27 protein-coding genes, 4 tRNA genes, 5 rRNA genes and 1 riboswitch (1 of these 37 only partly in view) are annotated in these 41,183 nt (G+C 38.5%); of the genes, 32 read left to right on the forward strand and 4 right to left on the reverse strand.

Annotated features, from left to right (window positions below):
• Positions 1–18: 18 nt before the first annotated feature.
• From smpB to KYG33_RS17315, 5 genes are all read left to right on the forward strand, one after another.
• The gene (gene smpB / locus KYG33_RS17295) at positions 19–477 is read left to right on the forward strand and encodes an SsrA-binding protein SmpB (RefSeq protein WP_045501613.1); all 459 of its coding nucleotides are present in this window, start codon (positions 19–21) and stop codon (positions 475–477) included.
• Between the two features lie 77 nt (positions 478–554).
• Positions 555–2,066, forward strand: coding sequence for an OmpA family protein (locus KYG33_RS17300; RefSeq protein ID WP_077413631.1), 1,512 nt, complete (start codon positions 555–557; stop codon positions 2,064–2,066).
• A 95-nt stretch (positions 2,067–2,161) separates the two neighbouring features.
• Entirely contained in the window at positions 2,162–2,902 is a 741-nt protein-coding gene (locus tag KYG33_RS17305; protein ID WP_077413632.1) for a YebC/PmpR family DNA-binding transcriptional regulator, read from the forward strand.
• A 57-nt stretch (positions 2,903–2,959) separates the two neighbouring features.
• Positions 2,960–3,784: a UDP-2,3-diacylglucosamine diphosphatase gene (locus KYG33_RS17310; RefSeq protein ID WP_047380663.1), complete on the forward strand. Its 825-nt coding sequence runs from the start codon at positions 2,960–2,962 to the stop codon at positions 3,782–3,784.
• Positions 3,785–4,756 (forward strand): glycosyltransferase family protein, encoded by a 972-nt coding sequence (locus tag KYG33_RS17315; protein WP_180565070.1) that lies wholly within the window; start codon positions 3,785–3,787, stop codon positions 4,754–4,756.
• Here KYG33_RS17315 and KYG33_RS17320 read toward each other — a convergent pair.
• Together KYG33_RS17320 and KYG33_RS17325 are read right to left on the reverse strand one after the other, a co-directional pair.
• Positions 4,745–5,035, reverse strand: coding sequence for a GNAT family N-acetyltransferase (locus KYG33_RS17320; RefSeq protein WP_219072127.1), 291 nt, complete (start codon positions 5,033–5,035; stop codon positions 4,745–4,747). The two genes, KYG33_RS17315 and KYG33_RS17320, sit on opposite strands and share 12 nt — an antisense overlap.
• 141 nt (positions 5,036–5,176) lie before the next feature.
• Positions 5,177–5,926 carry an RDD family protein gene (locus KYG33_RS17325; protein WP_077413635.1) on the reverse strand — a complete coding sequence of 250 codons (750 nt, stop codon included), beginning with the start codon at positions 5,924–5,926 and terminating at the stop codon, positions 5,177–5,179.
• Positions 5,927–5,954: 28 nt separating this feature from the next.
• Between KYG33_RS17325 and KYG33_RS17330 the strand changes: the two genes are divergently transcribed.
• From KYG33_RS17330 to KYG33_RS17360, 7 genes are all read left to right on the forward strand, one after another.
• Complete coding sequence (locus KYG33_RS17330; protein WP_077413636.1) at positions 5,955–6,938, forward strand: stage II sporulation protein M; 984 nt, start codon at positions 5,955–5,957, stop codon at positions 6,936–6,938.
• Entirely contained in the window at positions 6,922–7,884 is a 963-nt protein-coding gene (locus tag KYG33_RS17335; protein ID WP_219072128.1) for a DUF4013 domain-containing protein, read from the forward strand. Before KYG33_RS17330 ends, KYG33_RS17335 begins: the two co-directional genes overlap by 17 nt.
• Entirely contained in the window at positions 7,877–8,665 is a 789-nt protein-coding gene (locus KYG33_RS17340) for a DUF4129 domain-containing protein (RefSeq protein ID WP_077413638.1), read from the forward strand. Before KYG33_RS17335 ends, KYG33_RS17340 begins: the two co-directional genes overlap by 8 nt.
• 11 nt (positions 8,666–8,676) lie before the next feature.
• Positions 8,677–9,834, forward strand: a complete 1,158-nt coding sequence (locus KYG33_RS17345; RefSeq protein WP_077413639.1) for a hypothetical protein — start codon at positions 8,677–8,679, stop codon at positions 9,832–9,834.
• 110 nt (positions 9,835–9,944) lie between these two features.
• On the forward strand, positions 9,945–10,976 hold the full coding sequence (locus KYG33_RS17350; protein ID WP_077413640.1) for an AAA family ATPase: 1,032 nt from the start codon (positions 9,945–9,947) through the stop codon (positions 10,974–10,976).
• A 75-nt stretch (positions 10,977–11,051) separates the two neighbouring features.
• Positions 11,052–12,374, forward strand: a complete 1,323-nt coding sequence (locus KYG33_RS17355) for a DUF58 domain-containing protein (RefSeq protein WP_077413641.1) — start codon at positions 11,052–11,054, stop codon at positions 12,372–12,374.
• Between the two features lie 27 nt (positions 12,375–12,401).
• On the forward strand, positions 12,402–12,821 hold the full coding sequence (locus tag KYG33_RS17360; RefSeq protein ID WP_219072129.1) for an OsmC family protein: 420 nt from the start codon (positions 12,402–12,404) through the stop codon (positions 12,819–12,821).
• Positions 12,822–12,891: 70 nt separating this feature from the next.
• Here KYG33_RS17360 and KYG33_RS17365 read toward each other — a convergent pair whose 3' ends face one another.
• On the reverse strand, positions 12,892–15,507 hold the full coding sequence (locus KYG33_RS17365; protein ID WP_077413643.1) for an MGH1-like glycoside hydrolase domain-containing protein: 2,616 nt from the start codon (positions 15,505–15,507) through the stop codon (positions 12,892–12,894).
• A gap of 188 nt (positions 15,508–15,695) precedes the next feature.
• A riboswitch (SAM riboswitch) is annotated at positions 15,696–15,802 on the forward strand.
• Between the two features lie 66 nt (positions 15,803–15,868).
• Between KYG33_RS17365 and KYG33_RS17370 the strand changes: the two genes are divergently transcribed.
• From KYG33_RS17370 to metF, 8 genes are all read left to right on the forward strand, one after another.
• The gene (locus KYG33_RS17370; RefSeq protein WP_077413644.1) at positions 15,869–16,813 is read left to right on the forward strand and encodes an alpha/beta fold hydrolase; all 945 of its coding nucleotides are present in this window, start codon (positions 15,869–15,871) and stop codon (positions 16,811–16,813) included.
• The gene (locus KYG33_RS17375) at positions 16,813–18,351 is read left to right on the forward strand and encodes an ACT domain-containing protein (RefSeq protein WP_077413645.1); all 1,539 of its coding nucleotides are present in this window, start codon (positions 16,813–16,815) and stop codon (positions 18,349–18,351) included. Before KYG33_RS17370 ends, KYG33_RS17375 begins: the two co-directional genes overlap by 1 nt.
• A gap of 111 nt (positions 18,352–18,462) precedes the next feature.
• The gene (locus KYG33_RS17380; protein ID WP_219072130.1) at positions 18,463–19,623 is read left to right on the forward strand and encodes an O-succinylhomoserine sulfhydrylase; all 1,161 of its coding nucleotides are present in this window, start codon (positions 18,463–18,465) and stop codon (positions 19,621–19,623) included.
• 29 nt (positions 19,624–19,652) lie between these two features.
• Positions 19,653–20,024 (forward strand): four helix bundle protein, encoded by a 372-nt coding sequence (locus KYG33_RS17385; RefSeq protein WP_077413647.1) that lies wholly within the window; start codon positions 19,653–19,655, stop codon positions 20,022–20,024.
• Positions 20,014–21,042: a homocysteine S-methyltransferase family protein gene (locus KYG33_RS17390; RefSeq protein ID WP_175627183.1), complete on the forward strand. Its 1,029-nt coding sequence runs from the start codon at positions 20,014–20,016 to the stop codon at positions 21,040–21,042. The genes KYG33_RS17385 and KYG33_RS17390 overlap by 11 nt, the downstream gene beginning before the upstream one ends.
• An 82-nt stretch (positions 21,043–21,124) precedes the next feature.
• The gene (locus KYG33_RS17395; RefSeq protein WP_077413648.1) at positions 21,125–22,216 is read left to right on the forward strand and encodes a fatty acid desaturase family protein; all 1,092 of its coding nucleotides are present in this window, start codon (positions 21,125–21,127) and stop codon (positions 22,214–22,216) included.
• Between the two features lies 1 nt (position 22,217).
• Entirely contained in the window at positions 22,218–24,878 is a 2,661-nt protein-coding gene (metH, locus tag KYG33_RS17400) for a methionine synthase (protein WP_219072131.1), read from the forward strand.
• A gap of 7 nt (positions 24,879–24,885) precedes the next feature.
• Positions 24,886–25,845 carry a methylenetetrahydrofolate reductase [NAD(P)H] gene (metF, locus tag KYG33_RS17405; RefSeq protein ID WP_077413650.1) on the forward strand — a complete coding sequence of 320 codons (960 nt, stop codon included), beginning with the start codon at positions 24,886–24,888 and terminating at the stop codon, positions 25,843–25,845.
• Positions 25,846–26,100: 255 nt separating this feature from the next.
• Here the strand turns inward: metF and KYG33_RS17410 are convergent, their stop codons facing one another.
• On the reverse strand, positions 26,101–27,252 hold the full coding sequence (locus tag KYG33_RS17410) for a hypothetical protein (protein WP_219072132.1): 1,152 nt from the start codon (positions 27,250–27,252) through the stop codon (positions 26,101–26,103).
• A 101-nt stretch (positions 27,253–27,353) separates the two neighbouring features.
• Between KYG33_RS17410 and folE the strand changes: the two genes are divergently transcribed.
• The 12 genes from folE to KYG33_RS17470 form a co-directional block, all read left to right on the forward strand.
• Positions 27,354–28,022, forward strand: coding sequence for a GTP cyclohydrolase I FolE (gene folE / locus KYG33_RS17415; RefSeq protein WP_047376638.1), 669 nt, complete (start codon positions 27,354–27,356; stop codon positions 28,020–28,022).
• Positions 28,023–28,025: 3 nt separating this feature from the next.
• Entirely contained in the window at positions 28,026–28,457 is a 432-nt protein-coding gene (locus KYG33_RS17420) for a DinB family protein (RefSeq protein WP_219072133.1), read from the forward strand.
• A gap of 125 nt (positions 28,458–28,582) precedes the next feature.
• On the forward strand, positions 28,583–30,049 hold the full coding sequence (cysS, locus tag KYG33_RS17425) for a cysteine--tRNA ligase (protein ID WP_077413654.1): 1,467 nt from the start codon (positions 28,583–28,585) through the stop codon (positions 30,047–30,049).
• Positions 30,050–31,093: 1,044 nt separating this feature from the next.
• Positions 31,094–32,610, forward strand: a 16S ribosomal RNA gene (locus KYG33_RS17430).
• A 197-nt stretch (positions 32,611–32,807) separates the two neighbouring features.
• A tRNA-Ile gene (locus tag KYG33_RS17435) sits at positions 32,808–32,881 on the forward strand.
• Positions 32,882–32,963: 82 nt separating this feature from the next.
• Positions 32,964–33,037, forward strand: a tRNA-Ala gene (locus tag KYG33_RS17440).
• Between the two features lie 203 nt (positions 33,038–33,240).
• Positions 33,241–35,999 (forward strand): 23S ribosomal RNA (locus tag KYG33_RS17445).
• 143 nt (positions 36,000–36,142) lie between these two features.
• A 5S ribosomal RNA gene (rrf, locus tag KYG33_RS17450) occupies positions 36,143–36,250 on the forward strand.
• Positions 36,251–37,480: 1,230 nt separating this feature from the next.
• Positions 37,481–38,997: ribosomal RNA gene (locus KYG33_RS17455) — 16S ribosomal RNA — on the forward strand.
• 197 nt (positions 38,998–39,194) lie between these two features.
• Positions 39,195–39,268 (forward strand) — tRNA-Ile (locus tag KYG33_RS17460).
• Between the two features lie 82 nt (positions 39,269–39,350).
• Positions 39,351–39,424 (forward strand) — tRNA-Ala (locus KYG33_RS17465).
• Between the two features lie 203 nt (positions 39,425–39,627).
• Positions 39,628–41,183 (forward strand): 23S ribosomal RNA (locus KYG33_RS17470); it runs 1,203 nt beyond the window's last position.
• Together the 16S, 23S and 5S rRNA genes with 4 tRNA genes alongside form the textbook arrangement of a ribosomal RNA operon.

A 41,183-nucleotide genomic window follows, 5' to 3' on the forward strand; every position in this document is an offset into this window, starting at 1 on the left:
TAACGAAATTTTAAAATGATGAAGATTGAGAAAACAGTTAGTATATTAAATAGAAGAGCCCGTTTTGAATATGAAATTCTTGAAGAATATGAAGCAGGAATGGTTTTGACGGGTACCGAAATAAAATCTTTACGTTCATCCAAAGCATCTATCACAGAATCCTTCTGTCAGTTTATTGATGGGGAATTGTACATCATTAACATGATGATTGATGAGTATAAATTGGGAACTTTTTACAATCATAAAACAAAAAGGGAACGGAAATTGCTCTTGCACAAAAAAGAATTACAAAAACTTGAAAAAAAGTTAAAGGATGCTGGGAACACCATAATACCTTTAAAATTATATATCACTGACCGAGGTAAAGCAAAGGTTCTGATAGCGCTGGGTAGAGGGAAAAAACTTTTCGATAAAAGAGAGGCGATAAAAGATAGAGAAAACAAACGGAACCTGGACAGAATATTAAAGAAAAGTTAAAAATCATTTGAAAAACTTTGTATATAAAGAAAAATTATATTTATTTTGCATTATCAATTATTTAATCATTTAATTCTATGAAAAATCTAAAATTAGGAATTTCAGCATTGGCGCTTACTGTTGCCTCTACTGTTTTCGCACAGACTACCAACAATCCGTGGTTAATCGGAGTTGGTGCTCATGCAGAAAACCACGTAGCAGCGAGAGGTACTTTCAGTAATACGTTCTCTGCTAACAATTTGACAAAGAACATGTTCAATGTGAACAACTTCTCTATTACACCTCCATTATCTAAGTTAACAGTTGCTAGAAATGTTGGTAAAGGTTTAGTAATTGACTGGCAGACTTCTGTTGGGAATGTTGAAAACAAAAGATTCAACATGGGGAAAGAATTTTTCCTAATGACAGGTCTTGGTTTCCAGGCTCACGCTGCAGGTCTTTTATGGAACGAAGAATCTTGGTTTGATCCATATTTAAGAGTTGGTGCTAACTACTTAAGACATGACTATACTGCTCTTACTTTCCCAAGAACTTCTGTTGACGCTAATGGTAATCCAATCGAAAACATTACTAACGGAAAAGACGGTAATGAGAATGGTAAAGCTAACCACTTTACTGTAGCTACAGGTGCTGGTGCTAACTTCTGGGTAACTAAGAACTTCGGTCTTGGTGTTCAAGGAGATTATGTATCAACTCCAGGTGACCACTCTACAGTGGCTAACTTCTGGCAAGCTTCTGCTTCTATCTTATTCAGATTCGGAAACAGAGATAGAGATAAGGATGGTATCCTAGATAAAGATGATCTTTGTCCAGATACTCCAGGTCTACCAGAATTCCAAGGATGTCCTGATACTGACGGTGACGGAGTTCCAGATAAAGACGATCAATGTCCAGAAGTGGCAGGTCCAGTTGAAAACAACGGATGCCCTTGGCCAGATACTGACGGTGATGGTGTAATCGACAAAGATGACGCTTGTCCTACAGTAGCAGGTCCTGCTGAAAACAACGGATGCCCTTGGCCAGATACAGACGGTGACGGTATCTTAGATAAAGATGATGCTTGTCCTACTGTTCCAGGTCTTCCTGAATACAACGGATGTCCTAAGCCAAAAGATGTTATCGCTAAAGAAGCTACAGGTGCTCTTAAAGATATCTTATTTGATTTCAATAAAGCTACAATCAGACCTGAATCTAGCGGTAAATTAGATCAAGCTGCAACAATCATTAAGCAATCTAACGATGGTACTTTCTTAGTAACTGGTCACACAGATAAGAAAGGTGCTGATGCATACAACTTGAAACTTTCTAGACAAAGAGCTGCTTCAGTAGTAGGTGCTCTAGAAGCTAGAGGTGTTAGTGGTAATCAGTTAAAATCTGTAGGAGTTGGTGAAAGAGACGCTACTGTTTCTGAAAAAGCTTCTGATGCTGAAAGAATTGTTGACAGAAAAGTAGTTGTTGAGGCTATCAACGGTGCTGCTTGGGATGCACTTAAGAAATCTGATCTAGAAGTTGTAGAGAAGAAGACTGTAGTGAAAAAAGCTAAAAAAGCTCCAGCTAAGAAAAAAGCTGCAGCTAAAAAGAAAAAATAATTAATTTTTCTAAATAATGAATACCTCCAAATTTTTTGGAGGTATTTTTTTTTTGTTGACTTTTGAGTAATTTTGTTGGAAATTTAAAAATTAAAATGGGAAGAGCATTTGAATATAGAAAAGCTTCTAAAATGGCCAGATGGGATAAAATGGCCAAAACATTCTCTAAAATAGGTAAAGACATCGCATTAGCTGTAAAAGCTGGTGGAACAGATCCGGAAGCGAATCCGGCTCTGAGAAGATGTATCCAGAATGCGAAAGGGGCAAACATGCCTAAGGACAACGTAGAACGTGCGATTAAGAAAGCAAGCGGTGCCGATGCAGAGAACTATGAAGAAATTACGTATGAAGGATACGGGCAAGGTGGTGTTGCTTTTTTTGTAGAATGTACTACAAACAATACAACAAGAACTGTAGCGAACGTGAGAGCTATTTTTAACAAGTTTGATGGTAACCTCGGGAAAAATGGTGAATTGGCATTTATTTTCGATAGAAAAGGAATTTTCACGCTTGATTTGGCTCAGATCAAAATGGATTGGGATGATTTTGAAATGGAAATGATTGATGGCGGAGCAGAAGATGTAGAAAAAGATGAAGAAGAAGTAATGATCACAACTGCTTTTGAAGATTTCGGTTCTTTATCTCACAAATTAGATGAGCTTGGTATTGAAGCGAAGAGTGCAGAACTTCAAAGAATTCCAAACAATACAAAAGAAGTAAATGCAGAACAGTTCAAAGCTAACATGAAAATGCTTGAGCGTTTCGAAGAGGATGATGACGTTCAAAACGTTTACCACAATATGGAAATCACAGAAGAGCTGATGGACTCTTTATAAAAAATAATATAGCATTCATATACAGTTAACGTTCAATTAGTTTCTTTGTACAAAACTATGAAAAGAAACGTTGAATTAGTTGTTATATCGGATGTTCATTTGGGAACTTATGGATGTAAGGCTAAAGAATTGTTGAGATATCTCAATTCTATCCAGCCTAAAACTTTAGTTTTGAACGGTGATATTATTGATATCTGGCAGTTTAAAAAGTCTTACTTCCCTAAACCTCATTTGAAAGTAATCAGAAAGATTCTTTCATTGGCAACCAAGAACACAGATGTCTATTATATCACGGGTAATCATGATGAAATGTTTCGAAAGTTCACAGATTTTGAACTTGGAAAACTTAAAGTCTGCAATAAAATCTGCCTGAATATTGATCAGAAAAAGACCTGGATATTTCACGGTGATGTTTTCGATGCATCCGTCCAGCACTCAAAATGGATCGCCAAACTTGGCGGAAAAGGCTACGACCTCCTGATTATTATCAATAATGTTGTAAATTGGTTCTTAGAAAAAATGGGTAAAGAGAAATATTCATTTTCGAAAAAGATCAAAAACAATGTGAAAAAAGCGGTAAAATATATTGGTGATTTTGAACTTACAGCTTCTGAGCTGGCTATTGACAATAATTATGATTATGTAGTTTGCGGACATATCCACCAGCCACAGATCCGTGAGGTTGTTAATAAAAAAGGATCCTGTACTTATTTGAATTCCGGGGATTGGATTGAAAATCTCTCTGCCTTGGAATACAATAATAAAGAATGGTCAATTTTTTATTATGACGAGCATAAACATTTGCTGAAAGATGATGAAGTAGAAGAAATTCAGGAAATGGATAATTCTGCTCTTTTAAAAATTGTAACCAACTTTTCCTAAATGAAGATTTTGTACGCATTCCAGGGTACTGGAAACGGTCACATTGCCAGAGCACAGGAAATTATTCCTATTCTCAAAAAATATGCATCCGTTGATACGTTGATCAGTGGACACCAATCGCAATTAAAGGCTGATTTTGACATTAATTTCCAATATAAGGGTATTTCCCTCCTTTATAACAAAACAGGCGGTTTATCCTACCGAAAAACGTTTACAGAAAATAAATTCCTTGAAGCGGCCAAAACAATACGAGAATTGGAGCTCTCACAATATGATTTAATAATTAATGATTATGAACCTTTAACGGGCTGGGCTTCCAAATTGAAAAAGCTTCCGATGATAGAACTGAGCCATCAGGCTTCTATGAGTTTTCCGGAAACACCAAAGCCAAAGAAAAAGGATTTTCTGGGAGAAATGATTTTAAAATACTATGTTCCCAGTGAAAGGAAAATAGGATTTCATTTTGAAAACTATCATCCTCAGATCAAAAAGCCTGTGATCAGAAGAAAAATAAGAAACCTTAATCCTTATAAACAGGGATATTATCTTGTATATCTTCCAAGTTTTGCAGATGAAAATATCATCAAGGTTTTAAGAAAAATTCCTGTGGAATGGAAAGTATTTTCAAAATACAGCAAAGTACAGGTTAAAGTAAAAAATGTGGAAGTATTTCCTATTGATGAAATGCAATACCTGAAGTATTTTGAAGGCTGTGACGGAATTTTGTGCAACGCAGGTTTTGAATCTCCTGCAGAAGCATTGTTTATGGATAAAAAACTATTTGTTATTCCTATCCACAATCAGTATGAACAGGAATGTAATGCATGTGCCCTTGACAAAATGGGAATACCCAATTCCAAGGTTTTAAATCTTCAGGAAATTATGGAATGGGTAGCTTCTGATCATCATCTGAAAGTAGATTATCCGGATGATATTGAAGATATTCTGCTCAATGAGGTTTTAATTCTTTAAAAAAATATCGTCCAAATCACTCATTCTCATCATCACAGATCTTGCATAGGAACAGTGTGGATATACTTTCCAGTTGTTTTCTCGGGCAAATTTGATGGCTTCTTCTACTAAGAATTTTCCCATTCCTCGGCCTTCAAATTCGGGATGTACCAATACAAAAGAGATAATGAATTTATGATCTTCAGGGAAAATAGTATAGGTAAGCCTGCCTACTTCTTTTATTTCGTTATTGAGGGTAAGAACTCCGCCGTTTCCGGATTTATTGTTTTCAAATTTCATAATGCTGAACTTTACGATTAAAGATACAAAAATTGCACCGACCTTGCTGGTATGAGTAATAAGTAATGAATTCCGCAGTCAAATTCTCAATATTTTTAAATTGACAATTCACTTGCGGAGCAACCTGCACTATTGGCCTGATTAATTATCTTTTCCCGTGTAGTAGTTATAATCTTTAATAATCACATTGATAAACTGTCTTTCCGTCATTTTAGATGTGTCTATTTCCAGTTTCAGAATACTTTTAATTTTCTCAGACAGCTTACTGATGATCTGGCGGTCATCTACTTTCAACGCTTTGGTATAATTATCTTTGATGATTCTCATATCATTATCGCTCAAAGCAATGACTTGTGGAAAAGAAGGAATGTAATCTTGGTGGATATTCTCCAGGATTGTATGCGAGATATTGATATTGTTTTTCAGAGAAATGACAGCGGTTCCCGAAGCAATATCTCCCAAACGCTGGTTGTTTTTAGAAACAATCATAGAGATAAGTCCTATAACTCCGGCAAATGAAACATCAACAATTCTGAAAACCCAGCGGATCATATAATCGGCGAAACTGGCCTGATAGCCGTCAATCTTTACCACTTTGATTTTCATCAGTCTTTTGCCGGGTGTCTGGCCTTCCATTAAGCTTTCCAATACAAGCGGATAAATGTAAATAGGAAAAGTAAGGATAAGATATACAGCTCTTATAGACCATTCATCAAGGCCGTTTAATAAATATCCTAAGTCGAAAATATTGAAGAACAAATACAGGATAATCACCACATAAGCGATCCTGATCAGAAGATCAATAATGAAGGCAAGCATCCTTTCTCCTACGCCTGCAATATTAAAATTAATATTTACATTTTGTGAGGTATTTATCGCAATTTGAGACATATTTTTTATTATTTTAGCCTTAACAATTATGAGAGAAGTTTATTTCATTAAACAAAATAAAGAAAAATGGTTGGGAATAGAACAGGTTATTCAAGGGAAAATTAAAAAAAATCCTGATGACCTGTCTTCATTGTATATTAATCTGATCAATGATCTTTCTTTTGCCCAGACCTATTATCCCAAAAGTAACACTACTGTTTACCTGAACCATCTGTCTGCCCAGATTTTTCAGAAGATCTATAAAACAAAAAGGGTAGAGGAGAACAGGCTGGTTTATTTTTTCAAAACTGAAGTTCCGTTGCTGATGTATCAGTACAGGAGATATCTGATGTATGCTTTTCTCTTTTTCATTTTATTTACTTCAATAGGAGTACTTTCTGCCATTTATGATAAAGATTTTGTAAATATTATTCTGGGTGAAGGTTACGTAAATGAAACCATTGAAAATATTAAGCATAATAATGCGGTAGGAGTTTATCAGAGTGGCAGTACATGGGGAAGTACCATCGGGATTATTTTTAATAATATCCAGGTAGGAGCGAAACTGTATATTTACGGAATTGCAGGCGGAGTGGGAACATTATTCGCATTGCTTTCCAATAGTGTGATGCTGGGTGCTTTCCAGTATTTTTTCTATGATTATGGAGCATTGAAAGAGAGTGCAAGAGGAATATGGCTTCATGGAGTTTTTGAGATCTTTGCCATGGTGGTAGAAGCGATGTGTGGCCTGATTCTGGGTGCATCTATTTTATTTCCGAGAACGTTTTCAAGGTTTAACTCTTTTAAAAAAGGATTTAAAGATTCATTTAAAATATTTTTAAGTACTGTTCCTTTCACAATTTGTGCAGGAATTATAGAAGGTTATGTTACAAGACATGCTTTGAAAATGCCTTTGTTTCTGAACCTGATCATTATTTTTGGCTCACTGGCAATTATAGGATTCTACTATTTTGTATATCCGTCTGTTGTCTATAAAAAAACTAATAAACACATTCATGATACAATTATATAAAAAAAGAGATTTTGGAAACTTTATCAGCGATAGTTTTAATTTCTTCAAAATATATGGGAAGAATTATTTTAAGAACTATATTCTGATCAATGGCTTGCTTTTGATCTTAATGGTAACCGTTGCAATCTTCGGGTATAAAGAACTCTTTTCGCAGGTATTCGCATCCAACCTTGGGGGAGAAACATCTTATTTTGAACAGTATTTTTCGGATAATGCCGGTATGCTGATTACAGTAGGATTACTGACTTTTCTGCTTTTCATGGTCCTGATGATTGTCAATTACCTGTATCCTGTTTTCTATTTAAAAAGAATTGCAGAAGGTGCAGAAAAGATAAAAGCGGATGAAATTCTGAGTGATTTTAAAAGCAATGCAGGGAGAATAGCTAAGCTGTGCCTTGGAATGATTTTTATTGTCACTCCGATGGTATTGTTTGTCGTAGGATTTTCTTATATCCTCATTTTTATTATTATCGGACTGTTTTTGATACTGCTGCTTTACCCAACGATATTTAATTTCACTACATTTCTGATGTATGATTATTTTAATTCGGACAGAGGATTCTGGGGAAGTTTGAGCTATGCTTTACGGTCACAGTTTTCTTACCCGAATGGCAGTGAGAAATCTCCGTTCTGGAAATATTGGGGATCTGCGTTTGTGATGTTTATTATTATTTACATGATAACATCTGTATTTACATTTATTCCGATGATATTCTTTTACGGATCGCTTCTTACGTCTGCACCGGACGGAAATTTTGAGCAGAACCCTTTTACCGGAACTGCCGGAATTTTGTTTTTTGTATTCTATGGAGTTTCAATGCTGATTTCATTTTTTCTTTCAAACCTGATGTATGTGAATGCTGGATTGATGTATTATGACAGCAGAACAGATTTTCACCAGAAAGTAGAACTTGCAGAAATAGACACGATTGGAATCAATGAATAAAATTTTCCTTTTCTTACTCCTTTTTCTCTCTCTTGGGCTGGTTCAGGCTCAGGACGATAATCCTGATGATGATCTGGTAGATTCATTATATACAACCGGGCATTACAGAAATATGCTGCGTGCAGATTCTGTGCTGATGAAAAACCCAGTGTCAGAAAATGAGGTTCATCCGAAAACATTTAAAGAAAATATTCCGTCAAGATATAAAGGACGTGAATTTGATTATTCAGTATCAAAACCAAGAGAATCTTTCTTTCAAAAACTGATGCGGAAGCTCAATCAGATTATACAGGGGATTTTTGGCGAAACAACATTGACTAAGTCTGCAGAATTTACAACTGTTCTTATCCGTCTGTTTGCGATTATCCTTGTAGGTTTTCTGCTTTATTTCATCATTAAATATCTGATGGGGAAAGATGGGAATTTTATTTTTGGTAAAAAGAATAAGAAATTGGATATCAACGTTCAGGAACTCCATGAGAATATCCATGAAATCAATTTTCCTGAAAGTATCGCGAAATTTGAGATGGCGGGAGATTATCGGTCAGCAGTTCGTTACCAATTCCTGTTTGTTCTTAAAAAACTGAGTGATAAAAAGCTGATCAACTGGAATCCGGAAAAAACCAATAAAGATTATGCCGCAGAGTTGAAAGCTCCCCATCTTAAAAACGATTTCTCTAATCTTTCTTATATCTTTGATTATGTCTGGTACGGAGAATTCAGTATTGAAGAAGAAAGCTATCAGAAATTTAAAAATCAGTATCAGGCATTTAAACCTTAACAATAGTAACCATGAATAAAACTTTCAAAACATATGCTGTAATTTTCGTCATTGTGATGATTGTTCTGGCATTGCTTGAAGTTAACAAAAAAGAAACGACAGACTGGCGAAAGAATTTTGACATTAATGAGAAGTCTCCGTTCGGACTATTTGTTTTTAATAATGAAGCTAAAGATCTGTTTAAAAATAATCTGAAGAAGATTGAACAGGTTCCCTACGAATACTACAGTCAGCATAAAAAGGATCCTCACAATATTATTGTTATTGAAAATAATCTTGACAAAGAGTCCTGGAATAAAATCCTGACTCAGGTATCTGAAGGTTCGGATGCATTTTTACTGGTGGTTCGGATGCCGAAGGAAATTTCAGACAGTATCGGGTATTATGATTCCGAAATCTCCTTTGAAGAGGAAAATGTGCTGAAACTTACAGACAAAAAATATCAGAATGATTTTGTTAAGCTGGATAAATTTCCGTCAGGAAGAGGATTTTCATTCATTAAACCTAAAGTTGAAGTCCTGGGGAAAACTGTGGAAAAAAAGAATAACGATCAGGCCAACTTTATCAAAGTGAAATTTGGAAAAGGATATATTTACGCTCATACTGAACCTCTTTTTCTGACCAATTATTATCTTCTGAAACCTGGGAACGTAAAATATGCACAGGATGTGTTTTCATATCTGCCAGATAGAGAAACCATTTGGTTTGTATCCAACAAAAGTTCAGCATCACGCTTCTTCATGAGATTTGTATTGTCAAATCCGGCTTTAAAGTATGCCTGGTGGGTGCTTTTGGGTGGACTTGTCCTTTTTATTTTCTTTAATGCGAAAAGAAAACAGAGAATAGTACCGGTAACAGAGCCACTAAGGAATACTTCTCTGGATTTTGTGAAAAGTATTGGAAATCTGTATCTTCAGGAAGGTGATTTTCATGATATGATGGCCAAGAAGGCACAGTATTTTCTGAACAAAGTGAGGATGGATCTGTTGATAGATACCCAGAATTTAGATGAAGAATTTGCAAAAAAATTACAGCTGAAAACCGGGAAAACCATAGAGATGATCAATGAAGCGATAACGCTTGTAAAAAAAGCTCAGGACCCTTACGCCAGCGTAATGAAGGAAGACCTTACAAGGATCAATAAGCTCCTTGATGAAATATTTAAATAATACAACAATATAATGATGTAACAAGTACCAATGCTAATAATGACTTTTCCAGGAAGAGATTTGATTATTACATTGACAGCCATTGTTAGATCGGCAAATTAAAATTTATTATGGAAAACTTTGATAACCCTAATATAGAAAACCAAAGCTCTATAGACCTTAATAAGCAGGAAGAGCAGTTTCATTCGAGAATAGATATGATCGAACTTCGTGCAAGCCTGGAGAAAGTAAAATCTGAGATCGGAAAAGTAATTGTAGGGCAGGAGAAGATGATTGAACATCTTTTGGCAGCGTTACTTTCAAACGGTCATGTTTTGATTGAAGGAGTTCCGGGAGTGGCGAAGACAATCACCGCAAAATTATTAGCCAAAACCATTGACGTAGGTTTCAGCAGAATTCAGTTTACTCCGGATCTTATGCCTTCCGATATCTTGGGGACATCCATATTCAATGTGAAAAATTCAGAATTTGAATTTAAAAAAGGACCTATCTTCTCCAACTTCATCCTGATTGATGAGATCAACAGATCGCCGGCAAAAACACAATCTGCATTATTTGAAGTAATGGAAGAAAGACAGATCACCATGGATGGTACCCGTTATATTTTGGAAGAACCTTTTCTTGTTATCGCTACACAAAACCCTATAGAACATGAGGGAACGTACAGACTTCCGGAAGCCCAGCTGGATCGTTTTTTATTCAAAATCAATGTAGGATATCCTAATCTTGAGCAGGAAATCGCGATCATTAAAAATCAGCACGAAAGTAAAAAAGAAGATAAAACAGAAGGCGTAAACCGCGTGATCACAGCTGTACAGCTGAAAAACTACCAGAATCTGGTAAAAGAAATCATTGTGGAAAGTCAGCTGATGGAATATATTGCTAAGATTATCATCAATACAAGAGAAAACCAATTCTTATATCTGGGAGCTTCACCGAGAGCTTCATTAGCACTTCTTACAGCATCAAAAGCATTTGCAGCGCTGAGAGGAAGAGATTTTGTGACTCCTGAAGATATCAAAGAAGCAAGCTATGCTGTTTTAAGACACAGAGTCATCGTATCTCCCGAAAGAGAAATGGAAGGTCTTACTGCAGATGAAATTATCCGCCAGATTTTAGAAGGAATAGAGATTCCGAGATAGGTTATTAGATAATAGGTGACAGGGCAATAATCCCTAATCCCTTTTTTCTAAATCCTAATCCCTATACCCTAACCAATGAAAAACTTATACATCAATACACGTTTCTTTTTTGCACTCATCGGAGTGGGGATTCTGTATGTTCTGGCATTTTTCTTTCCGGTGCTGATGTGGGCAGCCCATATCGTGCTTCTGATTTGTTTTCTGGCTGCAATGGTAGATTTCCTGTTGCTTTTTAACCAAAAGAATGCGCTGCAGGTTCAAAGAATTTTACCGGAAAAACTGTCTAACGGAGATGAGAATTTTGTAAAAATTGACATCAAAAATAATTATAGCTTTACCATATCCACTAAGATTATTGATGAAATTCCTTTTCAGTTTCAGAAAAGAGATTTTTTAATCGAAAAACAGATCGCTTCAGGAGCGAATACATTCTTTCAATATTCATTAGAACCTAAGGAAAGAGGAGAATATCATTTCGGAGGTTTGAATATTTACGCATCTTCACCATTAGGTTTAATTTCAAAAAGATTTATTTTTCAGAAGGATGCTATGCTGCCATCTTATCCATCCTTTATTCATCTCAGAAAATATGAGCTGATGGCCATTCAAAGTGAATTTCTATTAGGTGGAATCAAAAGAGTCAGAAAGCTGGGACACACGATGGAATTTGAGCAGATCAAAGAATATGTTCCCGGAGATGATATCAGAACGATCAACTGGAAAGCTACTTCCAAGACCAACCGTTTGATGGTAAACCAGTTTCAGGATGAAAAATCACAGCGTATTTTTATGCTGATTGATAAAGGAAGAACCATGAAAATGCCTTTCAATGGATTAAGCTTGCTGGATTATTCCATCAATGCAACAATGGCACTTTCTCATATTATTTTGAGAAAGGGAGACAGAGCCGGTATGATGACCTTTTCCAAGAAAGCTGAAAATAAAATTGCAGCCGATAATAAATCCGGGCAGCTGAAAAAAATCTCTGAAGCGCTTTATAATATTAAAACAGATTTCTTTGAAAGTGATTTCAACCGCCTGTATCAGGATGTAAAATATTCTATCAATCAAAGAAGCTTAATTCTGCTTTTTACCAACTTTGAAACATTGGACGGACTGAACCGACAGCTGAAATATCTACGTGGAATCGCAAAAAACCATTTGCTGGTAGTTGTATTCTTCAAAAATTCAGAATTGCAGACGCTGATCAACAAAAATCCTGAAAATATGCAGGAAATCTATGATGAGATCATTGCTGAGAAATTTGAGTTTGAAAAGAAACTGATCATCCAGGAACTTCGCAAATATGGAATCTATACCGTATATACACTTCCGGAAAATTTGAATATCGATGTTATCAATAAATATCTTGAGATAAAAGCGAGAGGAATTTTATAACTTTGCAAAAGCAATAAGCAATAAATAATGAAAATTACACTTAACAGAATAAACGACGATTTTTTATTTGAATGTACAAATGCACAAGGAAATTCTATTCTTCTGGATAATACTTCCCAGCCGGGAGCAAAAGGCGTTTCTCCAATGGAAAGTGTACTGATGGCAGTCGCGGGCTGCAGCGGAATTGATGTGGTTTCTATTTTAAAGAAGCAGCGTCAGGATATCAAAAGTTTTCAGGCAGAAGTAGAAGGAGAAAGAGTACAGGTAGATGAAGCAAAACCTTTTAAATCCATTAATGTTAAGTTCCTTTTAGAAGGAGAAATTGATCCTAAAAAAGCATTAAAGGCAGCAGAACTTTCTTTTGAAAAATACTGTTCCGTATCAAGAACGTTAGAACCGAATGTAGAAATCGGATATGAAGTCTATGTAAACGGAGAAAAAATTTAATCTCTTATTTAAAAATAGAAAAAGCCGGATGACTCATCCGGCTTTTTTATTATTTATTACTCATTGCTGATTAAAAGGTAAGTCTTGGTTTTATCAGTTTCGCCACAGTGGCAGTCCATCCTGTCTGGTGAGAAGCCCCTACACCACGGCCGTTATCACCATGAAAATATTCAAAGAAGGTGATATAATCTCTGAAATGCTCATCGTAATTGAATTTTGGATTGCCTCCGTTGAAAGCCCTTTGCCCATGTTCATCCTTTAAAAATATTGAACAGAGCCTTTTGCTGATATTCTGAGCGACTTCATCAAGATTTCTTTTATCGCCGCTTCCTGTTGGAAATTCTACCTTAAGACTGTTTCCATAATAATAATGAAAACGCTGCAGGCTTTCAACAATCAGGAAATTGATAGGAAACCAGATCGGCCCACGCCAGTTGCTGTTTCCACCAAACATTCGGCTGTCACTTTCTGCAGGAGTATAGTATACCATATTTTCGGCTCCATGCACAGAGAATACAAAAGGATTTTCTTCGTATACTTTAGACATAGCACGGATTCCGTAAGAGCTTAGAAATTCTTTTTCATCAAGCATTCTTGTAAGAACCTTTGTTAATCTGTTTTTACGTAAAATACTCATCAGATGTTTTCTGCCTTGTCCCTCCTCATCCCAATGAGAAACGAGCTTGGTGAGTTCCGGCTTATTTTTTAGGATCCATTCCATTCTGGTTTTGAAATTAGGCATCTTTTCCAACAGCCTGTGATCCACAATTTCTACTGCGAATAAAGGAATTAAGCCGACAATACTTCTTAATTTCAAAGAAACACTGTCTCCGTTTCCAAGCTGCAATACATCATAGAAGAATCCGTCTTCTTCATTCCACAAGCCTTTTGTTCCTTCACCCAGGTTTTCCATAGCTTCAGCGATATAAAGATAATGTTCAAAAAACTTGATCGCCATATCCTCATATACCTGATAATATTGGGCAAGTTCCATCGCAATACGCATCATATTCAATGCATACATCGCCATCCAGCTTGTTCCGTCTGCCTGCTCAAGATGCTGACCGTCCTTTAGTTCCATATTCCGGTCAAAAGCACCAATATTATCTAGACCAAGGAAGCCGCCTCCGAAAATATTTTTACCATTTTTATCCTTTCTGTTGACCCACCATGTAAAATTCAGCAACAACTTCTGAAAGACTTTTTCTAAAAATAATAAATCCGGCTTTCCATTGTTTTTTTCATCAATCTTAAAAACACGGAAGCAAGACCAGGCATGTACAGGCGGGTTTACATCGCTCATGTTCCATTCATAAGCAGGAAGCTGTCCGTTAGGATGCATGTACCATTCTTTGGTAAGTAATAAAAGCTGTCCTTTGGCGAATTCCGCATCTATAATGGAGAAAGGGACGCAGTGAAATGCCAGATCCCACGTAGCATACCATGGATACTCCCATTTATCAGGCATGGAAATGATATCCTTATTATGAAGATGATTCCATTCTGTATTTCTTACATATTCGTTGAAATTTCTTGGAGCCTCAAAATTGGGATCTCCTTTCAACCATTTTCCGATATTGTAATGATAGAACTGTTTATTCCAAAGAAGCCCTGCAAAAGCCTGTCGCTGAACATTTCTTTCATCTTCATTTACTGTATCATTCTGAATATCGTTATAAAACTCTTCAGCTTCAGCTTGACGGATATTGAAAATATGATCAAAACTGTCAAAAGGTTCATCCATTTCGTCAGGAGACAACCTGAACTCAAAAACTTTTGATTCCCCAGCATCAATAATTTCATCAATAAGAAAAGAAGCTTTTGTTCCTCTTTTTTCAGGATTTACAGTATCTCCCTGATGAATAATAAAATTATTGATTCCATCTTTGAAATAAGTATTCTCTGCTTTGGGAGCTCCGTAAAGTTTGGAAGTATTGGTTTCATTATCACAAAATACACTCTGTGCATTTGAGTTTCGGGAATATAGCTTTTTGATCGAAATACTGTCATGACCAATATTAATACTTCCGTCATGAGACGCATTAACCTCTCCTTTATAAGTATTGTATCCCCATTTCCAGTTGTTTCTGAACCAGATTGTGGGAGCTACCAGAATAGGAGCCTCATGCTGGCTTCGATTACAAACGGTGACTCTGGCTAAGATATCGTTGTGATCGGCTTTACAGTATTCAATGAAAATATCAAAATATTCATCGTTATCAAAAATTCCGGTATCAAAAATCTCATATTCCGGTTCTTTTTTGCTTCGTTTTCCGTTTTCTATAACAAGATCATCGTAAGGAAATTCATTAATCGGATATTTATACACCACCTTCATATAGCTGTGAGTAGGCGTATTGTCCAGATAATAAAAGATTTCTTTGATGTCTTCACCATGATTTCCCTGAGGGTTACTCAATCCGAAGAATCGTTCTTTTACCATTTTATCTTTCTTGTTCCAGAATGAAAAAGCAAAACAGAAAAGTTGCTTTACATCAGAAATTCCGGCGATGCCTTCTTCTCCCCAGCGGTAAGCATAGCTTTCAGCATTATTATGATTGGTAAAATCCCAGGCATTCCCGTTTGAGCTGTAATCTTCACGTACATTTCCCCACTGTCGGTTGCTTACATAAGGTCCCCAGTTTTTCCATTTAGTATCTTGTAATCTTTCTTTTTCGGCGGTCATATCTCATCATTTTTCCATACGAAGTTAGTTTTTTTGAAAAATAATTCCAATTTTTTTCATCTGAACAATTATTAATATAGTTTTGAAATACTTGTATTTAAGGGCTTTTTTAAATATTAAAATATTTTTTTTTTGAAATTAAAAGAAAAGAACTACCTTTGCACCATTCGTTCATTCAAATATTGAAAATGTTATCAAGAAAGGTTGAGGGATTAGACCCTATGAAACCTTAGCAACCCTTTGCGCAAGCAAAGAAGGTGCTACGTTCTACCAAAGTATTTTGGACAGATAACTTACTGAAGTTCTTTTCAGCCATTTCCTGTGGCATTTTCAATTGTATTTGTATTAAAATATAATAGAATTGAAAACAGAACTAAACTATATAAATCTTTCGTATCAAACCAATTCCCAAAAGGAATACCATATCCCGTTAAGCTATCAGCTTTTTGGGAAAGATCTGTTTACAGCACCCATTGTTTTAATCAATCATGCACTTACCGGAAACTCAGATGTATCCGGAGAAAAAGGTTGGTGGAAACAATTGGTAGGAGAAAATCAGATTGTTGATACCAATCAATATACGGTTCTGTGTTTCAATATACCCGGAAACGGTTATGACAATTTTTTAATTGAAGATTATGAAGATTTCACGCCTTCAGATATCGCCGCGATATTTCTAAAAGGGCTTGAAGCTTTACATATCAAAAATCTATACGCCATTATTGGGGGCTCTCTGGGAGGAGGAATTGCCTGGGAAATGCTTGCCAAGCAGCCGGATCTTGCAGAAGTATTTATTCCTATTGCCTGTGATTACAGAACACACGACTGGCTTCATGCACAATGTCTGGTTCAGAAATTTTTATTGAATGATAAAGAAGAACCATTACAGAAAGCAAGAATTCATGCCATGCTGTGTTATAGAACACCACAGTCGCTCAATGACAGATTTCAAAACCAATATAACCAGGACAAACAATGTCTGGAATCAGAAGACTGGTTGGTTTATCATGGTAATGCACTAAACGAAAGATTTAGTTTAAAAGCGTACAAACTGATGAATCATCTCTTGATGAATATTAATGCTGATGAACCATCACTGGATAAAATACAGGCACGAATGCACATGATCTCCGTAGATACAGACTTATTCTTTCCTGCTTCTGAAATCCGAATGTGTTTTGAAAACTTAAAAGAGAAAAATAAGAATGTTTCTTACCACGAGATCCAATCTATACACGGGCATGATGCCTTCTTAATGGAATATCAACAATTAAATAATATCATTAAAAACATTTTACAGAAGTAATGAAAAATGCTAACGAAATAAAATTTTTGAAGAACAGATCAATCATCAAATTTGAAGGAGAAGATTTCCTGGGAGAAATCGGGATTGACGGACGAATTTTTAAAGCGCTTACCTTAGCGCGTATCAGTGTAGGAGTAATTTCCCAGCAGGCCATAGAAAACGGAATTTCTATCTTGGTTCAGGAAATTGATGCAGAAAAAGCAGTTGCTTGTCTTATTGATGAGTTTGAAGCAGAAAGAAAATCTGGAAAAGTTTCTCAGATCTATAGTATCAATAATGTTTCTGTGATCGGTTTTGTAGCAGAAGATTTCAATAAAGTCTTTGCTGAGCTGGCAAGAAACAATGTTTTCCCATTACTTTTGAATCAGGTTGCGGGAGAAAACAGAGTCAACATCGTAGTAACTTCTTCACAGGATGAAAAAACCAGAAATATCATCGAGTCTGAAATTTTCAAAAAGCCAAAGACAGTTCATTTAGCAATTATAGGTCACGGAAATGTAGGAAAAACTCTGATACAACAGGTATTGGAATCTTCAGAAGAAATAAAAAGACGTAAAAAAATAGATCTTAAAGTTGTTGCAGTAGCCAATTCAAAGAAAATAGCTTTCAACAAAAAAGGATTTGATGCGAATTGGAGCGATGAGGTTTTGACTGCAGAACATCCTTCGAGTGTTCAGGAGCTGATTAATTTCTCCAACGAAAACCAGCTGGAGAACCTTATCGTTGTTGATAACACGGCAAGTAAGGATTTTGTGAAAAACTATCATGCTCTGGCAGAAAACGGATTTGATCTGGTTTCTTCAAACAAGATTTTTAATACCCTTCCGATTGAAGAATACAGAAAACTAAGATATACGTTGAATAAAAACAACAGACGTTATCTGTATGAAACCAATGTGGGGGCAGGTTTACCATTAATTGATACGATTAAATTATTACACCTTTCAGGAGAAAATATCACCAGAATCAAAGGAGTATTCTCCGGAACATTAAGCTATGTTTTCAACAATTTTTCTTTAAGAGACGATAAATTTTCAACCATTATCAATGAAGCTTTGGAAAAAGGATACACAGAACCGGATCCAAGAGAAGACCTATCGGGAAATGACGTAGCAAGAAAATTATTGATTCTGGCGAGAGAATTAGACTTAATTAATGAATTCGGAGATATCAATATTCAAAATCTGGTTCCGGAAAGTCTGCTTGAGGTTTCAAAATCAGAATTTCTTTCAAGACTTGAAGAACTGGACGAAGAGTATCAGAAAATAAAAGAAAATCAGGCGCCTGGGCATGTATTGAGATATGTAGGTGATTTGCATGGTGATCTGCAGAAAGATAAAGGTGAGTTAGATGTAAAATTGATTTCTGTTCCGGCAACTTCAGCTTTAGGACAATTAAAAGGTTCAGATTCAATCTTTGAAATTTACACAGAAAGCTATGGTGAAAATCCTATCGTTATCATGGGAGCAGGAGCAGGTGCACAGGTAACAGCCAGAGGAGTATTCGGAGATATTTTAAGAGTAAGTGAAACTAAATAATATTTAATCTAACATCTATCAATTTGGCAGTGTAACCATAACGGCAATTGTCATTCTGAGCATAGCGAAGAATCTGATGGTTACAATGTAAAATTGATCAATTAAAACTATATGGAAAATTTTGAAACATCAGCAATAAGAACCCAGACTGAAAGAAGTCAGTTTGACGAGCATTCTACACCATTATACCTTACTTCCAGTTTTATATTTCAGGATGCGGAAGATATGAGAGCAAGCTTTGCAGAAGAAAAACCAAAGAATTTATACAGCCGTTTCTCTAATCCAAACGTAACAGAATTTACAGATAAGATTGCTAAGATGGAAGGTGCAGAAGCAGGATATGCGTTTGCTACAGGAATGGCTGCCATCTATTCTACATTTGCTGCTTTATTGAATGCCGGAGATCATATCGTGAGCTGCCAGTCAGTTTTCGGATCTACGCATACTTTATTTACTAAGTATTTCCCGAAATGGAATATTGAAACCTCTTATTTCAAAGCAAGAGATGCTGAGAATGTTGAACAATATATCAAGCCCAATACAAAGATCTTATATCTTGAAACTCCTACCAATCCGGCTATTGAAATTCTGGATCTTGAGTTCTTCGGACAGATTGCGAAAAAGCACAACCTTATTTTTATTGTAGATAACTGCTTTGCAACACCTTATCTTCAGCAGCCGATCAAATATGGTGCAGATATTGTTGTACATTCAGCGACGAAATTGATTGACGGACAGGGAAGAGTGTTAGGAGGAATAGCAGTAGGAAAAGAAGACCTGATCAGAGAAATTTATCTTTTCGCAAGAAATACAGGACCTGCATTATCTCCTTTTAATGCCTGGGTATTATCAAAAAGTTTAGAAACATTGGCGATCCGTGTAGAAAAGCACTGTGAGAATGCATTGAAAGTAGCTGAGTTTTTAGAAAGTCATCCGAACGTAGAATTAGTAAAATATCCATTTCTGAAATCCCATCCAAGTTATGAAGTCGCTAAAAAGCAAATGAAGCTTGGAGGAAATATCGTAGCATTTGAAATAAAGGGAGGAATAGAAGGCGGAAGAAACTTTTTAGATAAGATACAAATGTGCTCACTGTCTGCTAATTTAGGTGATACAAGAACGATCGTTACCCACCCGGCATCTACAACCCATTCTAAATTATCCGATGAGGAAAGAAATGAAGTAGGTATTACGGCAGGATTGGTTCGCTGTTCGGTAGGTTTGGAAAATGTAGAAGATATCATAGCAGATCTGAAACAGGCTTTAGATTAGTTAATCGTTGACAGTTTATAAAAAACCAAATGAATAGAGAATACACAGAATTAGTAATTTGGATGGAGGGAAGAAAGTTGGTTAATCTAACTTATATCCTGACTGCCAACTTTCCTAAAGAAGAATTATTGGCTTTAACAGGTCAGATAAGAAAAATGGTAACTTCAGTTTCGTTCAATATAACGGAAGGAAGTAGAAGGCAGAATCCCGAAGATACTTTACCGTTTCTGCAGATTGCCGGGAAATCTCTTTATAAACTGGAAACTCAATTCCATTTGGCTTCAGACCAACAATATATTTCTAAAGAAGATTTTAAAATAATCAATAAAAAAATCCTCTTATGCAAAAAACTGGTCAGCGGATTTATAAACTGTTACAAATTGATAGAAAATGAAAAATAATATACAAGACGCTCAGCTTTCAGCACTCAATGTTCAACTTCAGAAGAGAATTCTGGTTCTTGACGGAGCTATGGGAACAATGCTTCAGAGATACAAGTTTGAAGAAGATGACTATCGTGGAGAGCGTTTCAAGGATTGGGAGCATCCGGTAAAAGGAAATAATGACCTTCTTTCTCTCACACAGCCTCAGGCGATTGAAGAAGTTCACAAGAAATACCTGGAAGCAGGGGCTGATATCATTGAAACCAATACATTCTCGGGAACTACCATAGCGATGGCAGATTATCACATGGAAGAGCTGGTATACGAACTGAACTATGAGTCCGCAAAAATTGCAAGAAAAGCCTGTGACGAATATACCGCGAAAAATCCGGACAAACCGAGATTCGTAGCAGGATCTATCGGGCCAACAAACAGAACGGCAAGTTTAAGTCCAGACGTTAATGATCCCGGATACAGAGCCATCACTTTTGAAGAATTGAGAGTAGCTTACAGGCAGCAGTGTGAAGCTTTGCTGGACGGAGGCTCAGATATTCTTTTGGTAGAAACCATCTTTGATACCCTGAATGCAAAAGCAGCTTTGTTTGCCATTGATGAACTACAGGATGAAAGAGGAATAAAAATTCCGATCATGGTGTCAGGAACCATTACCGATGCTTCAGGAAGAACACTGAGCGGTCAAACAGCAGAAGCTTTTCTGATCTCCGTTTCCCACCTGAATTTATTAAGTGTAGGTTTCAACTGTGCATTGGGAGCAGATCAGCTGACGCCTTATCTTGAAACTCTGGCCCATAATTCAGAATTCTATATTTCAGCATACCCGAATGCAGGTTTACCGAATGCTTTTGGAAAATATGACGAAACTCCTGAAGATATGGCAAGACAAATTAAAGAATATGTAGAAAAAGGACTGATCAATATTATCGGTGGTTGCTGCGGAACCACGCCTGAGCATATAAAAGCGATTGCAGATTTGGTAGAACAATATCAGCCAAGGAAATTGAAGGAATTTGTGTGATTTGATAGATTTTTTTAATTAAAATCAAGAATGAAGGCTAATTATAAATAGTAACTTTATGTAAACCACAAAGTTAAATATAATGAAAAAGCCAATTTACTTAAAAGATTCGGAGGATATCAGATTATTTAATGAGCTGAGAAAGAAAGTAAACCAAAGAGTAGAAACCATTTCTGAAAACAGGGATATCTACATTCAGATCAAAGCGGTTATTCTGCCACTGGTCTATATAGGGTTATATTTTCTTGCTGTTTTGAATGCTGAAAAACATTGGATGTATATTCTGAGTTTTGTTTTAATGGGAATTTCTCTGGTTTTGATTTATTTAAACCTAATTCATGAGGCAGCCCATAACAACATATATAAAAGTAAAAGACTGAACGGGCTGGTTCTTCACATTTTTGATTTTATAGGAGCCAACTCCTATATCTGGAAAAAAAGACATATCGCAAGCCATCATGCATATCCCAATGTAGATGGATGGGACACGGATATCGAGCAGAGCGGATTGCTGTTAATCGTACCGTGGATCAAAGCAAAAGGAGTACAGAGGTATCAGGATAAGTTTTTCTTTTTAGTATATCCATTCTATTTGTTCAATTGGATGTTTATAAGAGACTTCAGAGACTTCTTTGACAAAGAAAGAGTGATTTTAAAGACTCAGGGGAGAATACCGGTTATGGAAAAAGTAAAAATGATAAGCTATAAGCTGTTCTATTTCTTTTATCAGATTGTGGTTCCTGTGATGTTCTTTAAAGTATCAATAGGGTTGGCTTTAGGAGCGTGGTTTTTACAGGTAATTTCAGCAAGTATTTTTGCATTGTTTGTTTTACTGCCTTTGCATCCGCTTCCTGATAATGCCTTTCCAAAATTAAATAAAGAAAATGGTCTGCCATTTAGCTGGCTTCGTCATCAGTTTGAAGTGACCAATGATTTAAAAGAAAATAACTGGCTGGTAAGGAATATGTTGGGGAATTTTAATTTCCATGTAGCACATCATCTGTTTCCGAACTACAGTTATATGTATTACAACGAGATCACAGAGGAGATTGAAGAATTTGCCAGAGAATATGATCTTGCATATAAAAGATTTCCATTGTTGACTGCTTTAAGCAAGCATAGGGATTTATTGAGACAGAATGCCAATAATGCCTACTATATTTTAGAAGAATAAAATGAAATATTTAAGATTATCAGGCCTCGAGCCTCTTATCATAACACCGGAGAGCAATTTCATCAATGTTGGTGAAAGGACTAACGTTGCCGGTTCCAAAAAGTTTTTAAGACTGATCAAAGAGGAGAAATTCTCCGAAGCATTAGATATTGCCCGCCATCAGGTAGAAGGAGGTGCCCAGATTCTGGATGTCAACTTTGATGATGGATTGATTGATGGAAAAGCATCTATGATCAAATTCCTGAACTTAATTGCCTCTGAACCAGATATCGCAAGAATCCCGATCATGGTAGATTCTTCCAAGTGGGAAATCCTTGAAGCAGGTCTTCAGGTAGCTCAGGGAAAATGTGTGGTAAATTCTATCAGTTTGAAAGAAGGCGAGGAAGAATTTATCAAACATGCCAAAGCTATTAAAAGATATGGAGCAGCAGTTATTGTAATGGCATTTGATGAGGTAGGGCAGGCTGACAGTTTTGAACGAAGAATTGAAATTTCAAAACGTTCTTATGATATTCTTGTCAATCAACTTGGTTTTCCGGCAGAAGACATCATTTTTGACTTAAATATCTTTCCTGTGGCAACGGGAATGGATGAGCACAGAAGAAATGCCATCGACTTTATTGAAGCTACACGTTGGGTAAGACAAAATCTTCCTTATGCATCCGTGAGTGGGGGAGTGAGTAATGTTTCCTTCTCTTTCCGTGGAAATGATACTGTGAGAGAAGCAATGCACTCTGTTTTTCTTTATCACGCCATCCAGGCAGGAATGAACATTGGTATTGTAAACCCGGCGATGCTGGAAGTTTATGATGAAATCAATAAAGAATTACTGGAGCTTGTAGAAGATGTAATCCTGGATAAAAGAGAAGATGCTACAGAAAGACTTCTTGACTATTCAGAAAAACACAAATCAGTCAAAAAAGAAAAAACCGAAGACTTAGAATGGAGAAACAATCCATTACAGGAAAGAATTACCTATGCATTGGTAAAAGGGATCGACCGTTTTATTGAAGAAGATGTAGAAGAAGCAAGACAGTCAGCTGCAAGACCACTTCATGTAATCGAAATTAATCTGATGACCGGAATGGGAGTAGTAGGAGATTTATTCGGAAGCGGGAAAATGTTCTTACCTCAGGTCGTAAAGTCTGCAAGGGTAATGAAAAAAGCTGTGGCTTATCTGCAACCTTTCATTGAAGCTGAAAAAGATGGAGCAAAACCTGCCAACGGAAAGATCTTAATGGCAACAGTAAAAGGGGACGTTCATGATATTGGTAAAAATATTGTGAGTGTTGTTTTGGGTTGTAACAACTATGAAATCGTCGACCTTGGAGTAATGGTTCCGGCTGAAAAAATTATTCAGACGGCTATTGCAGAAAAAGTAGACGTTATAGGATTAAGCGGATTGATTACACCAAGTTTGGATGAAATGGTGTATATCGCCTCAGAATTAGAAAGACAAAATTTAGATTTTCCTTTATTAATCGGTGGTGCTACAACTTCAAAGGCGCATACCGCAGTGAAAATTGATTTAAAATATAAAAATGCAGTTGTTCACGTGAATGATGCATCAAGAGCCGTAAACGTAGTAAGCTCATTATTGGGTGACAGAAATAAAGAATATGTTTCGGATTTAAAGAATGACTATTCCGACTTCAGAGAAAAGTTCCTGAACAGACAGGTGGATAAAGATTATGTATCCATCCAGGAAGCAAGAGAGAATCATTTTAAAATTGATTGGGAGAATGAAGAGATTTTCACTCCGAATACGATAGGAATAAAAGTTATCGAAAATCAGGATTTGAGGGAACTTCTTCCTTTCATCGACTGGTCACCGTTTTTCAGAAGCTGGGATCTTCACGGAAAATACCCGAATATCCTGGAAGATGAGGTGGTAGGAGCTCAGGCGAAAGAATTATTCAAAGATGCTCAGGTGATTCTAAAGAGAATTCTGGATGAAAAGCTTTTAACAGCAAAAGCCATTTTCGGGATCTTTAAAGCCAATTCCAATGAATCTGATGATATCTTGATTTTTGATGAAAATAACAATGAGCAGGCGAAGTTTTTAACCTTAAGACAGCAGGCTCAAAGATCAAAAGGAAAAGATTATCTGGCACTAAGTGATTTCATCGCTCCTCAAAGCTCAGGAAAAACCGATTATGTGGGGGCATTCTGTGTAACTACCGGATTCGGAACCGATGAATTGTCCAGTGAATACGAAAAAGCCAATGATGATTACAATTCCATTATGGTAAAAGCCCTGGCAGATCGTTTTGCAGAAGCCTATGCTGAATTCTTACACAAAAAAGTAAGAACAGAATATTGGGGATATGCCAATCAGGAAAGCTTAAGCAACGAAGAATTGATTGCCGAAAAATACAAAGGAATCCGTCCGGCACCGGGATATCCGGCTTGCCCAGACCATCTGGAAAAGAAAACAATCTGGGATCTTTTAAAAGTAGAAGAAAATACAGGTGTTTTCCTTACAGAAAGCCTGGCGATGTTCCCGACAGCATCTGTTTCCGGGTATTATTTCGGAAGCCCGCATGCCAAATACTTCGGATTAGGAAAAATTATAGAGGACCAGCTTAAAGATTATGCAGCAAGAAGAGGTTGCAGTATCCAGGAAGCGAGAAAATGGTTGTCACCAAATTTAGCAGATTAACATTGACATGAAGATAACAGAACACATTAAAAATGCAAATGGAAAAACTTTATTCTCCTTAGAAGTTGTTCCGCCACAGAAAGGAATCGGGATTGAAGACCTCTATACGAATATAGATCCATTGATGGAATTCAAACCGCCTTTCATTGATGTTACAACATCCAGAGAAGAATATATCTATCTGGATAAAGGCAATGGACTTATGGAACGCCGTATTACGAGAATGCGTCCGGGAACCTTAGGGATTTGTGCTGCTATTCAACATAAATATAATGTAGATACGGTTCCTCATCTTCTTTGCGGAGGTTTTACAAAAGAAGAGACAGAATATCTTCTGGTAGACTGTATGTACCTCGGGATAGATAATGTAATGGCCCTAAGAGGAGATGCTATGAAAGGGCATCAGTATTTTGAGCCTACTCAGGGAGGACATCCAAGTGCCATGGATCTTGTGGATCAGATCAATAACCTGGGAAGAGGAAAATACCTTCATAACGAAGAACAGGCATGTGATGAATTGAATAAATTCTGCATCGGTGTTGCCGGATATCCGGAAAAACATATGGAGGCACCTTCCATGAATTATGATCTGAAGTGGCTGAAACAAAAAGTAGATGCCGGAGCAGATTATATTGTTACTCAAATGTTCTTTGACAATAAAAAGTATATAGAATTCGTTCAGAAAGCAAGGGAAATTGGAATTACAGTTCCGATTATTCCGGGAATAAAACCCATTGCCACAAAAAAACATTTGAAAATCCTGCCGCAGGTATTCAAAATAGATCTTCCTGAAGAGCTGATCAATGAAGTTGAAAATGCAAAGAACAATGAAGCAGTGAAGCAGATCGGAGTAGAATGGGCGATTGCCCAATGCAAAGAATTGCTGGATTTTGGAGTTCCTGTTCTGCACTTTTACTCAATGGGGAAGAGTGATAATATCAAAAAAGTAGCCGGTGAGCTATTCTAATAAAAGTACCAAAATGAAGGAACCCTGCTTTAAAAGGCAGGGTTTTTATTTTAATCAGAACCTGTACAGAATTTCTCTTAAAAATAAAATGGATTATACACTGGCTTAGAAGGAATCAATGAAGTTGATTCCACTTTCGCTCCCTCAAAAATATAACAGCCGCAAATAAAAACTTTGTGTTAATTAAACTCAAGTATCCAGGAAAAGTTATGACAATTAATAAACTTCTCTCTTCCAGCCTCCATCTTCCTTGCCCTAAAGAATTTCATGCCTCTCGAACTCCTTATTCCTGTCAAACAGATACCGGTAAGTAGCCAGCTTTCGCGTTACTGTGGTATCCAGAGTTTCAGCAATCTTAATCATTTTAGGATTAAAATCACCAATCCACTGTAGTTCTGTAATCTTAAAATCTGTATGTTTTCTCAAATGTTGAGTTCCTTCCCAAATCATATATCCGTCAATACCTTTCTTTTGCCATTCCGGAACTACACCAAAAACAAGCCCCACCATTTTCTCATTTTTCTTAAATCGTTTTAAAAATAAGAACTTGAGTTTTTCAAAAATTCCGAACTTTCCATTCAAATATTTAGCCCACTGGTTAAGGTCAGGAATATTGATCCACATCGCAATCGGTTTCTCATTTTCATATACAAACCAGGAGATATGCTCATTGATAATGGGTTTCATCGCATTGAACATTTTCAGAACCTTTGCTTCTTCCAAATGTTTTCCTTCTCCATGAGATGCCCATGCTTTATTATAAACTTCAGTAAAATCTTTTGCAAATTTCGCCAGATTATTCTTTTTCATAGGCTGAGCTGAAATGGCAGGATTTCTTCTGTTTTTTTCATGGGCAATCGTGAAGATTCGCGAAACTTCAGCAAAAACAGGTCTGGTAAAACAAAGCTGCTCAAAATAAATCTGAAATCCATAATTTTCAAAAAGATCTTTGTAGTAAGGGAAGTTGTAATTCATTCCAAACAAAGGCTCAATATACCCTTCAATGAGAAGTCCCCAGAATTTGTCCCTTTCCCCAAAATTAATTGGGCCGTCCATAGCTTCCATTCCTTTTTCCTGAAGCCAGTTCTTACAATAGTCAAAAATAAAATTGGCTGTTTCCTGATCATTGATACAGTCGAAAAAACCAATTCCCCCGGTAGGTTGCTTCTGCTCATAACAATGGTTGAAAAAAACAGCTACTTTACCCACCGTTTTGTTATTCTTTTTAAACAGAAACCTTTTACACTCTCCATTTTTAAAGAATTTATTCTTTTCAGGATCAAAAATCTCCTCAATATACTTATCTAAAGGACGGATATAATTTTTGTCGTATTTATAAAGTTGAGCAGGGAATTCCAGAAATTCCCTTTTATGGTGTTTATTTTGTACTTCCTCGACAATAATCATAGGCTTTTTAATCAGAAATGGCTATAAAAGATAATGTTTTTCACCTTATTTGAAATAGAGAAATAGATATTATCCGTATTTTTGCTGCAAATTAAATAAAAATGGTTGATTTTACTGATAACGACGATGATATTTTCACTGGAAAAGAACATACGCCTATAAGGAAAGATGCTTTTGATAAATCGCCACAGGAAAAAATAGAAAAAATTACTGAGCTTTTTGGCGAGATTATGGAAACATTGGGTATGGATATGACAGATGATTCTCTGAAAGATTCTCCCAGACGTGTTGCCAAAATGTATGTGAACGAGATTTTCGGAGGACTTCTTCCCGAAAACAAACCGGGAATTTCCACTTTTTCCAATAAATACAAATACCGCCAGATGCTGGTGGAAAAAGATATCACTGTATATTCTTTCTGTGAACATCACTTCTTACCTATCATAGGAAGAGCCCATGTTGCTTATATTTCCAATGGAGAAGTAATAGGCCTTTCAAAAATCAATAGAATTGTTGATTATTATGCGAAAAGACCACAGGTTCAGGAAAGACTTACCATGCAGATTGTAGATGCTTTGAAAGAAGCTTTGGGAACAAAAGATGTTGCTTGTATTATTGATGCAAAACACCTTTGTGTCAACTGCAGAGGGATAAAAGATACAGCAAGTTCTACTATTACTGCTGAGCTAAGTGGTATTTTCAGAACAAATCCTATTACAAGACAGGAATTCTTGCATTACGTAGGAAGCCATGCAAAACTAGATTATTAATCAATGAACTACCAAATTCTTAAAAATATTATTGATGCCGAACTTCAGAGATTTCAAAATATCCCTGAAGAAGAATGGTCATACAAAAGCTCTCAAGAAAAATGGTCTAAAAAAGAAATTATAGGCCATCTTTGTGACAGTGCTTTAACAAATATCCGTAGATTTGTCGTAACCCAATATAAAGAGAACGAAAATATCGTATATGATCAGAATATCTGGGTAAAAGCTCAGAATTATCAGAATGTTCCTACTTTGGATCTTATTGATCTGTGGAAGTCTTTGAACTATCAGATTGTTCATGTAGTAGAAAATATTCCCGATGAAGCATTACAGAGAACCTGTGATACAACCAAAACAGAATCTCAGGTTTTTACATTGGAGTTTATTATTAATGATTATGTAGATCACCTACAACATCATTTAAAAGCGATTTAATTATGATAAAATTTAAAAAAGTTTCAAATAAGATTTTTATCACAACAATTATTTGTTGTGACAAAAGTAATTTTTAACTAATTTTTGAATCTTTAAAACTATTAAATCTTTTAACTTAAAAATAAATGCAATTAAAAATATATAACTCCCTTACAGCGGAAAAAGAAATATTCAAACCTATTTTAGAAGGAAATGTCGGAATGTATGTCTGCGGACCTACAGTATACAGCAATGTGCATTTAGGAAATGTAAGAACTTTCCTTTCCTTCGATTTTATCTACCGTACCTTGACGCATTTGGGGTATAAAGTAAGATACGTAAGAAATATCACGGATGCTGGACACCTTACTGATGATGGGAATGTAGATAATGACAGATTCGTAAAGCAAACCAGACTTGAAAAACTGGAGCCTATGGAAATTGTACAGAAATATACAGTAGATTTCCATAAAGTATTGGATATGTTCAATCTTTTGCCACCCAATATCGAACCTACTGCTACAGGACATATTGTGGAGCAGATCGAATTGACTCAAAAACTTATTGAAAAAGGATTTGCCTACGAAAGCAACGGTTCAGTATACTTCGATGTATTAGAATACAACAAAAGAGGATTGAACTATGGCGAACTTTCAAAACGTAATATAGAAGAACTTTTTGCCAATACCAGAGACCTTGATGGCCAGGGAGAAAAGAAAAATCCACAGGATTTTGCTTTGTGGAAAAAAGCATCTCCAGCTCACATTATGAGATGGAATTCCCCTTGGGGAGAAGGCTTCCCGGGATGGCACCTTGAATGTACTGCAATGAGTACGAAATATTTAGGTGAAACATTTGATATCCATGGAGGAGGGATGGACCTTAAATTCCCTCACCACGAATGTGAAATTGCACAAGGAAAAGCTTGTAATGGTACAGCTCCGGTAAACTACTGGATGCATGCCAATATGTTGACGATGAATTCTCAACGTATGAGCAAATCCACTGGGAACTATATCCTTCCGATGCAGCTGGTTACAGGAGATAATGACTTCTTTGAAAAACCTTTCCACCCTTCAATTGTACGTTTCTGCTTCCTGCAGGCACACTACAGAAGTGTTCTGGATATTTCAAACGATGCAATGATAGCCAGCGAAAAAGGATTTATCAGGCTAATGGAAGCGGTGAAAGTATTGAACTCAATCACCCCTGATGATACCAAACAATCCGGTTTCAGCCTGAAAGAATGGAAAGATAAAGCATATGAAGCTTTGACTGATGATTTCAATTCACCAATCCTGATTGCTCACCTGTTTGAAGCTGTGAAATACATCTTTGCCTTGAACGATGGTAAAGAAACAATTTCAACTGCAGATCTAGAAGATTTAAAGTCAACATTGAATGCCTTTATCTTTGACGTTCTGGGATTACAGACCGTGGAAGAAAATAACAATGAAAAACTTGATCAAACTTTAAAAGTTTTAATTGAACTGAGAAATCAGGCAAGAAAATCCAAGAATTTTGACCTTTCAGATCAGATCAGAGACAAACTGCTTGCAGAAGGAATCGAATTAAAAGACGGAAGAGATGGAACATCATACGTTCTGAACTAAAAATATAACTTTATTTTATAAAACATTCCGTAGGAGTCCCACGCGTAGGATTCTTACGGAATGTTTTTTTTGGAACCATTTCGGAAAATATATCTTATCCATTATTATACAGATGATCTTTTTCAGGAGCTATTTCCTGCTATGCATTCATACTCCTCACGCCCGGGCTGTGCGATTCTCAAATCCGCCTGCTCTCCAACGCATGCTGCGGGGTACCCATTTCTATCAGGGCTAGGGGGAGGTTAATGATGAATTATGAATTCCCCCGAAATACCCTATACTAAATATACATCATCATCTGTGCAAATGCGTGATCTGTGGTTAACCAGTACTCATTCCATAAGAACGCACTATTATCCTGAGCGTAGACGAAGGGAGCCTGTTTTATAAAAGCTTCCCCTTGCACCTTTCCCCCAACCTTCCCTTTATCTTATATATATAATAGAATGTATCTTTCATTACCCCATTACTCATGATTTCTTCTCCCTCAAAGCGCTCCCTTGAATCTCCCAAACAAATGTTTAAAATTTTTCTCTCTGCGTTCCAGCGTATTAGGGTTAAATATTACGGGTGTGTAAAATTTATGTTAAATAAAGTTGTTTTGCGTTGCAATAAGTTGTTATCTTTGCCCCACTGAAAAACGAGAGTAATACAGTAGCGCAGGAGAGCTTTTAGATAAGCATAGACATTATGATACTTCAAAAAGAGGCAGACAAAAAACTTTAATTTTTTTATCAAAAAAAGTTGCGAGTTTAAAAAGAGTTTGTATCTTTGCAGTCCCAAATAAAGGGAGCGCAGGAGTAGAGTGATTAAGGTTTAGGAGAGGGATTAAGGTTACTTAAAAAACTTTAAAATTTTCTTTCAAAACATTTGGTCATTAAGAAATAAAGTTTTACTTTTGCACTCGCAAATACGGAGCGCCACTGACAGAAGAGAGTGCTTCGTTACAAAGCGAAAGATATAAAGATCATTGACATACAATATAACAACCAAGTAAGGAAAAACTAAAGCGTAAAAAAAACTTTGAGTGAGTCAGACAAACATACAATGGAGAGTTTGATCCTGGCTCAGGATGAACGCTAGCGGGAGGCCTAACACATGCAAGCCGAGCGGTATTGTTTCTTCGGAAATGAGAGAGCGGCGTACGGGTGCGGAACACGTGTGCAACCTGCCTTTATCTGGGGGATAGCCTTTCGAAAGGGAGATTAATACCCCATAATATTTAGAATGGCATCATTTTAAATTGAAAACTCCGGTGGATAGAGATGGGCACGCGCAAGATTAGATAGTTGGTGAGGTAACGGCTCACCAAGTCAACGATCTTTAGGGGGCCTGAGAGGGTGATCCCCCACACTGGTACTGAGACACGGACCAGACTCCTACGGGAGGCAGCAGTGAGGAATATTGGACAATGGGTGAGAGCCTGATCCAGCCATCCCGCGTGAAGGACGACGGCCCTATGGGTTGTAAACTTCTTTTGTATAGGGATAAACCTACCCTCGTGAGGGTAGCTGAAGGTACTATACGAATAAGCACCGGCTAACTCCGTGCCAGCAGCCGCGGTAATACGGAGGGTGCAAGCGTTATCCGGATTTATTGGGTTTAAAGGGTCCGTAGGCGGATCTGTAAGTCAGTGGTGAAATCTCACAGCTTAACTGTGAAACTGCCATTGATACTGCAGGTCTTGAGTGTTGTTGAAGTAGCTGGAATAAGTAGTGTAGCGGTGAAATGCATAGATATTACTTAGAACACCAATTGCGAAGGCAGGTTACTAAGCAACAACTGACGCTGATGGACGAAAGCGTGGGGAGCGAACAGGATTAGATACCCTGGTAGTCCACGCCGTAAACGATGCTAACTCGTTTTTGGTTTTTCGGAATCAGAGACTAAGCGAAAGTGATAAGTTAGCCACCTGGGGAGTACGTTCGCAAGAATGAAACTCAAAGGAATTGACGGGGGCCCGCACAAGCGGTGGATTATGTGGTTTAATTCGATGATACGCGAGGAACCTTACCAAGGCTTAAATGGGAAATGACAGGTTTAGAAATAGACTTTTCTTCGGACATTTTTCAAGGTGCTGCATGGTTGTCGTCAGCTCGTGCCGTGAGGTGTTAGGTTAAGTCCTGCAACGAGCGCAACCCCTGTCACTAGTTGCCATCATTAAGTTGGGGACTCTAGTGAGACTGCCTACGCAAGTAGAGAGGAAGGTGGGGATGACGTCAAATCATCACGGCCCTTACGCCTTGGGCCACACACGTAATACAATGGCCAGTACAGAGGGCAGCTACACGGTGACGTGATGCAAATCTCGAAAGCTGGTCTCAGTTCGGATTGGAGTCTGCAACTCGACTCTATGAAGCTGGAATCGCTAGTAATCGCGCATCAGCCATGGCGCGGTGAATACGTTCCCGGGCCTTGTACACACCGCCCGTCAAGCCATGGAAGTCTGGGGTACCTGAAGTCGGTGACCGTAAAAGGAGCTGCCTAGGGTAAAACAGGTAACTAGGGCTAAGTCGTAACAAGGTAGCCGTACCGGAAGGTGCGGCTGGAACATCTCATTTTAGAGCGTCGTAAGACGATAAAAAAACAAAGGTACTTAAATGTACCATGCACTTACTTCAAAGTAAAGCTTTAGTTTTTTGTTTGGTTGGTTATATTAAAAATACAACACCCACTAGAAATTAGTATAGGGAAAGAGATTGAGAAATGAAGAAGAGGAAAAGTATAACTTACTTACTCATTCCCATAACTCATATAAAGTCTCGTAGCTCAGCTGGTTAGAGCGCTACACTGATAATGTAGAGGTCGGCAGTTCGAGCCTGCCCGAGACTACTAATTAAAGCGGCTGGCAAATAGCTTATAGCTGATGGCAAAAATGCCAGAAGCCAGAAGCAAATAGCCAACAGCAACTAGAGGGGAATTAGCTCAGCTGGCTAGAGCGCCTGCCTTGCACGCAGGAGGTCAAGGGTTCGACTCCCTTATTCTCCACAGTTTTGGAAGACTGATTTAAAAGTTACGGATAGAGCCAAAAACAATATCTGTTCATCAGTTGTACAAAAAGAATTTAAGATCATTGACATTAACGGTAAAGACATCACAAAGAGATAACCGAGCACTTTCGAGTGCCGAGTTTATAAAAATATCGATAAATTAAATTTATCAAAAAATACTGAACTAATATAATTATTAGGAAAGAAATCGTTAAGGGCGTATGGCGGATGCCTAGGCTTTCAGAGGCGACGAAGGACGTGGTAAGCTGCGAAAAGCTGCGGGGATTGGCACACACGAATTGATCCGCAGATGTCCGAATGGGGCAACCCGGCTGGTTGAAGACCAGTCACCTCGTAAGAGGAGCAAACCCGGAGAACTGAAACATCTAAGTACCCGGAGGAAAAGAAATCGAAGAGATTCCGTAAGTAGTGGCGAGCGAAAGCGGATTAGCCCAAAAGCTGATATATGTTTAATAGAATGTTCTGGAAAGAACGGCCGTAGAGGGTGATAGCCCCGTATATGAAAGGCATATTTGAGTGATAAATGAGTAGGGCGGGACACGTGAAATCCTGTCTGAATATGGGGGGACCATCCTCCAAGGCTAAATACTCCTGAAAGACCGATAGTGAACAAGTACTGTGAAGGAAAGGTGAAAAGCACTTCGAATAGAAGGGTGAAATAGAACCTGAAACCGTACGCCTACAAGCGGTCGGAGCAGCATTAAGCTGTGACGGCGTGCCTTTTGCATAATGAGCCTACGAGTTAATTTTACTAGCGAGGTTAAGGTATTAAGTACCGGAGCCGGAGCGAAAGCGAGTCTGAATAGGGCGTATAGTTAGTAGGATTAGACGCGAAACCTTGTGATCTACCCATGGGCAGGTTGAAGCTCTGGTAACACAGAGTGGAGGACCGAACCGGTTGACGTTGAAAAGTCTTCGGATGACCTGTGGGTAGGGGTGAAAGGCCAATCAAACTGGGAGATAGCTCGTACTCTCCGAAATGCATTTAGGTGCAGCGTCGTATATAAGTTTATTAGAGGTAGAGCTACTGATTGGATGCGGGGGTTTCATCGCCTACCAATTCCTGACAAACTCCGAATGCTAATAAATGTTCTACGGCAGTGAGGGCATGGGTGCTAAGGTCCATGTCCGAGAGGGAAAGAACCCAGACCAACAGCTAAGGTCCCAAAATATATGTTAAGTTGAAACAACGCGGTTGGACTGCATTGACAGCTAGGATGTTGGCTTGGAAGCAGCCATTCATTTAAAGAGTGCGTAACAGCTCACTAGTCGAGCGGTCCGGCATGGATAATAATCGGGCATAAACATATTACCGAAGCTATGGATTTGTATTTTAGATACATCTGGTAGGAGAGCATTCTATTTGCGCTGAAGCAGTACTGTGAGGTATTGTGGAGCGGATAGAAAAGAAAATGTAGGCATAAGTAACGATAAAGCGGGCGAGAAACCCGCTCACCGAAAGACTAAGGTTTCCTCAGCCATGCTAATCAGCTGAGGGTTAGTCGGGACCTAACGCGAACCCGAAAGGGGTAGTGGATGGACAATGGGTTAATATTCCCATACTTGCTCACACTAAAAAGGGGACGGAGTGCCGTACTTACTGGAGACTGACGGAATAGTCAAGGCCTAGCCTTCGGGCGAAGCTGCTGTAGGGAAAGTGCTTCCAAGAAAAGCCGAAGTGAAGCAACCCGTACCAAAACCGACACAGGTAGTCGAGGAGAGAATCCTAAGGTGCTAGAGTGAATCATGGTTAAGGAACTAGGCAAAATAGTCTCGTAACTTCGGGAGAAGAGACGCCATCAGCAATGGTGGCCGCAGTAAAGAGGCCCAGGCGACTGTTTATCAAAAACACAGGACTCTGCAAAATCGAAAGATGCAGTATAGGGTCTGACACCTGCCCGGTGCTGGAAGGTTAAGGAAGGTGCTTAGGGTTAAACCGAAGGCATTGACTGAAGCCCCAGTAAACGGCGGCCGTAACTATAACGGTCCTAAGGTAGCGAAATTCCTTGTCGGGTAAGTTCCGACCTGCACGAATGGTGTAACGATCTGGGCACTGTCTCAACCATGAGCTCTGTGAAATTGTAGTATCGGTGAAGATGCCGATTACCCGCAATGGGACGAAAAGACCCTGTGAACCTTTACTATAACTTCGTATTGACTTTGAGTAAGTAATGTGTAGGATAGGTGGGAGGCTTTGAAGCTTGCACGCTAGTGTAGGTGGAGCCAACGTTGAAATACCACCCTTTACTTACTTGGAGCCTAACTTCTTAAGGGAAGGACATTGCGTGGTGGGTAGTTTGACTGGGGTGGTCGCCTCCAAAAGAGTAACGGAGGCTTTCAAAGGTACCCTCAGCACGCTTGGTAACCGTGCGTAGAGTGTAATGGCATAAGGGTGCTTGACTGTGAGACCTACAAGTCGATCAGGTGCGAAAGCAGGACATAGTGATCCGGTGGTTCCGTATGGAAGGGCCATCGCTCATAGGATAAAAGGTACTCCGGGGATAACAGGCTAGTCTCCCCCAAGAGCTCACATCGACGGGGAGGTTCGGCACCTCGATGTCGGCTCGTCACATCCTGGGGCTGGAGAAGGTCCCAAGGGTTGGGCTGTTCGCCCATTAAAGTGGCACGCGAGCTGGGTTCAGAACGTCGTGAGACAGTTCGGTCTCTATCTATTGCGGGCGTTAGATGTTTGAGAGGGCTTGATTCTAGTACGAGAGGACCGAATTGAACAAACCTCTGGTGTATCAGTTGTACCGCCAGGTGCACTGCTGAGTAGCTACGTTTGGAAGAGATAAGCACTGAAAGCATATAAGTGCGAAACTCGCCTCAAGATGAGACATCTTTTAAGGGTCGTTGGAGATGACGACGTTGATAGGCTACAGGTGTAAAGACAGTAATGTCATAGCCGAGTAGTACTAATTACCCGTAGATTTATAGCCTAATATGGCGCACGAAAGTGCAGCAAGGTTACCTCTTTGTGAAAGTTTTTATCGAAAATAACCAGGTAGCAGATGGTAGCTATTGGGAAGCAGGTAAAACCTGTATCCTTTTACCTATACCGTGCAACCTTATATACCTTCTTTAGGGTGGTTTTAGCGGTGGGGCTCACCTGTTCCCATTCCGAACACAGAAGTTAAGCCCACCAGCGCCGATGGTACTGCGAAAGCGGGAGAGTAGGCCGCCGCCAGTTTTTATTTTATTTTTAAAAAATCCTTTATCATAAGATAAAGGATTTTTTTTGCGTTATACCCAAACACCCAAACAAGCACAACCCTAAAAGATAAGTAATGAGCAATAGATATACATCATTGATACATATTCCACTCCGTAGGAGTCTATACAATACCTTTTAAATTTTATAATTAAGTAGATCTAAGATTATCAATTTATCAATCACTTAAATATTAAAACATCTATAGTATTCCTTTGAACTCTTAAGATTCTAATAAATAAGCCTTGATTCCTACGGAATGACATAATCGGAAAAAGAGATATTAGTTCGATTTAGAACTTATCATTTCTCATCCACAGTTCATACCAGAATCTCACAACTCATAATTCATAACTTACAAAACTATATAAATCTTTGCCTTTATTTTGTACATAGTATAAAGTGCCGTATTGCTTGTACACTCTAGAATCTATATAATCTACCTTCAATTTAATTTCATGTTTGAATCTTAGAACCAAATAAATTTATAGTTTGATACATTTCCAGTATGTAAATTATATTCTATAAAATTTTTGTCCGCTTTGAGGCACTGGATTAAGTATATTGCTATGATAAATGTCCCATATAAATGCAATTGCTTTTGGAGATTTACGCATTAGAATTAAATCTTATATATGTATTTTAATGATATTCATTTCTGAATACTCATTGTGGATAAGTATAAATTGTAATTAATCGTCTGAATAACATATGTATACGGAAATAGTTATCCACTTTTCGTATTTTTATGTTAAATAAAGTTGTTTTGCGTTGCAATAAGTTGTTATCTTTGCCCCACTGAAAAACGAGAGTAATACAGTAGCGCAGGAGAGCTTTTAGATAAGCATAGACATTATGATACTTCAAAAAGAGGCAGACAAAAAACTTTAATTTTTTTATCAAAAAAAGTTGCGAGTTTAAAAAGAGTTTGTATCTTTGCAGTCCCAAATAAAGGGAGCGCAGGAGTAGAGTGATTAAGGTTTAGGAGAGGGATTAAGGTTACTTAAAAAACTTTAAAATTTTCTTTCAAAACATTTGGTCATTAAGAAATAAAGTTTTACTTTTGCACTCGCAAATACGGAGCGCCACTGACAGAAGAGAGTGCTTCGTTACAAAGCGAAAGATATAAAGATCATTGACATACAATATAACAACCAAGTAAGGAAAAACTAAAGCGTAAAAAAAACTTTGAGTGAGTCAGACAAACATACAATGGAGAGTTTGATCCTGGCTCAGGATGAACGCTAGCGGGAGGCCTAACACATGCAAGCCGAGCGGTATTGTTTCTTCGGAAATGAGAGAGCGGCGTACGGGTGCGGAACACGTGTGCAACCTGCCTTTATCTGGGGGATAGCCTTTCGAAAGGGAGATTAATACCCCATAATATTTAGAATGGCATCATTTTAAATTGAAAACTCCGGTGGATAGAGATGGGCACGCGCAAGATTAGATAGTTGGTGAGGTAACGGCTCACCAAGTCAACGATCTTTAGGGGGCCTGAGAGGGTGATCCCCCACACTGGTACTGAGACACGGACCAGACTCCTACGGGAGGCAGCAGTGAGGAATATTGGACAATGGGTGAGAGCCTGATCCAGCCATCCCGCGTGAAGGACGACGGCCCTATGGGTTGTAAACTTCTTTTGTATAGGGATAAACCTACCCTCGTGAGGGTAGCTGAAGGTACTATACGAATAAGCACCGGCTAACTCCGTGCCAGCAGCCGCGGTAATACGGAGGGTGCAAGCGTTATCCGGATTTATTGGGTTTAAAGGGTCCGTAGGCGGATCTGTAAGTCAGTGGTGAAATCTCACAGCTTAACTGTGAAACTGCCATTGATACTGCAGGTCTTGAGTGTTGTTGAAGTAGCTGGAATAAGTAGTGTAGCGGTGAAATGCATAGATATTACTTAGAACACCAATTGCGAAGGCAGGTTACTAAGCAACAACTGACGCTGATGGACGAAAGCGTGGGGAGCGAACAGGATTAGATACCCTGGTAGTCCACGCCGTAAACGATGCTAACTCGTTTTTGGTTTTTCGGAATCAGAGACTAAGCGAAAGTGATAAGTTAGCCACCTGGGGAGTACGTTCGCAAGAATGAAACTCAAAGGAATTGACGGGGGCCCGCACAAGCGGTGGATTATGTGGTTTAATTCGATGATACGCGAGGAACCTTACCAAGGCTTAAATGGGAAATGACAGGTTTAGAAATAGACTTTTCTTCGGACATTTTTCAAGGTGCTGCATGGTTGTCGTCAGCTCGTGCCGTGAGGTGTTAGGTTAAGTCCTGCAACGAGCGCAACCCCTGTCACTAGTTGCCATCATTAAGTTGGGGACTCTAGTGAGACTGCCTACGCAAGTAGAGAGGAAGGTGGGGATGACGTCAAATCATCACGGCCCTTACGCCTTGGGCCACACACGTAATACAATGGCCAGTACAGAGGGCAGCTACACGGTGACGTGATGCAAATCTCGAAAGCTGGTCTCAGTTCGGATTGGAGTCTGCAACTCGACTCTATGAAGCTGGAATCGCTAGTAATCGCGCATCAGCCATGGCGCGGTGAATACGTTCCCGGGCCTTGTACACACCGCCCGTCAAGCCATGGAAGTCTGGGGTACCTGAAGTCGGTGACCGTAAAAGGAGCTGCCTAGGGTAAAACAGGTAACTAGGGCTAAGTCGTAACAAGGTAGCCGTACCGGAAGGTGCGGCTGGAACATCTCATTTTAGAGCGTCGTAAGACGATAAAAAAACAAAGGTACTTAAATGTACCATGCACTTACTTCAAAGTAAAGCTTTAGTTTTTTGTTTGGTTGGTTATATTAAAAATACAACACCCACTAGAAATTAGTATAGGGAAAGAGATTGAGAAATGAAGAAGAGGAAAAGTATAACTTACTTACTCATTCCCATAACTCATATAAAGTCTCGTAGCTCAGCTGGTTAGAGCGCTACACTGATAATGTAGAGGTCGGCAGTTCGAGCCTGCCCGAGACTACTAATTAAAGCGGCTGGCAAATAGCTTATAGCTGATGGCAAAAATGCCAGAAGCCAGAAGCAAATAGCCAACAGCAACTAGAGGGGAATTAGCTCAGCTGGCTAGAGCGCCTGCCTTGCACGCAGGAGGTCAAGGGTTCGACTCCCTTATTCTCCACAGTTTTGGAAGACTGATTTAAAAGTTACGGATAGAGCCAAAAACAATATCTGTTCATCAGTTGTACAAAAAGAATTTAAGATCATTGACATTAACGGTAAAGACATCACAAAGAGATAACCGAGCACTTTCGAGTGCCGAGTTTATAAAAATATCGATAAATTAAATTTATCAAAAAATACTGAACTAATATAATTATTAGGAAAGAAATCGTTAAGGGCGTATGGCGGATGCCTAGGCTTTCAGAGGCGACGAAGGACGTGGTAAGCTGCGAAAAGCTGCGGGGATTGGCACACACGAATTGATCCGCAGATGTCCGAATGGGGCAACCCGGCTGGTTGAAGACCAGTCACCTCGTAAGAGGAGCAAACCCGGAGAACTGAAACATCTAAGTACCCGGAGGAAAAGAAATCGAAGAGATTCCGTAAGTAGTGGCGAGCGAAAGCGGATTAGCCCAAAAGCTGATATATGTTTAATAGAATGTTCTGGAAAGAACGGCCGTAGAGGGTGATAGCCCCGTATATGAAAGGCATATTTGAGTGATAAATGAGTAGGGCGGGACACGTGAAATCCTGTCTGAATATGGGGGGACCATCCTCCAAGGCTAAATACTCCTGAAAGACCGATAGTGAACAAGTACTGTGAAGGAAAGGTGAAAAGCACTTCGAATAGAAGGGTGAAATAGAACCTGAAACCGTACGCCTACAAGCGGTCGGAGCAGCATTAAGCTGTGACGGCGTGCCTTTTGCATAATGAGCCTACGAGTTAATTTTACTAGCGAGGTTAAGGTATTAAGTACCGGAGCCGGAGCGAAAGCGAGTCTGAATAGGGCGTATAGTTAGTAGGATTAGACGCGAAACCTTGTGATCTACCCATGGGCAGGTTGAAGCTCTGGTAACACAGAGTGGAGGACCGAACCGGTTGACGTTGAAAAGTCTTCGGATGACCTGTGGGTAGGGGTGAAAGGCCAATCAAACTGGGAGATAGCTCGTACTCTCCGAAATGCATTTAGGTGCAGCGTCGTATATAAGTTTATTAGAGGTAGAGCTACTGATTGGATGCGGGGGTTTCATCGCCTACCAATTCCTGACAAACTCCGAATGCTAATAAATGTTCTACGGCAGTGAGGGCATGGGTGCTAAGGTCCATGTCCGAGAGGGAAAGAACCCAGACCAACAGCTAAGGTCCCAAAATATATGTTAAGTTGAAACAACGCGGTTGGACTGCATTGACAGCTAGGATGTTGGCTTGGAAGCAGCCATTCATTTAAAGAGTGCGTAACAGCTCACTAGTCGAGCGGTCCGGCATGGATAATAATCGGGCATAAACATATTACCGAAGCTATGGATTTGTATTTTAGATACATCTGGTAGGAGAGCATTCTATTTGCGCTGAAGCAGTACTGTGAGGTATTGTGGAGCGGATAGAAAAGAAAATGTAGGCATAAGTAACGATAAAGCGGGCGAGAAACCCGCTCACCGAAAGACTAAGGTTTCCTCAGCCATGCTAATCAGCTGAGGGTTAGTCGGGACCTAACGCGAACCCGAAAGGGGTAGTGGATGGACAATGGGTTAATATTCCCATACTTGCTCACACTAAAAAGGGGACGGAGTGCCGTACTTACTGGAGACTGACGGAATAGTCAAGGCCTAGCCTTCGGGCGAAGCTGCTGTAGGGAAAGTGCTTCCAAGAAAAGCCGAAGTGAAGCAACCCGTACCAAAACCGACACAGGTAGTCGAGGAGAGAATCCTAAGGTGCT

Origin of the sequence: Chryseobacterium sp. D764 (assembly GCF_019317325.1) — a bacterium.
Classification (GTDB): Bacteria; Bacteroidota; Bacteroidia; order Flavobacteriales; family Weeksellaceae; genus Chryseobacterium.

What these genes read in the sequence shown, in the direction of transcription:
- KYG33_RS17350 (WP_077413640.1), top strand. Translation starts at nt 9,945, where the DNA reads ATGGAAAACTTTGATAACCCTAATATAGAAAACCAAAGCTCTATAGAC.
- KYG33_RS17310 (WP_047380663.1), top strand. Translation starts at nt 2,960, where the DNA reads ATGAAAAGAAACGTTGAATTAGTTGTTATATCGGATGTTCATTTGGGA.
- metF (WP_077413650.1), top strand. Translation starts at nt 24,886, where the DNA reads ATGAAGATAACAGAACACATTAAAAATGCAAATGGAAAAACTTTATTC.
- KYG33_RS17335 (WP_219072128.1), top strand. Translation starts at nt 6,922, where the DNA reads ATGATACAATTATATAAAAAAAGAGATTTTGGAAACTTTATCAGCGAT.
- KYG33_RS17345 (WP_077413639.1), top strand. Translation starts at nt 8,677, where the DNA reads ATGAATAAAACTTTCAAAACATATGCTGTAATTTTCGTCATTGTGATG.
- KYG33_RS17305 (WP_077413632.1), top strand. Translation starts at nt 2,162, where the DNA reads ATGGGAAGAGCATTTGAATATAGAAAAGCTTCTAAAATGGCCAGATGG.
- KYG33_RS17380 (WP_219072130.1), top strand. Translation starts at nt 18,463, where the DNA reads ATGGAAAATTTTGAAACATCAGCAATAAGAACCCAGACTGAAAGAAGT.
- KYG33_RS17395 (WP_077413648.1), top strand. Translation starts at nt 21,125, where the DNA reads ATGAAAAAGCCAATTTACTTAAAAGATTCGGAGGATATCAGATTATTT.
- KYG33_RS17325 (WP_077413635.1), bottom strand. Translation starts at nt 5,926, where the DNA reads ATGTCTCAAATTGCGATAAATACCTCACAAAATGTAAATATTAATTTT.
- KYG33_RS17300 (WP_077413631.1), top strand. Translation starts at nt 555, where the DNA reads ATGAAAAATCTAAAATTAGGAATTTCAGCATTGGCGCTTACTGTTGCC.
- KYG33_RS17420 (WP_219072133.1), top strand. Translation starts at nt 28,026, where the DNA reads ATGAACTACCAAATTCTTAAAAATATTATTGATGCCGAACTTCAGAGA.
- KYG33_RS17410 (WP_219072132.1), bottom strand. Translation starts at nt 27,252, where the DNA reads ATGATTATTGTCGAGGAAGTACAAAATAAACACCATAAAAGGGAATTT.
- KYG33_RS17315 (WP_180565070.1), top strand. Translation starts at nt 3,785, where the DNA reads ATGAAGATTTTGTACGCATTCCAGGGTACTGGAAACGGTCACATTGCC.
- KYG33_RS17330 (WP_077413636.1), top strand. Translation starts at nt 5,955, where the DNA reads ATGAGAGAAGTTTATTTCATTAAACAAAATAAAGAAAAATGGTTGGGA.
- KYG33_RS17375 (WP_077413645.1), top strand. Translation starts at nt 16,813, where the DNA reads ATGAAAAATGCTAACGAAATAAAATTTTTGAAGAACAGATCAATCATC.
- KYG33_RS17340 (WP_077413638.1), top strand. Translation starts at nt 7,877, where the DNA reads ATGAATAAAATTTTCCTTTTCTTACTCCTTTTTCTCTCTCTTGGGCTG.
- KYG33_RS17365 (WP_077413643.1), bottom strand. Translation starts at nt 15,507, where the DNA reads ATGACCGCCGAAAAAGAAAGATTACAAGATACTAAATGGAAAAACTGG.
- KYG33_RS17385 (WP_077413647.1), top strand. Translation starts at nt 19,653, where the DNA reads ATGAATAGAGAATACACAGAATTAGTAATTTGGATGGAGGGAAGAAAG.
- smpB (WP_045501613.1), top strand. Translation starts at nt 19, where the DNA reads ATGAAGATTGAGAAAACAGTTAGTATATTAAATAGAAGAGCCCGTTTT.
- KYG33_RS17320 (WP_219072127.1), bottom strand. Translation starts at nt 5,035, where the DNA reads ATGAAATTTGAAAACAATAAATCCGGAAACGGCGGAGTTCTTACCCTC.
- cysS (WP_077413654.1), top strand. Translation starts at nt 28,583, where the DNA reads ATGCAATTAAAAATATATAACTCCCTTACAGCGGAAAAAGAAATATTC.
- KYG33_RS17355 (WP_077413641.1), top strand. Translation starts at nt 11,052, where the DNA reads ATGAAAAACTTATACATCAATACACGTTTCTTTTTTGCACTCATCGGA.
- folE (WP_047376638.1), top strand. Translation starts at nt 27,354, where the DNA reads ATGGTTGATTTTACTGATAACGACGATGATATTTTCACTGGAAAAGAA.
- KYG33_RS17360 (WP_219072129.1), top strand. Translation starts at nt 12,402, where the DNA reads ATGAAAATTACACTTAACAGAATAAACGACGATTTTTTATTTGAATGT.
- KYG33_RS17390 (WP_175627183.1), top strand. Translation starts at nt 20,014, where the DNA reads ATGAAAAATAATATACAAGACGCTCAGCTTTCAGCACTCAATGTTCAA.
- metH (WP_219072131.1), top strand. Translation starts at nt 22,218, where the DNA reads ATGAAATATTTAAGATTATCAGGCCTCGAGCCTCTTATCATAACACCG.